Origin of the sequence: Acinetobacter terrestris, from assembly GCF_004331155.1 — a bacterium.
Classification (GTDB): Bacteria; Pseudomonadota; Gammaproteobacteria; order Pseudomonadales; family Moraxellaceae; genus Acinetobacter; species Acinetobacter terrestris.
Genome location: NZ_SJNZ01000007.1, coordinates 57,031 through 113,912, shown reverse-complemented (window position 1 = coordinate 113,912; position 56,882 = coordinate 57,031). Strand labels below are relative to the sequence as shown.

Annotated in this window: 61 protein-coding genes (2 of these 61 only partly in view); 27 read left to right on the top strand and 34 right to left on the bottom strand. The window is 41.5% G+C overall.

Features of this window, described 5'->3' with window-relative positions; all coding sequences use genetic code 11:
- Positions 1-354, bottom strand: partial view of an LrgB family protein gene (locus E0H81_RS05890; RefSeq protein ID WP_131317335.1) — the 5' portion only. The gene continues 339 nt to the left of window position 1, outside the view; the window shows 354 of its 693 coding nt (coding positions 1-354); its start codon is at positions 352-354; its stop codon lies off the left edge, out of view.
- Between the two features lies 1 nt (position 355).
- Positions 356-796, bottom strand: a complete 441-nt coding sequence (locus E0H81_RS05885) for a CidA/LrgA family protein (protein WP_131317333.1) — start codon at positions 794-796, stop codon at positions 356-358.
- A 96-nt stretch (positions 797-892) separates the two neighbouring features.
- On the opposite strand from E0H81_RS05885, the gene E0H81_RS05880 reads away from it, so the two are divergent.
- Complete coding sequence (locus E0H81_RS05880; protein ID WP_131317331.1) at positions 893-1,792, top strand: LysR family transcriptional regulator; 900 nt, start codon at positions 893-895, stop codon at positions 1,790-1,792.
- Positions 1,793-2,495: 703 nt separating this feature from the next.
- Here the strand turns inward: E0H81_RS05880 and E0H81_RS05870 are convergent.
- Genes E0H81_RS05870 through tusD form a run of 4 tightly spaced genes read right to left on the bottom strand, consistent with a single transcriptional unit; the run spans position 2,496 to position 3,888 of the window.
- Positions 2,496-2,807 (bottom strand): TusE/DsrC/DsvC family sulfur relay protein, encoded by a 312-nt coding sequence (locus E0H81_RS05870; RefSeq protein ID WP_131317367.1) that lies wholly within the window; start codon positions 2,805-2,807, stop codon positions 2,496-2,498.
- A 13-nt stretch (positions 2,808-2,820) separates the two neighbouring features.
- Positions 2,821-3,105, bottom strand: a complete 285-nt coding sequence (locus E0H81_RS05865) for a DsrH/TusB family sulfur metabolism protein (protein WP_131317328.1) — start codon at positions 3,103-3,105, stop codon at positions 2,821-2,823.
- Positions 3,106-3,125: 20 nt separating this feature from the next.
- Positions 3,126-3,476, bottom strand: a complete 351-nt coding sequence (locus tag E0H81_RS05860; RefSeq protein ID WP_131317326.1) for a hypothetical protein — start codon at positions 3,474-3,476, stop codon at positions 3,126-3,128.
- A gap of 43 nt (positions 3,477-3,519) precedes the next feature.
- Complete coding sequence (gene tusD, locus E0H81_RS05855; RefSeq protein WP_131317324.1) at positions 3,520-3,888, bottom strand: sulfurtransferase complex subunit TusD; 369 nt, start codon at positions 3,886-3,888, stop codon at positions 3,520-3,522.
- Positions 3,889-3,959: 71 nt separating this feature from the next.
- On the opposite strand from tusD, the gene E0H81_RS05850 reads away from it, so the two are divergent.
- The 4 genes from E0H81_RS05850 (at position 3,960) to E0H81_RS05835 (ending at position 7,958) form a co-directional block, all read left to right on the top strand.
- Entirely contained in the window at positions 3,960-4,967 is a 1,008-nt protein-coding gene (locus tag E0H81_RS05850; RefSeq protein WP_131317322.1) for an NAD-dependent epimerase/dehydratase family protein, read from the top strand.
- A 119-nt stretch (positions 4,968-5,086) separates the two neighbouring features.
- Positions 5,087-6,481: a class II fumarate hydratase gene (gene fumC / locus E0H81_RS05845; RefSeq protein WP_131317320.1), complete on the top strand. Its 1,395-nt coding sequence runs from the start codon at positions 5,087-5,089 to the stop codon at positions 6,479-6,481.
- Between the two features lie 101 nt (positions 6,482-6,582).
- The gene (locus E0H81_RS05840; RefSeq protein WP_131317318.1) at positions 6,583-7,074 is read left to right on the top strand and encodes a hypothetical protein; all 492 of its coding nucleotides are present in this window, start codon (positions 6,583-6,585) and stop codon (positions 7,072-7,074) included.
- A gap of 281 nt (positions 7,075-7,355) precedes the next feature.
- Entirely contained in the window at positions 7,356-7,958 is a 603-nt protein-coding gene (locus tag E0H81_RS05835) for a nitroreductase family protein (RefSeq protein ID WP_131317316.1), read from the top strand.
- A gap of 112 nt (positions 7,959-8,070) precedes the next feature.
- Here the strand turns inward: E0H81_RS05835 and E0H81_RS05830 are convergent, their stop codons facing one another.
- Positions 8,071-9,276: an MFS transporter gene (locus tag E0H81_RS05830; protein WP_131317314.1), complete on the bottom strand. Its 1,206-nt coding sequence runs from the start codon at positions 9,274-9,276 to the stop codon at positions 8,071-8,073.
- Complete coding sequence (locus E0H81_RS05825; protein WP_131317312.1) at positions 9,273-9,713, bottom strand: MarR family winged helix-turn-helix transcriptional regulator; 441 nt, start codon at positions 9,711-9,713, stop codon at positions 9,273-9,275. The genes E0H81_RS05830 and E0H81_RS05825 overlap by 4 nt, the downstream gene beginning before the upstream one ends.
- Before the next feature lie 685 nt (positions 9,714-10,398).
- Between E0H81_RS05825 and E0H81_RS05820 the strand changes: the two genes are divergently transcribed.
- From E0H81_RS05820 to E0H81_RS05800, 6 genes are all read left to right on the top strand, one after another.
- On the top strand, positions 10,399-11,838 hold the full coding sequence (locus E0H81_RS05820) for a cytochrome ubiquinol oxidase subunit I (RefSeq protein WP_131317310.1): 1,440 nt from the start codon (positions 10,399-10,401) through the stop codon (positions 11,836-11,838).
- Positions 11,835-12,839, top strand: a complete 1,005-nt coding sequence (gene cydB, locus E0H81_RS05815) for a cytochrome d ubiquinol oxidase subunit II (RefSeq protein ID WP_131317308.1) — start codon at positions 11,835-11,837, stop codon at positions 12,837-12,839. The genes E0H81_RS05820 and cydB overlap by 4 nt, the downstream gene beginning before the upstream one ends.
- 23 nt (positions 12,840-12,862) lie before the next feature.
- Positions 12,863-12,973 (top strand): DUF2474 domain-containing protein, encoded by a 111-nt coding sequence (locus tag E0H81_RS05810; RefSeq protein ID WP_131266127.1) that lies wholly within the window; start codon positions 12,863-12,865, stop codon positions 12,971-12,973.
- 207 nt (positions 12,974-13,180) lie between these two features.
- Complete coding sequence (locus E0H81_RS05805; protein WP_131317306.1) at positions 13,181-13,921, top strand: hypothetical protein; 741 nt, start codon at positions 13,181-13,183, stop codon at positions 13,919-13,921.
- A complete protein-coding gene (locus E0H81_RS15905) occupies positions 13,914-14,078 on the top strand; it encodes a cbb3-type cytochrome oxidase assembly protein (RefSeq protein WP_165492593.1) in 165 nt (54 codons plus the stop codon). Before E0H81_RS05805 ends, E0H81_RS15905 begins: the two co-directional genes overlap by 8 nt.
- 114 nt (positions 14,079-14,192) lie before the next feature.
- Complete coding sequence (locus E0H81_RS05800) at positions 14,193-15,653, top strand: aminotransferase-like domain-containing protein (RefSeq protein ID WP_131317304.1); 1,461 nt, start codon at positions 14,193-14,195, stop codon at positions 15,651-15,653.
- Between the two features lie 78 nt (positions 15,654-15,731).
- On the opposite strand, the gene E0H81_RS05795 is transcribed toward E0H81_RS05800, so the two are convergent.
- Both E0H81_RS05795 and E0H81_RS05790 read right to left on the bottom strand, forming a co-directional pair.
- A complete protein-coding gene (locus E0H81_RS05795) occupies positions 15,732-16,343 on the bottom strand; it encodes a thermonuclease family protein (protein ID WP_131317303.1) in 612 nt (203 codons plus the stop codon).
- A gap of 156 nt (positions 16,344-16,499) precedes the next feature.
- Positions 16,500-17,429, bottom strand: coding sequence for a LysR family transcriptional regulator (locus E0H81_RS05790; RefSeq protein WP_131317301.1), 930 nt, complete (start codon positions 17,427-17,429; stop codon positions 16,500-16,502).
- Positions 17,430-17,523: 94 nt separating this feature from the next.
- Between E0H81_RS05790 and E0H81_RS05785 the strand changes: the two genes are divergently transcribed.
- The 4 genes from E0H81_RS05785 to E0H81_RS05770 all read left to right on the top strand — a co-directional run bounded on the left by E0H81_RS05785 (position 17,524) and on the right by E0H81_RS05770 (position 21,502).
- Complete coding sequence (locus E0H81_RS05785) at positions 17,524-18,762, top strand: acyl-CoA dehydrogenase family protein (protein ID WP_131317299.1); 1,239 nt, start codon at positions 17,524-17,526, stop codon at positions 18,760-18,762.
- Positions 18,763-18,893: 131 nt separating this feature from the next.
- A complete protein-coding gene (locus E0H81_RS05780) occupies positions 18,894-20,021 on the top strand; it encodes a phosphotransferase family protein (RefSeq protein ID WP_131317297.1) in 1,128 nt (375 codons plus the stop codon).
- Positions 20,018-20,716 (top strand): histidine phosphatase family protein, encoded by a 699-nt coding sequence (locus E0H81_RS05775; RefSeq protein ID WP_131317295.1) that lies wholly within the window; start codon positions 20,018-20,020, stop codon positions 20,714-20,716. The genes E0H81_RS05780 and E0H81_RS05775 overlap by 4 nt, the downstream gene beginning before the upstream one ends.
- Before the next feature lie 42 nt (positions 20,717-20,758).
- Positions 20,759-21,502 carry an SDR family oxidoreductase gene (locus E0H81_RS05770; RefSeq protein ID WP_131317293.1) on the top strand — a complete coding sequence of 248 codons (744 nt, stop codon included), beginning with the start codon at positions 20,759-20,761 and terminating at the stop codon, positions 21,500-21,502.
- A gap of 196 nt (positions 21,503-21,698) precedes the next feature.
- Here E0H81_RS05770 and E0H81_RS05765 read toward each other — a convergent pair whose 3' ends face one another.
- Positions 21,699-22,010 (bottom strand): hypothetical protein, encoded by a 312-nt coding sequence (locus E0H81_RS05765; protein WP_131266136.1) that lies wholly within the window; start codon positions 22,008-22,010, stop codon positions 21,699-21,701.
- Positions 22,011-22,246: 236 nt separating this feature from the next.
- Here E0H81_RS05765 and E0H81_RS05760 point away from each other — a divergent pair, with 236 nt between their 5' ends.
- From E0H81_RS05760 to E0H81_RS05750, 3 genes are all read left to right on the top strand, one after another.
- The gene (locus tag E0H81_RS05760; protein ID WP_131317291.1) at positions 22,247-22,993 is read left to right on the top strand and encodes an IS5 family transposase; all 747 of its coding nucleotides are present in this window, start codon (positions 22,247-22,249) and stop codon (positions 22,991-22,993) included.
- A gap of 487 nt (positions 22,994-23,480) precedes the next feature.
- Positions 23,481-24,935, top strand: a complete 1,455-nt coding sequence (locus E0H81_RS05755) for a sensor domain-containing diguanylate cyclase (RefSeq protein ID WP_131317289.1) — start codon at positions 23,481-23,483, stop codon at positions 24,933-24,935.
- Between the two features lie 139 nt (positions 24,936-25,074).
- Positions 25,075-26,241: a PQQ-dependent sugar dehydrogenase gene (locus E0H81_RS05750; RefSeq protein ID WP_131317287.1), complete on the top strand. Its 1,167-nt coding sequence runs from the start codon at positions 25,075-25,077 to the stop codon at positions 26,239-26,241.
- 79 nt (positions 26,242-26,320) lie between these two features.
- Here E0H81_RS05750 and E0H81_RS05745 read toward each other — a convergent pair whose 3' ends face one another.
- The 6 genes from E0H81_RS05745 to ribF all read right to left on the bottom strand — a co-directional run bounded on the left by E0H81_RS05745 (position 26,321) and on the right by ribF (position 33,418).
- On the bottom strand, positions 26,321-27,361 hold the full coding sequence (locus E0H81_RS05745) for a TauD/TfdA family dioxygenase (protein ID WP_131317285.1): 1,041 nt from the start codon (positions 27,359-27,361) through the stop codon (positions 26,321-26,323).
- A gap of 457 nt (positions 27,362-27,818) precedes the next feature.
- Positions 27,819-28,361: an NADPH-dependent FMN reductase gene (locus E0H81_RS05740; protein ID WP_131317283.1), complete on the bottom strand. Its 543-nt coding sequence runs from the start codon at positions 28,359-28,361 to the stop codon at positions 27,819-27,821.
- A gap of 135 nt (positions 28,362-28,496) precedes the next feature.
- A complete protein-coding gene (locus E0H81_RS05735; protein ID WP_131269558.1) occupies positions 28,497-28,979 on the bottom strand; it encodes an FKBP-type peptidyl-prolyl cis-trans isomerase in 483 nt (160 codons plus the stop codon).
- The gene (gene lspA, locus E0H81_RS05730) at positions 28,972-29,514 is read right to left on the bottom strand and encodes a signal peptidase II (protein ID WP_131269559.1); all 543 of its coding nucleotides are present in this window, start codon (positions 29,512-29,514) and stop codon (positions 28,972-28,974) included. The genes E0H81_RS05735 and lspA overlap by 8 nt, the downstream gene beginning before the upstream one ends.
- Positions 29,507-32,353, bottom strand: a complete 2,847-nt coding sequence (gene ileS / locus E0H81_RS05725) for an isoleucine--tRNA ligase (RefSeq protein ID WP_131317281.1) — start codon at positions 32,351-32,353, stop codon at positions 29,507-29,509. Before ileS ends, lspA begins: the two co-directional genes overlap by 8 nt.
- Positions 32,354-32,416: 63 nt before the next feature.
- The gene (ribF, locus tag E0H81_RS05720; protein ID WP_131317279.1) at positions 32,417-33,418 is read right to left on the bottom strand and encodes a riboflavin biosynthesis protein RibF; all 1,002 of its coding nucleotides are present in this window, start codon (positions 33,416-33,418) and stop codon (positions 32,417-32,419) included.
- Positions 33,419-33,695: 277 nt separating this feature from the next.
- On the opposite strand from ribF, the gene E0H81_RS05715 reads away from it, so the two are divergent.
- Positions 33,696-34,259 carry a 5'-methylthioadenosine/S-adenosylhomocysteine nucleosidase family protein gene (locus E0H81_RS05715; RefSeq protein WP_131317277.1) on the top strand — a complete coding sequence of 188 codons (564 nt, stop codon included), beginning with the start codon at positions 33,696-33,698 and terminating at the stop codon, positions 34,257-34,259.
- A 93-nt stretch (positions 34,260-34,352) separates the two neighbouring features.
- On the opposite strand, the gene E0H81_RS05710 is transcribed toward E0H81_RS05715, so the two are convergent.
- From E0H81_RS05710 to ubiG, 13 genes are all read right to left on the bottom strand, one after another.
- A complete protein-coding gene (locus E0H81_RS05710; RefSeq protein WP_131317275.1) occupies positions 34,353-34,967 on the bottom strand; it encodes a TetR/AcrR family transcriptional regulator in 615 nt (204 codons plus the stop codon).
- A gap of 362 nt (positions 34,968-35,329) precedes the next feature.
- Entirely contained in the window at positions 35,330-36,139 is an 810-nt protein-coding gene (locus E0H81_RS05705; protein WP_131317273.1) for an ABC transporter ATP-binding protein, read from the bottom strand.
- Positions 36,140-36,149: 10 nt separating this feature from the next.
- Positions 36,150-36,965 carry an aliphatic sulfonate ABC transporter permease SsuC gene (gene ssuC, locus E0H81_RS05700; protein WP_131269144.1) on the bottom strand — a complete coding sequence of 272 codons (816 nt, stop codon included), beginning with the start codon at positions 36,963-36,965 and terminating at the stop codon, positions 36,150-36,152.
- Positions 36,965-38,140, bottom strand: coding sequence for an FMNH2-dependent alkanesulfonate monooxygenase (gene ssuD / locus E0H81_RS05695; protein WP_131317271.1), 1,176 nt, complete (start codon positions 38,138-38,140; stop codon positions 36,965-36,967). Before ssuD ends, ssuC begins: the two co-directional genes overlap by 1 nt.
- A gap of 16 nt (positions 38,141-38,156) precedes the next feature.
- On the bottom strand, positions 38,157-39,089 hold the full coding sequence (locus E0H81_RS05690) for a sulfonate ABC transporter substrate-binding protein (protein WP_244926505.1): 933 nt from the start codon (positions 39,087-39,089) through the stop codon (positions 38,157-38,159).
- Between the two features lie 85 nt (positions 39,090-39,174).
- Complete coding sequence (locus E0H81_RS05685) at positions 39,175-40,137, bottom strand: sulfonate ABC transporter substrate-binding protein (RefSeq protein WP_131317267.1); 963 nt, start codon at positions 40,135-40,137, stop codon at positions 39,175-39,177.
- A 328-nt stretch (positions 40,138-40,465) separates the two neighbouring features.
- Positions 40,466-41,818 (bottom strand): amino-acid N-acetyltransferase, encoded by a 1,353-nt coding sequence (gene argA / locus E0H81_RS05680; protein ID WP_131317265.1) that lies wholly within the window; start codon positions 41,816-41,818, stop codon positions 40,466-40,468.
- A 135-nt stretch (positions 41,819-41,953) separates the two neighbouring features.
- The gene (locus tag E0H81_RS05675; protein ID WP_131317263.1) at positions 41,954-42,313 is read right to left on the bottom strand and encodes an RcnB family protein; all 360 of its coding nucleotides are present in this window, start codon (positions 42,311-42,313) and stop codon (positions 41,954-41,956) included.
- Positions 42,314-42,560: 247 nt separating this feature from the next.
- The gene (locus E0H81_RS05670; RefSeq protein ID WP_131317261.1) at positions 42,561-42,962 is read right to left on the bottom strand and encodes an RcnB family protein; all 402 of its coding nucleotides are present in this window, start codon (positions 42,960-42,962) and stop codon (positions 42,561-42,563) included.
- Positions 42,963-43,258: 296 nt separating this feature from the next.
- A complete protein-coding gene (locus tag E0H81_RS15900; RefSeq protein WP_165492592.1) occupies positions 43,259-43,414 on the bottom strand; it encodes a hypothetical protein in 156 nt (51 codons plus the stop codon).
- A gap of 192 nt (positions 43,415-43,606) precedes the next feature.
- The gene (locus E0H81_RS05665) at positions 43,607-44,353 is read right to left on the bottom strand and encodes a YciK family oxidoreductase (protein WP_131317259.1); all 747 of its coding nucleotides are present in this window, start codon (positions 44,351-44,353) and stop codon (positions 43,607-43,609) included.
- 33 nt (positions 44,354-44,386) lie between these two features.
- Positions 44,387-45,085, bottom strand: a complete 699-nt coding sequence (locus tag E0H81_RS05660) for an HAD family hydrolase (protein ID WP_131317257.1) — start codon at positions 45,083-45,085, stop codon at positions 44,387-44,389.
- Positions 45,082-45,798: a bifunctional 2-polyprenyl-6-hydroxyphenol methylase/3-demethylubiquinol 3-O-methyltransferase UbiG gene (ubiG, locus tag E0H81_RS05655; protein WP_131317255.1), complete on the bottom strand. Its 717-nt coding sequence runs from the start codon at positions 45,796-45,798 to the stop codon at positions 45,082-45,084. Before ubiG ends, E0H81_RS05660 begins: the two co-directional genes overlap by 4 nt.
- Positions 45,799-45,979: 181 nt before the next feature.
- Between ubiG and E0H81_RS05650 the strand changes: the two genes are divergently transcribed.
- A complete protein-coding gene (locus E0H81_RS05650) occupies positions 45,980-46,597 on the top strand; it encodes a thiol:disulfide interchange protein DsbA/DsbL (RefSeq protein WP_131317253.1) in 618 nt (205 codons plus the stop codon).
- Positions 46,598-46,967: 370 nt separating this feature from the next.
- Here the strand turns inward: E0H81_RS05650 and E0H81_RS05645 are convergent, their stop codons facing one another.
- Positions 46,968-47,624: a TetR family transcriptional regulator gene (locus tag E0H81_RS05645; RefSeq protein ID WP_131317251.1), complete on the bottom strand. Its 657-nt coding sequence runs from the start codon at positions 47,622-47,624 to the stop codon at positions 46,968-46,970.
- Between the two features lie 175 nt (positions 47,625-47,799).
- On the opposite strand from E0H81_RS05645, the gene E0H81_RS05640 reads away from it, so the two are divergent.
- From E0H81_RS05640 to E0H81_RS16445, 4 genes are all read left to right on the top strand, one after another.
- Positions 47,800-48,822 (top strand): ferredoxin reductase, encoded by a 1,023-nt coding sequence (locus E0H81_RS05640; RefSeq protein WP_131317249.1) that lies wholly within the window; start codon positions 47,800-47,802, stop codon positions 48,820-48,822.
- Positions 48,823-48,902: 80 nt separating this feature from the next.
- Positions 48,903-50,048, top strand: a complete 1,146-nt coding sequence (locus E0H81_RS05635) for a fatty acid desaturase family protein (RefSeq protein WP_131317247.1) — start codon at positions 48,903-48,905, stop codon at positions 50,046-50,048.
- 173 nt (positions 50,049-50,221) lie between these two features.
- On the top strand, positions 50,222-50,938 hold the full coding sequence (rph, locus tag E0H81_RS05630; RefSeq protein ID WP_131317245.1) for a ribonuclease PH: 717 nt from the start codon (positions 50,222-50,224) through the stop codon (positions 50,936-50,938).
- A 169-nt stretch (positions 50,939-51,107) separates the two neighbouring features.
- A complete protein-coding gene (locus tag E0H81_RS16445) occupies positions 51,108-51,290 on the top strand; it encodes an ABZJ_00068 family colistin stress protein (protein WP_449189760.1) in 183 nt (60 codons plus the stop codon).
- On the opposite strand, the gene nadC is transcribed toward E0H81_RS16445, so the two are convergent.
- Positions 51,287-52,132: a carboxylating nicotinate-nucleotide diphosphorylase gene (gene nadC / locus E0H81_RS05625; RefSeq protein WP_131317243.1), complete on the bottom strand. Its 846-nt coding sequence runs from the start codon at positions 52,130-52,132 to the stop codon at positions 51,287-51,289. The genes E0H81_RS16445 and nadC overlap by 4 nt on opposite strands.
- A gap of 174 nt (positions 52,133-52,306) precedes the next feature.
- Here nadC and ampD point away from each other — a divergent pair, with 174 nt between their 5' ends.
- Together ampD and murJ are read left to right on the top strand one after the other, a co-directional pair.
- Positions 52,307-52,882, top strand: a complete 576-nt coding sequence (ampD, locus tag E0H81_RS05620; protein ID WP_131317241.1) for a 1,6-anhydro-N-acetylmuramyl-L-alanine amidase AmpD — start codon at positions 52,307-52,309, stop codon at positions 52,880-52,882.
- Between the two features lie 73 nt (positions 52,883-52,955).
- On the top strand, positions 52,956-54,506 hold the full coding sequence (gene murJ, locus E0H81_RS05615; protein ID WP_171458580.1) for a murein biosynthesis integral membrane protein MurJ: 1,551 nt from the start codon (positions 52,956-52,958) through the stop codon (positions 54,504-54,506).
- A 218-nt stretch (positions 54,507-54,724) separates the two neighbouring features.
- On the opposite strand, the gene E0H81_RS05610 is transcribed toward murJ, so the two are convergent.
- A complete protein-coding gene (locus tag E0H81_RS05610; protein ID WP_067869124.1) occupies positions 54,725-54,883 on the bottom strand; it encodes a DUF1328 domain-containing protein in 159 nt (52 codons plus the stop codon).
- A 192-nt stretch (positions 54,884-55,075) separates the two neighbouring features.
- On the opposite strand from E0H81_RS05610, the gene E0H81_RS05605 reads away from it, so the two are divergent.
- Positions 55,076-55,528, top strand: coding sequence for a YcgN family cysteine cluster protein (locus tag E0H81_RS05605; RefSeq protein ID WP_131317237.1), 453 nt, complete (start codon positions 55,076-55,078; stop codon positions 55,526-55,528).
- Between the two features lie 125 nt (positions 55,529-55,653).
- On the opposite strand, the gene E0H81_RS05600 is transcribed toward E0H81_RS05605, so the two are convergent.
- Positions 55,654-56,882, bottom strand: the 3' portion of a protein-coding gene (locus tag E0H81_RS05600; RefSeq protein WP_131317235.1) for a sensor domain-containing protein. Its footprint extends 919 nt past the window's final position; only the last 1,229 of its 2,148 coding nucleotides appear in the window; the start codon falls outside the window, past its right edge — the gene reads right to left on this strand; its stop codon occupies positions 55,654-55,656.

Genomic DNA, 56,882 nt, shown 5'->3' with positions numbered 1-56,882 from the left:
TTCTTGATCAAAACTGAATAACTTTGCCAAATAAAATGCGCTGATCACGCCAGCAATCATTCCGACAACAATACCCAAACTAATTGATAACACATGTTCTTTAATGACTTTACGATATTCATAAATAGGGATGGCAAATGCAATGGTTGCAGGGCCAAGCATCCATACGATCCATTTATTTTCAATCATATAAGTATCATAAGAGATATTAAAGATGATCATCAGCATCATGATAATAAATGGCACAAAAATTCCAGGTGCTAACAGCATATAAGGATATTTTTTATGCAGCTTTTTACTTAATACATAACCGATGAAAGTACCGATAAAGCAGAAAATAGCAATCAAGTTCATCTCACTCTCCCTGCTTGAGCAGTTGGTCAGAATGAGGCTTATGTTTTTGCTTTAAACGTGCTTCCAGTTTAAAACCGAAATATACGCTATATGCAGTTGCAAGCATTACGCAAATCGTGCCTATAAATACAGCCAGGATCAGTTGCCAACCTTGGGTTAAAAAGAGAGCTTTATATTTAATGATTCCGACGACGCACGGAATAAATAATAAGACCAGTTCCCCCAGAATAAAATCCGAACCTGTTTTGATCCATTGCAATTTAAATAGACCACTGAGCAAAGCAAATAAAACCAGCAGCAGACCAATCACACCGGCAGAGACAGGTAAATTGAATGTGCGCTGTATAACTGAAGCGACCCACCAAATAATGACCAGAAAACTTAATTGCAGAATGATTTGAGCAAGATGAAGCAACTTGGGAGAGCGTAAAGAGGTAGACATAATAACAAGAGATAAAAGCTTGGTCGTATTTTAGATTTGACCCACTGTACATATTATGAATAATAAAAAAAAGATTATGCCTAAATGGAATGTTTTGTGGATATTAAGAGCCTGACGATGTTCGTTAAAATTGTAGAACTGCAAAGTTTCACCCGAACAGCGGAAGAAATGTGTGTCACTCAGCCCACAATTAGTAAAGCCATTCATGCCTTAGAACAAGAAATTGGCGTGCCACTATTTCATAAAGGCGAAGCAGGGCGAAAACGTGATGTTATTTTGACTTATATGGGTGAGCAGATTTACCGGCATGCTTTGCTTATATTGGAAGAGCAACAACGTATTTTTGAAACCGTTGCTAAAGTACGGGATCTGAAACAGGGCAAATTAACCATCGGACTTCCACCGGTAGGGTCGGCATTACTTAGCAGCTTGATTGCCAAATTTCACAAGCAATATCCCAATATTGAATTAAGTTTTCTAGAAGTCGGTGCGACGGGTATTGAAGATGCCATTTTGGCAAAAAAAGTAGATGTAGGAATTTTACTCGGACATTTAAAACCCATTTTAAGTGGCATTCCGATTATTGATTCGCCTTTATGTTTACTTTCGCGTAAAGACACGCAATGGAAAAATAGAGCAAAAGTTTCTTTAATTGAACTCAAAGAAGAATCATTTCTGCTTTATGCCGATACGTTCAGCTTAAATAACCTGATTATACAAGCCGCACACTACGTCGGATTTGAACCCAATGTGGTGTGTAAAAGTAGTCAATGGGACTTTATTGCCAAAATGGTGGAATCGGATGTGGGAATCGCATTGCTACCTAAAACCTATTGTGAACAACTGGATCAAGAAAAATATAATCTCAGTCTATTAGAAAATCCGAATATCAACTGGACCTTGAGTATGGCTTGGAATAACACGGTTGCGATGAATCCTGCGACCCGAGCCTGGCTAAAAATTATTGAAGAAAATCAGGGTGAAATTCATTTTTAATGATTCGATGAACCATAAAATGAGCGCGTTCTAGGTTGAATGACGGGACTTAAACGGAGGGTTTTTTAAAAGGCTAAATTTAAAAATTTTTGTTTTGGCCTTTTGTAAGCTCAGATTATCAACCTTTCACTATCGAAATGATGCGGTAACTTTTCTGGGTTAAACGTATTATTGACGATTTTTCTTTATGGAATGGGACGATATTGGAGAACAGTATTGGAGAACAACCATATTCAATCGCCCGAACCTTATCGGTCATTGTTGGTCGTTGCATATTGCTGATTTTACGGAATACCTTTTTGGGAACGCGCTGTTTCGAATCATTCTAACAAAATTTAGAGATAACCCGTCATGTGCTGCCTGAGCGTCTAAAACGTCTAATTGAAAATGATATTTTAGTCAAAACCTCATACGCGCAACCATAAGAGCGTTATAAATATCGTTAAACTTAAAAAGAGTTTAGCGCTTTATCCGCATTTAATGTCGATGGCGAATTGGGCAGATGAATCAAGGCTTTGGAAGGCTGATACAATATATTCATAGCAATATATTCATAAAAGCTGTGGTCATCAAATTAGCACCTGCTGTGTTTTAAATGTCATCAGTCCATTCATTCCAAGCATGTTAAACCCGAATTGACTCAGGATTATTGCAATGATTTAGAACCCCATAAAATCTAGTCTTAAACCTGAATCCATTATCTTTATAGACAATTCGGCGGTTTCGGAATACCTGCCAAACGGCTTAAATGACGTGCCACTAAACCGGTATTGAATTTGTCTTGCAAGACGGCATTATTGATGTCGGCACTGACCGTTTTCATCAGAAATTTAATCAGTGGGCGCGTTGCAGGCGAATGACCAAACTGTTGGTAGAACTGGCGTACCGCATGCAGGATTTCAAAATGCCATGCTGTGAGTTCTAAACTTAAACTGTTTGCCAATTCCTGAGCAACTTCTTCATTCCAAATGGTGTAATCGACTAAGTGACCATCTTGATCGAGTTCTAAATTCATCATTAATCTCAAATTAGTTCAAACGTATACAGCGGGTATGATTCAGGCAAATGTCTGCAAATTCGGCATAAGAAATAATTTTCATGTTCTCTATCTTCTGTCCCGCTAAAATTTCAGCATCATTTTCCAGTACATAGACACAATTTAATTGTTGTAAGAACGGTTGCTGAAACTGCAATACCGATTCACCCATTAAAATCACGCTATCTTCAAGGCTGTAAAGTTGTTCTAGTTTTGCCAGTACCGAGGGTGTAGCTGAAAAATTACTTTGTACCAAATATAAGCTCTTATTCGACATGATCATTTCACTCTTCATCTTTACCAGTACAGCACAAAATCAAAACTTTGCATAAACTCACTATTTAACTCGACAAATTCAACATCCTGCTGAGCTTGGGCAACAAAGTGAGCATTCTGATTTTTCTTTTCGACCAAAACAGGGGTGAGGTCGTAAAACTCAAAGCTATCGACCATATTAGATGCAATTTTAAAGGCATGTTTAAGCTGTTCAAATTGCAATTCTGAGTTGAGTAAACTTAAGGCTGCATCTTGTAGCAAAACTTTGACTTCACAGCCAAAAGTCGCCAGCACCATAGTGGCAGACAAGCTTTCATGCACCTGTAAATTGGCAAGATTGGCTTGAGTTAAAATAACGAGTACAGATTTCACACAATTTACCTTTTAAAAGCAACAAATTCCAAAAAATAACGCCTTAGAATTGAACCAGACGTTGTGCTGATTGGACGGCATCGGCCAGTTCACCCAGTCCAACCAATTCAAAGCCTTGAGCTAGATTGTGTTGGCTAATTTGATGCCGTTTTGCATTTTCCTGATCGGTAATACCACGAGCCAAGGCAGCACTGACACAAACCGGTAATCGAATGGCTAACTTTTGCCATTCTTCAGTCAAATGACGTTGATCATCAGGAGCCCACTGCAAGGCATTTGCAACAGAAACACCGTCCTGATAGAAAAACACGCGAAATGCCTGGTTCTTTGCCTGTAAGGCCTGTGCCAAACCAAGAGCATGCCAGGCATAAATCGAGGTTGGGGCGGAGGTAATTAGTAATAAGGTACTCATCGAAATTCACTTGAGGAATGCTCAATCCAAAGTTGATACATCCAAACTTCATAAGAAAAAGGTAGTATACAATGATTTTAGTGACTGGTGGTTTAGGCTTTATAGGTTCTCATATTGCTTTAAGCCTCATGGCGCATGGGCAAGAAGTCATTATTGTCGATAATTTATCCAATGCAAATTTACAAACCTTAGAACGACTCGAATTTATTTCCGGCATGTATGTGCCATTTGTCAAAATTGATATTCGAAATACACCGGCTTTAAACAAAGTTTTTGAACAATATTCTGTAGAAGCGGTCATTCATACCGCAGGCTTTAAATCCATTGAAGAATCGGTGCTTAAACCGCTGGAATATTATAACGATAATGTCAGTTGTATCATGAGCTTGATGCGTGCCATGCAGCGCACTGGTGTACGAACCTTAATCCATTTATCCAGTTTGGCGGTATATGGACAGTCAAGTTCAACTCTGTCAGAAGAGATGCCTTTTAACTATTCTTATCCGAATCCTTATATCAAGTCGCAACAAATGGAAGAAGAAATCATCCGAGATACCGCACTGACAGACAGTGAGTGGAAAATTGCGATCTTGCGATTAGGTAATATTGCGGGTGCATTTGAACATGCTGTTTTAGGAGAGTTTGTTGCTCCATTGCCTAAAAATATTATTCCCTTGGCATTGCAAGCTGCTGCCAAGCAACGAGACTATATTGAGTTACGTCAGCAAGCGCAGACCTTAGACCGCACCGTTGAACGCAGTTTCTTACATGTGCTGGATTGTTGTGATGCGATTATCGCGACTTTACAGTGGCTAAGAACCCAGCCCTATACCTGTGATGCTTTTAATATTGCAGGGCAGAATATGTCCATTCGAGCTTTATTGAGTGAAGTCACTAAAGTCACCAAAAGCGAAATTAAAACCATAGATGCACCGTTTTATGACTATGCTGAATTGGACCAGATTGGAGCAACCGCAGGCAAAGCACGTGAAGTTTTAAAATGGCAGCCTAAACGCACAATTACCCAAATCATAGAAGATTCCTGGCGCTTTTATCAGCAAACACTCAAAGGACGTTAAAGAAAATATATGCAAATAATAATCATTTATAATTGTAAATTGTTTGATTAAGATCATTAAATATGTCAAAACAGATGAATTGGCTAACGTTATAAAACTACATGGAAATGAGGTTGAGAATGCAAACACGTATTGAACACGACACTATGGGCGATGTTGAAGTTCCGAGTGAAGCAATGTGGGGTGCGCAAACACAGCGTAGTTTGCAAAACTTTAAAATTGGGCAAGAACGCTTACCACGAGCAATGATTCGTGCGATGGGTTTAGTGAAAAAAGCAGCAGCTATGACCAATGCCGAGTTAGATCAAATTCCTCATGAGTTGTCGCATTATATTGTGAATGCAGCTGAAGAAGTGATTGCTGGAAAATGGGATGAACAGTTTCCCTTGGTGGTGTGGCAAACCGGTTCAGGCACGCAAAGCAATATGAACTGTAATGAAGTCATTGCCAATATCGCCAATCAAAAACTGGGCAATCCTTTGGGTTCGCAAAAGCCGGTACATCCGAATGATCATGTCAATCGTGCACAATCCACCAATGACTCTTTTCCAACCGCCATTCATGTCGCAGCAAGCTTGCAAATCAATGAACTGCTCATTCCAGCAGTACAACGTTTACGCGATACTTTAGATGAAAAATCCAAACAATTTTCAGATATTGTTAAAATTGGACGCACGCATTTACAAGATGCAACGCCCTTAACGCTGGGGCAAGAATTTAGTGGCTATGTGGCGCAGCTCGATCACGCCTTAAAGCGTTTACATTATGCCTTGCTGGGTTTATATGAGTTGCCTTTGGGTGGTACAGCCGTCGGAACTGGATTAAATGCACATCCGGATTATGCAGTAAAAGCAGCGGCACAATTGGCAACCTTAACTGATTTACCTTTTGTCACTGCACCGAACAAGTTTGAAGCTTTGGCAGGGCGTGATGCTGCGGTGTTTGCATCGGGTGCTTTAAAAACACTAGCAGCCAGTCTAAATAAAATTGCCAATGATGTTCGCTGGCTGGCCAGTGGTCCACGTTGTGGTTTCGGTGAAATTCGCATTCCTGAAAATGAACCCGGCTCAAGCATTATGCCGGGCAAGGTTAATCCGACCCAGAGTGAAGCCATGACCATGGTTGTCGCTCAGGTGCTGGGTAATGACACGACCATTAATGTCGCAGGTGCTTCGGGTAATTTTGAGCTAAATGTGTTTATGCCGGTGATTGCCTTTAACTTATTGCAATCGATTCAGTTACTGGGTGATGCATGTAATAGTTTTAATGATCATTGTGCCGTCGGTATTGAGCCAAACCGTGAAAAAATTGATTATTTCCTGCATAACTCGCTGATGTTAGTCACGGCTTTAAATCCGGTGATTGGTTATGAAAATGCAGCAAAAGTGGCAAAAACTGCTTATAAAGAAGGCAAGACCTTAAAACAGGTTGCGGTTGAATTGAACCTGGTGACAGCAGAACAGTTTGATGCTGTGGTAATCCCTGAAAATATGGTTTCACCTAACGTGAAATAAGCATCTAAAGGCTTGAACACTGATCTATTGATCATCAGTGGTTTTTATCTGAGGCATATATGCGTACAATATACTTAGAAATTAACTGCTGATGATTGATTATGCTTGATGTTTATTTAACAGATGTTCAGAAAAAGGTGCAATTTAAGGATTATCCGGGTGAGCATCCTGTTAAATTTATTTTGAATTTTAAAAAGATTTTTCCGAGTGTGATGGAATTGCTGCTTCCAGTACTTCCTAACGACGAAAATCTGGATGAAATGACCTGGGAATCGACCACAGAAGATTTTGAGTTGTTTAAATTATTATTAAGCGGTTGGGGCGTAATTGAATTACGTCTAAATGCGATTACTCAATATAAAGATAAGAATTATGCGGATCAACTGATAAAAGCTGCGCAACAAAAGCGTAGAGAGTTTGCCGAAGCTCATAAGACCCTGAAAACAGTTGAACTGGATTATTTGTTTATGCACGAAGTTCATGCATTAATTGATGCTGAACTGGTTGAAATTGGTGAAAAATTCTATTTGCCAACCTTACGTGATATCTGGAAACATAAGGTATCGCAAAGTATCTTGAATGCTAAATTCTAAAACACCTTAAAATGGAATAACAATCCTCCAAATATTGGGGGGTTTTTTATGGCTGGGTCGTTTATAAAATGTATGTTTAAATTGTATGCACGCGTCTATATAAAAAATTAAAGATTTAATTATCAATAAAATGTACTAGATATTGGAATTATTATTGCATATGGTAGGGCAACAATACATTTGCATCTGCATTGTTATAAAAGTTGATATTTCACATTTTCTTAACAGTGCAGGCAGGTTGTTACACATCTTCCCGAGGAAATATCAAAGGATTTCATTCAATGTCGAATCAGTTTTTAGATTTAATTAATAAACGCCGTACCATTTATGCCGTGGGTAAAAATGTAGAGCAAAGCCCAGAATACTTAACTGAATTGATTCAACATGCAATTAAGCAAAGTCCATCATCTTTTAACTCGCAATCTTCACGTGCCGTGATTTTATTTAATGATGAGCATGAAAAATTTTGGGGCTTTGTAAAAGATAAACTCAAGTCTTATGCAAAAGACGAAGACGCTGCTGCAAAAACCAGTGCCAAAATGGATAGCTTTGCTGCAGGTGTCGGTACAGTTCTATTTTTTGAAGATATGGATGTGATTCAAGGCCTGCAACAGCAGTTCCCATCTTATGCCGATAACTTCCCGGTTTGGGCAGAACATTCAACAGCCATTGCCCAGTTTGCCACTTGGACTGCGTTACATACCGATGGTTTGGGTGCTTCACTTCAGCATTACAACCCGATTGTGGATGAACAGGTGCATGCTGAATGGAATATTCCTGCAAACTGGAAACTTCGTGCCCAGCTGGTGTTTGGTTCAGTCGAAGGTGAAGCCAAAGACAAAACTTATATGGATGATGCAACGCGTTTTAAAGTGTTTAAATAATTGTTGATTTTACAAGAAAGAAAATAAAAAAGAGAGGTAAAGATTACCTCTCTTTTTTAAATCTGCCTTTATCAAGGAGACTTTCCATCACATCATTTTTAAAGGTTTTTTTTTAAGCAGAGACGTGTTGGCGTCTGCTTGCCTTGCGACCATGTAATAGGTAGTAAATGACAATACAGGCCAAAACACACATTGCACTGTAGAAATACAGTTGTGAATAGTCAATATAATCCAGAGCCTGACCAATGAAATAAGGACCAAAGCCTAAACCGGCATCCAGAAAAATAAAGAAAGTTGAGGTCGCGAAACCCATACGTTCGATGCTGGCACTTTTTACAGCAACGGTTTGGCAAACGGACTGAATATTGCCATAACCGAAACCGAGTAAGCCTGCACAAAGCAAAAGCATAAATGAACTTTGCACCTGGCTTAATAAAACCATGGCAATCGCCATAATAATAAAAGCAGGATACATAATGATATTTTCACCTTTTCGATCCAGCAATGGACCGGTAAATGGACGCGATATCAAAATGGCAATGGCATACATCAAGAAGAAAAAGGATGCGGTTTCGACCAGATCAATTTCTTTGGCGTAAAAGTTGATGAAAGACAACACGCCTGAATAGCACACAGAGGTCAATAACATAATAAAAGAAATTGGCAGGGCTTTGTGTTCAACAAATTGTGAAATCCAGCTGGGTTTTTCAACCGGCACAGAAAGATCAAGTGGGTTGTTTTGTTTAGGAATATTCGGCACTCGAATCAGAAGCGCAACCCCAAGACAGCTCACTGCAATAATGCTTGAAACAATGAAAATGGCATGATAACCAATGTGCAGCATCATCCAGATGGCAAGGAAAGGACCGATTGCCGTCCCCAAAGTACTGCTCATGCTGTAATAGCCAATGCCTTCACCACGACGGGTTGGTGGCAATATTTGCGCAATAATGGTGCCTAAAACAGTGGATGCCATACCCATCATGAAGCCATGCATAAATCGCACAAGTAACAGCATGCCGACATCGAACTTCATAAAGTAGAAGCCAGAAAAGATCAGGAAACCGGTTAAACCGACAATAAGTGTGGTTTTACGTCCAAAGCGTTCCAGAAATTTACCGACAAGCAAACGGCCAATCAGCGTACCGACAATAAACAGACCCGAGACTAGACCTGCTTGTGCCGTAGTTGCACCGAGTTCAGCGACAGCATAACCGACAATAACCACGACAAGCAGATAAAAGGTCAGAACCAGCTGAAAGTTAATCGAACTGACAAGAATAAAATTTCTTGACCATAAGGGAGCATTTTCATTCATGGTTGTGTACCTGATTTAAGGTCTTGCAGATGATCCATTAATGTATGAAGGGTGTCCAAGGCGCAATTTTGCGAATTTTGATCCAGTGGCAAAAGCAGTTGTTGTTCAAACACATCCATTTTTTCAGAGCAGATTTTAAAAAGCTCGACACCTTTTGGACTCAGGATCAGTTTCTTTTGCCGTCTATCTTCAGTATCGACTTGTTCCAAAACGTCCAGTTGCATCAGTGTATGAATACGTTTTGCAATCGATGGCTTGGACACATTGAGATATTCCGCAATGTCGATGGAGGTGCAGCCTTGTTTTAACTGAATCACATACAGCACTTGCCACAAGGAATAGTTCAATTGATGTTGCAATAAAATGGTATTGATTTCATCGCTCATTAAACGCGCACAGCGTAATAATGAAGCACGAAATCTAAGTGGGTCTGGCATAATAGTTAGCTAGGGTAACTAAATTAATTGAACTTTACGCCTCTTTAAAGGCTTGTTCAAGTATTAAGCGATCTGAAAGTAGGATTTATAGGCAAAAAAGACCCATGACCTCCATGGATTCAGTCCACTTTAAAACGCTTTTTTATAAACTATAGTGAGTAAAGGAGAGAGTGGATTGAAGGGCTTGGAATTTAAAGCGATATATTCAAACGCATTCTAACAATTGCCAAGCATTTATAAGGTCAATATTGTACGGTTGATGGTGATCAGGTTCTGTCACCTGATTTGACTATTAAAGTTTGTAGTAGATCGAATCCAGTTGTGGCTCTTTGCACATTTTTACAGCGCTTTAAACACGTCTATTTCGAACTGTAACGGCTTTTTTTAAATGCAACAGTGACGAGCTTCCGATTGTCCTATAAAAACTTTGGATTCCAGCTTTAAGCTATGGGATGAACAAACCTTTTTATAGAGATCACCTATCCATATTTATTTTTTCCTCCAGATCTGAGGGAACAGACCGTCTTTGCCAAAATTTGAGCTTATTCAATGTGGATTGAAATAATAAATCAACATACTTTGCTGAAGATTCAAGCGTATGCTGAAACAGGTCAAAACAACAAGATAGCGCGACTGTGTATCTCGTGCTCAGTCACCACACCAACGAATTAAAAAAGGTGATGTTATGAATCTAGGTTTAACTGCACTTGAACTGGCACGAATTCAATTTGCGTTCACCGTATCATTTCATATTATTTTCCCGGCCATTTCCATTGGTCTTGCAAGTTTCCTTGCTGTTTTAGAGTGGCGCTGGCTCAGAACCCAAAATCCAGTCTATCAAGACCTGTTTAAGTTTTGGGTTAAAATATTTGCCATTGCCTTTGGTATGGGCGTAGTTTCTGGCGTGGTCATGAGTTACCAGTTCGGAACCAACTGGAGCGAATTTTCACGTATCTCAGGCAGTGTAACAGGGCCGCTTTTAGCCTATGAGGTGCTGAGCGCCTTTTTCCTGGAAGCCGGGTTTCTGGGCATTATGCTGTTTGGCTGGGGACGTGTTGGTTCTCGGGCACATTTCTTCGCCACTGTCATGGTTGCAGTCGGGACCTGTATTTCCATGTTCTGGATTTTATCGTCTAACAGCTGGATGCATACCCCGCAAGGTTTCAGCATTGAAAATGGCATTATCGTTCCGCAAGACTGGCTGGCCATTGTATTTAATCCTTCGTTCCCATATCGCCTGGCGCATATGGCCATGGCTGCATTCCTGGCGTCTGGCTTGCTGGTTGCCAGCACAGCGGCATGGCATTTAATCAAAGGTCGCCGTGATGCCTTGGTCAAAAAGTCTTTTTCTATGGCCTTATGGATGATTTTGGCGCTTACTCCCTTACAGGTTCTGATTGGAGACCTGCATGGTATCAATACCTTAAAGTATCAGCCCGCAAAAATAGCCGCGATAGAAGGGCACTGGGAAACCAACCACAATGAAGGCATGCCTCTGTATTTGTTTGGGATGCCAGATATGCAGGCAGAAGAAACCAAATATGCAGTAGGTATTCCAAACGTGGGAAGCCTGATATTAACCCATTCCATGGAGGGGAAAGTTCAGGGTCTGAAAGAGTTTGCTCCTGAAGATCGTCCCAATTCAACTATTGTGTTCTGGAGTTTTAGGGTCATGGTGGGGCTAGGTGTGTTGATGCTGTTATTGGCCCTGATCGGTTTATGGCTACGCAGAACTGGACGATTCTATGAAAGTCCATGGTTTCATCGTTTTGCCTTGGTTATGGGGCCTTCCGGTTTTATCGCAATGTTGGCTGGCTGGTTTACCACAGAAATTGGACGTCAGCCCTGGGTGGTGTATGGCGTGTTAAGAACCAAAGATGCTCTGTCGCCAGTGTCGGCAGAACAGGTTGGTTTAACCCTGATTATTTTTGTAGTGGTGTATTGCGTAGTGTTCGGGGTTGGCATCTATTACATGCTTCGAATCATGCATAAAGGTCCGGAATTTGTTCATGCGGTACAGCATAGCGATGAAAGGGTCATTCAAGCTTCGCATCGTCCATTGGGCAGTACCGATGAAGAGCTGGATGGTCAGCCTCTAGACCACAACCGGGAGAATGACAAATGATTGATTTATCTTTTATCTGGATTGTAATTATTGCGGTTGGTGTGCTGATTTATGTGGTGCTGGATGGATTTGACTTAGGGATCGGCATTTTGTTTCCTTTCTTTAAAGCGCAACAAGAACGTGATGTGATGATGAATACGGTCGCACCGATCTGGGATGGCAATGAAACCTGGATGGTGCTGGGTGGAGCGGGGTTATTTGCAGCCTTTCCACTGGTTTATTCTACCGTTCTATCTGCCCTGTATTTACCTATTATCCTGATGGTGATTGCGCTTATTTTCCGCGGTGTAGCTTTTGAATTCCGTTTTAAATCCAGACGTAACCGACACCTTTGGGATATGGCCTTTATTGGCGGCTCCATTCTAACCGGATTTTTTCAGGGCATCATTCTGGGCGCTTATATTCAAGGGATTAAAACAGCTAATGGAGTATACGCCGGAGGCGGCCTGGATTGGCTCACCCCATTTTCAGTCTTTACCGGTATAAGTGTCATTGTGCTTTATGCAACTTTGGGCTGCGGCTGGCTGATCTTTAAAACAGATGCCGACTTGCAAAATCGAATGTATCAGCTCATGCCGAAGATGATTATTGCCTTGTTCATTATTTTTGGCTGCGTCAGCATTTATACGCCTTTGGCGCATCCGGAAATTGCAGAGCGATGGTTCAGCCAACCGCAACTGACCTATTTCAGCCCTGTACCAATTCTGGTTTTAGTGTTTACCTTTCTGGCTTTACGCGCCTGTAAACAGCGTAAAGAACTCAGTCCATTTATGTACACGCTGGCTTTGGTGGTTTTGGCTTATACCGGTTTTCTCATCAGCTTATGGCCTTATATTATTCCACGATCCGTCACCATCTGGGATGCAGCTGCACCGCACAGTAGCCAGTTATTTACCTTAATTGGTGCACTACTTTTAATTCCAATTATTCTGATTTATACCGCTTTGTCCTATTGGGTATTCCGCGATAAAGTACGGATTGGAGATAAAGGCTATCATTAAGGAGTAGCTTACAAGGAGGAACTATGAAACTCTCACAAACCCAGTGGTTTATTGTTTTGTGGCTAGGTGGATTCTTTGCTTTAGCACTGGTGGCTGGGGCATTTCGACTCTTGGTTCAACTGGCCTATATCTAATCAACAGCGAAATTTACTTTAAAATTGGTCTGTTAAAAACAGACCACTTGTTGCCTGTAGAGCAGACCACCTTATCTTGGTTTGAGTTCTATATTATGCTTATTCACTTTATAACGCTTATAGTCCGAGGCGATCATGCTGCGAAGCCTAAGCTTCCAATTTATCTTAGATTTTTTTGAACTTACTCTAATTGATTCTACAAAAATTTTGCAACGACTGGGAATTGCATCCTTTGATGAATTTGATGTCATTCTTCAGCAAAGCCTAGCAATTCGATCTGCACAGCAATCATCCCATGATTACATCATTCAAAGCTCGACTTTAGAAAATAGCCTAAGCTATCTATTTACGCCTTTTATTCATGCAGTCTTGAATCGAGATACGGTTTACATCGCCCCGCGACAAAATATTGTTGAACAGGTCTATGCCCATTATTTCCGTCTTGATGCTTTAGAACTGGAAAATCAGCAATCCATTACGGATATGAACCTATGTCTGGATTTGGTTCCCACGGAATTTAATGTGGCTGAATTTAAAATGTATGCTTTAGCCAAAGCCTTGCTCGATCCTGCTTGTCAGCATCTGACGATGATCGGGGACAGTGGATTGGATCCAGTCAGTAAACAACAGTTAGAAAGTCTATTCCAGGTCCAGATCAGTGAAATTGTACTGAATCAAAAACAGTTTAATTTGTCAGACATTGATTTTAAAAAACTGTTCTGGAAAAGAAAGACTCCTGAACTGGCACAAGTCTGTCAAAGCATTGCACAGGAAAATGCCGCTTTAGTCAGCCGCCAGTTTCATATGAAATTAGACGATGCAGAACATTTGATTGACGACTTAATGTACAGCGAACATCTTTTTGAAAAATTATCGGTCTTTGGTGAATTTACCGAAACCATTTTTAAAAATAGTCTTGAATCGAAATTGAGATATGCTCATGAATGAAGCTAAAAAACCTTTTCCATATTTGATCGTGGGCATTAGCCTGCTGTTAGGCTGCATGTTCCTTGGTTTTTTCTTCCTGGCAGTGACCAATGAGCCTGAATATATGCCTTCACATCAGAAGAAACTAACTGAATCAGCCCATGTACAGCATCAATAAATGATTCGCTCACAGAATGAATAGTTTTAGAAGATGAAGATAATGCCTTGTTCCGATAAGGCATTTTTAGATTGTCGTGAAATAAATATAAGTTGGATGTATACAGGTTGTGAAATGAAACAAAATGAATTTATCCAATTGTTAAGCCAGAATCTTGCACAGAAGAATGAAAGTAAATTAAGAACCAAAATATATCTAGCCATTAAAGCAATCTTGCCACAATTAAACCTGCAGTCCGATTTTAAATGCCCATCCACACGGTTTTTATCCGAACATTTGGGCGTATCACGTGACACTGTAGAAAAGGTCTATGCCCAATTAGAACAAGAAGGAATATTCGAGCGAAGCAAAGGCAAGGGCACTTTTATTAAAGCGCATCTACAAATAGAACAGTTACCCTCTGAAACGGTTGAGTATCAACTTCCAGAAAATACTGAGCAATTAGAAAACCTGTTCTTTGATCAAAACCTGAATTTTTTTGCTGATGGTATGCCTGAAATACGCAATTTCCCGTTTAAAAAATGGTACGAAACTGAAAAAAATGCGTTGAGTCATTATGGTTTAAATATTTTCTTAAAAGATAATAGCGCTGGTGATGATTTATTATGTCAGCAAATTGCCCAACACATTAATTTAACCCGTAATACCCAGATATCTGCAGAGCAAGTGCTTATTGTGAATAGCACACAGCAAGCTTTATATCTTTGTGGTCGGGTATTATTTAATCCGAATGATAAAATCATTATGGAACATCCATATTACTCGAATGCCTATCAACTTTTTAAGCATATGAATCTGGATTTAAAATGTATTGGTCTAGATTGTGAAGGATTAAAAATACAGGATTGTCGCGATATTCAGGATGCCAAAGCAATTTATGTGACTCCGGCTAATCAGTATCCTAGCGGCATTCAAATGAGTGCAACACGCAAAAAGCAAATTATTGAATATGCGGAAAAAAATAATGGTTATATTCTTGAAGATGATTATGACGCGCTATTACTGAATAAAACTCAAAACACGGCCATTTTAGGTCTAGATCTTTACCAACGAACGATTTATCTGGGCTCTTTCAGTAAATACATTTTACCCAGTTTAAGACTGTCTTATCTGATTTTGCCTAAAGCATTAATTGAGCCTTTTAAGCGCTATCGCAATTATATTGATGGCAGTGCGCCGTCGCAATATTTTCAGGTATTACTTGGAAATTTTATGCAACGCGGGCATTACGCTGAATATTTAAGACAGATGCAACACCTCTATTTAAAACGCTATCAAACGTTTATGAGTTGTTTTGAGTATTATTTATCTGAATTCTGTTTTGTGAAACAGCATCATCCAAGTATGCAGGTGGCATGTTATTTTAAAGCAGAGATTCCAAATAGCCTTGAGCAAGCTTTGGTCAAGGGGGCAGAGTTACACAAGATTAAAATTACCTGTCTAAGCCAGTTTTATGAATATGATTGCGAATATGGTTTTGTACTCGGGTTTAGTTCACTTAATGATACCGAAATTAAACTGTGCATGAAACAATTACGCCAGCTCATACACAATGAATTAGCGCGTTTGATCTGAATATTTATTTTAATATTTAAGCGCATTTTAAAATTAACTTTTAAATGCGCCCATCTCAATATTTGGCTTTATAGAATATTATTTCCCCTGTTTACGATAAACACTGGGACGTACCGGACGTGAACTTTTCCATAAACCTTTTTTCTGTTTTTTGGCCTTATTTTGCAAGTCCAACATATAGCGCAAATGGCTTTTATCCTTGATATATTCTTCATATACCCATGCAGCACCGCGTTTAACAATCTCTTCATTAATATTCTTGCGATAGCGATAGACCACACCAACACAACGTCCATAACGGTCGATATCGGTAATTTTCACACGAACCATTTTGTTTTTTACCATGCCTTGAACCAGGCGCTGAGATTCCTTGCCATAGCTTTGGCTAGATTCAGGTGCATCTACATAAGCAAAACGTAACTTGGTTTCAGAACGTCTTATATTGAAACGGTAGCAGGTGAGGGTATCACCGTCGCTTACTGCACTCACACGGCACCAGTATTTTTTACCTTTTTTAAAAGGACGAAATAAATCCTTCAAATATACAGTGATTTTATGCAGTAAATAATAGGAAAAACAGAGGGCGATTAGTCCCAGCACAATTTGCCAGGTCGTAGAGAGATGCAACAAAGTTATGATCCAAATCCTTAAAAATGAGCCGTATAGAAACACAGCTAGGAGATGCATCATTGTAGGTGAAAGCCAGATTCTGCACGGCTTAAAAGCTAAACAGTCAGTGTTTCATTTTGTAGTTTTAGGAATAGCCTAAGCATTTTTATAAGCCTAAAAACTGTATATGCTTGAACAAATAGCCTAAGCTAAATAAATCATCCTGAATAAAATAGCCTAAGCAAAAATTTTAGAAATTTCGCTTCGCAAAAAACTATGACGTGAATTTAATTGCAAATCTTTATGCCAATACATCCCCAAATCAATATTCGGCAGTTCTACAGGAACATCAAAAATATTCAGATCCTGTGCCAGTTGTAAATGAACCAATATATTTTTAGGAATAGTGAGAATGGCTTGAGGCTGCTGAGTTAAAATCTGCAGGGCAGTTGAATAATGCTGACAACGTAGAAAAATCTGGCGGGAAAACTGTTTTCTGTTCAAATATATATCTTCAACCAAAACTCCAGTACGTCGTGATGAAACCCCAATATGCGGCGAGGCCAGATAAATATCTTCGGTCATGCTTTGCTGTTGAGTACACACGACAAACTGGTCTTGCACCAGTTTTTCAAATTGAATTTTTTCCCCAAAATTTTGTTCTAAATCAATCACAAAATCAATTTGCTGAGTGGCAAGATCACTAACGATATTTTTACGGTCTAGCTTAATACTGGAAAATTGAATCGCTAAATTAAGTTGATGAAAATGCTCTACCAGTTTGGGAAAGATAATCGGCTCAATTTCATCATGCACTGCAATTTTTAAGCTCTGGACCATGCTTGGGTCAAAATTTTGTTTTTGGATTGAAATAGCTTGAATTGCAATCAAGGCATTTTTAATTACAGGATAAATCTGTTCAGCGAAAGGTGTAGGAAGCATTTTGCTGCCTGCTCGCACAAACAAATCATCCTGCAAGTGTTGTCTTAAACGTTGTAAGGCATGACTGGCCGCGGATTGGCTAATGCATAAAATTTGTGCAGCTTTTGAAATACTTCTTTGCTCATAAATCGCAATACAAAGTGGATATAAATTAATATCGATACGGTGGAAAATTGCCAGATCGACGCTACTACCTATCGGACTTTTATTATGAATACTGTTCATAGTGTTGTATTGAATTAAATCATTTTGTTCATAGTAGTTTTCAAGCTAAGGTGTTGTAAAGAGCAGTAATGACAATATTGAGAGGGAAGTTGCCATGTTTGAGTTATCAGCACGTGCACAAGATTTTATAGAACGAACCAAAACTTTTATAAAAAATGAAATTGAACCGGTTGAAACACAGTTTTGGAATGATGTTCATGCGCTGAATCAAGGGGGTGACTGGACAACATGGCAATGGCCAGCACAAATTGAAGTGCTTAAAGGTAAAGCCAAAGCAGCAGGGCTTTGGAACATGTTCCTGCCAGATCCTGTATTAGGACAAGGCTTATCTGTACAGGAATATGCACATATTGCCGAACTGACAGGGCGCAGTTTAATTGCACCCACTGTATTTAACTGTAATGCACCTGACAGCGGCAACATGGAAGTATTATGGCGTTATGGTTCTGATGCGCAAAAACAACAGTGGTTAAGTCCTTTACTCGAAGGCAAAATCCGTTCTGTATTTTGTATGACTGAACCAGATGTGGCTTCTAGTGATGCAACCAATATGCAGGCGACAGCAGTCATTGAAGGTGATGAAATTGTCTTGAATGGCCGTAAATGGTGGTCATCCGGTTTAGGCGATCCTAATGCAAAAATCATTATTTTTATGGCCCACACCCCCGATGAAAATAAAGACCGTCACCATCAACATTCCATGGTTTTGGTGCCTATTGATACGGTAGGCGTAAAAATTGAACGGATGTTGCCGGTGTTTGGTGACTACGATGCACCACATGGTCACGGCGAAATCAGCTTCAATAATGTGCGAGTATCTATAGCCAACTTTATTGGTGGTGCAGGGCAAGGTTTTGAAATTGCCCAAGGTCGTTTGGGACCCGGTCGGATTCATCATTGCATGCGTTGTATTGGCGCGGCAGAAAAATCATTAGAGTTGATGATTGACCGTGGCATGAGCCGAACTGCTTTTGGTAAAGAAATTTTAAAATTGGGCGGTAACCTGGAACGTGTTGCCGAAGCGCGGGTCGCCATAGATCAAGCACGACTTTTAACTTTGTATGCTGCCTATAAAATGGATACTTTAGGCAATATGGCGGCTTTGACCGAAATCTCTGCGATTAAAGTGGTTGCGCCGAGTGTGCTGGAAAAAGTTGTCGATATGGCTATCCAGATTCACGGCGGTGCAGGTGTTTCTCGTGATACACCACTGACGGGTTTCTTTGCCCAAGCGCGTAGCCTACGTTTGGCCGATGGTCCAGATGAAGTGCATAAAGGCATGATTGCCAAACTTGAACTGGCAAAACGTGGTTACGGTTCACGTCGTAAATAAGATTTAAAAATACAAGGTGTAGATGAGACTTCTTACAACTTTCTGCAAATTTTCCTATCAATAGAAAATGAAAAATGTGTAAATAAGGAGAGTAAGAAGTCTTTTGAAATTGAAGATTTAGGGAAATAATCATGTCAGTTATTGATATTGGTGGAAAGGTCCGTGAAGGTGAAGAACTGGATGTGGTCGCTGTAGAAAATTGGCTTAAGCAACAAGGTATTGATCTACACGGTCAGGTCGCTGTCACTCAATATTCAGGGGGTGCATCTAACTGGACGTATCGTTTGAAATATGACAATGCCGATTTAATTTTGCGACGTCCACCCAAAGGTACCAAAGCCAAATCTGCGCATGACATGGCACGTGAATATCATGTGCAGCATCATCTTGCACCTTTCTATCCGGTACTGCCGGAAATGGTTGCGCTGTGTCAGGATGAATCAGTGATTGGCTGTGACTTTTATGTGATGAAACGCATCAAAGGCATTATCCCACGGGCGAAATTACCGCCTGAATTGCAGTTTGGTGAAGCCGAAGTCAATAAGCTGTGTGTCAATGTCATTGATAAGTTGATCGAATTGCATCAAGTGCCATATCAGGGAACGGAACTTGAAAAACTCGGCAAGGGCGACGGCTATTGTCGTCGTCAGGTCGAAGGCTGGGATACCCGTTATGAAAAAGCGCATACCATCAATGTGCCTTCATTCAGGTTTGTACGTAAATGGTTATTGGAAAATATTCCTGAGGATAGCAATACCTGCATCATTCATAACGACTGGCGTTTTGATAATGTGATTTTAGATCCGCACAATCCAACTGAAGTGATTGGCGTACTGGACTGGGAAATGGCGACTTTGGGCGATCCATTGATGGATTTGGGTTCAGCTTTGGCATACTGGGTTGAAGAGACAGATCATCAAATTTTTAAAGCGACACGTCGTCAGCCGACCCATTTAAAAGGCATGTTTAGCCGTAAACAAGTGGTCGATTACTATTTAGAAAAAATGGGTCTTCAAACTGAAAATTGGGCTTTTTATGAAGTGTTCGGCATTTTCCGTTTAGCCGTGATTGCCCAGCAAATCTATTACCGTTATCACCATAAACAAACCAATAATCCTGCATTTAAGGATTTCTGGATCGTGATTCATGCCTTGCATCTTCGTGCATTAAAACTGATTGGTAAACAAAAGTTCGAAGCCAATGACATTGCACAAAAATATAAAGCGAAACTTCAGGAAATTTTAGGAAAAGTAAAATGACCACAATTTATCTGATTCGTCACGGACAGGCTTCGTTTGGTGCGGAAAGTTATGACAAACTTTCACCGAATGGCGAATTACAGGCAAAATTATTGGGTCAGTATTTCAATCAAATTCTGAAAGAAGAACCTTATGTCGTTGCCGGTTCGATGCAGCGTCATCAACAAACGGCCAACTTGGCCTTGGCGGAATGTTTTCCTGATACCCCCATCATGACGGACAATGCCTGGAATGAGTTCAACCATCAACAGGTTTTTGCTCAATATGAACCGCGTTTTAATGAACCGCATTTATTAAAACAGGATGTTGAAAATGAAGCCAATCCACGTGCCTATTTAGCCAAAATTTTTGAAGGTGCCATTGAACGCTGGACGGGGGGTGACTATCACCATGAATATGACGAATCTTGGCCAAATTTTAAAAGCCGTGTAGAAAGCGCATTGCAAAATTTAAGTGATGAATTGGCAAAAACCAAACCGCGTTATGCCGTAGTATTTACATCGGGTGGTGTAATTTCAGTTGCTGCAGGAAAATTACTCGAGCTGAATGCGAACCGTACTTTTGCACTGAACTGGGCGATTACCAATACCAGTATGACCACATTACGTTTGGTGGGAAATGAGCCGCAATTACTCAGTTTAAATGAACATCATTTTATTAAAGCTGAAGATCCTCAATTACTGACATGGATTTAATTTATAGATTTAATTTTTAGAAAAATAGGAAAGGAATAAATCATGACAAAAACGATTTTAATTACCGGTGCCAGCTCGGGTATTGGTGCGGGAATGGCACGTGAATTTGCACAAAAGGGCTATAACCTTGCGATTTGCGCACGTCGTCTGGAACGTCTTGAAACTTTAAAGCAAGAACTTGAAAGCAAATACGGTATTAAAGTGATTACAAAAACTTTGGACGTAACCCATTACGATCAAGTCTTTGAAGTATTTAAAGCGTTTAAACAAGACTTTGGCACGATTGATCGCGTGATTGTAAATGCTGGAGTGGGAGAAGGCCGTCGTATTGGTAAAGGCAATTTCGAAGTTAACCGTGCCACGGTAGAAACCAACTTTATTTCTGCTTTGGCGCAATGTGAAGCAGCGGTTGAAATTTTCCGTGCGCAAAATTCAGGTCATTTGGTGATGATTTCATCGATGAGTGCAATGCGCGGTATGCCAAAGCATTTAACCGCATATGGTGCAAGTAAAGCAGCAGTTGCACATCTGGCAGAAGGTATTCGTGCCGAACTGATTGATACGCCTATTAAAGTAAGCACAATTTTCCCCGGTTATATCCGGACTGAAATTAATGAAGGCGCTAAAAAACTGCCTTTTGAAGTGGATGAAAAAACAGGCTCACATTTGCTTGCTCAAGCAATCGAGAAAGAGCCAGTAAAAGCATATGTACCGCAATGGCCATGGCTGCCATTAGGATTGGCGATGAAAGTATTGCCTTTAAAATGGGTCAATAAGTTGGGCTAAGACTTAAATACTCAAGTGCTTAAATGCTTAAATAAAAACAGGCTCAGTAATGAGCCTTTTATTTTTTAAGTTTTAATAAACTCATTTTTAATTAATTATATTGATAAAAATAATAGAGGTACAAAATACGGATTTATATTGAGCGGATCTGCAAAACGTTTAAAAGAGCAGCTTTATAATCCCAATATTAATAAAATTATCTATTATTCTTGGAAATCAGAATGCCTAACATAATGATAAAAGTGCTCACACCACCAATGACAAAACTCATCAGCCCCATTTCAAAAGTAAGTATTTCATTCCAAAGATTATTGTTGCTCCAGGGTACATAAACACCTTGTCTCCACAAAAAGCTGATCGCGCATAAAACGAGAAAGGTGATAAGCGTTGAAATGATGAGCGTAATAACAAGATTTTTCCAGATTTTACAGCCCACAATTAATGTAATAACACTAAGGCCAACGATTGCAATTATTGATATTAATAAAATGCTATTCCAATAGTCCATTTCGATTACTCTTGGCTAAGTCAATAATAAAATTATGCAAGTATGATGGTATTTAAATTCTAGAGATTACTTTAATATGAATCCCGTATATAAAGTAGGCATTTTCTTCCAAGAAATGTAGCTCTTTCACTTTTTTATAAATAAATTTTTATTAACTTAGGGTCTGTTGACATTTACTGTGCAAAAAAATAGCGAGCAAGTAGAGTTTAATCGCCAAACCAAATCTACTCCTCGCTATGCCTCGTACAATGTTGACCGATCAACACTGGTCTAAGTTAGAAACTATTTTCCGTAATTTTCGTATTTATCTCAAACAAAATCTTCGAAATTTTATTGAAGCTATTCTTTATAGAATTCGTACAGGCTGCCCATGGCGGGATTTACCCTCAGCCTTTGGAAAACCAAATTCTATATTCAAGAAATTTTCCCGATGGTCCAAAGATAATAAGTTATTAAAAATATTTAAGTTAATTTCATCTGATGCTGATCTGGAGTGGGTGTTTATTGATGCCAGCCATGTGAGGGCTCATCAGCATGCTACAGGAATCAAGGATCAGGCAATTTCAAAAAGCATTGGTGGAAACAGTTCTAAAATTCATTTGGCAGTTGATTCTCATGGGAACCCTGTTCAGTTTCTGATAGAGGATGGTACGACCCATGATGTAAAAGTGGCACCGAAATTAGTTAACAGCATAGATCTGAACGAGACAGAAATTCTCTGTGCCGATAAGGGTTATGACTCTGAATCCTTGAGAGAACAGATAGAAAAAATGGGTACTCAAGCCAATATTCCCAAGAAATCCAATACGCTTTCAAATAATGATCATATGGATTGGTATTTATATAAAATCAGGCATTTAATTGAGAATGCCTTTGCTAGATTAAAGCAATTTAGAGGAATTGCCACACGCTATGACAAGCTAAAGCGAAGCTATGAAAATTCTGTTGCCTTAGCTTGTATCTTTATTTGGCTACCATTATAAAATGTCAACAGACCCTAAAGTAAATCCTTAAATTCGATTACATGATTTTTCGACTCAAGGATTAAATTTTAAGCCGATTAAATAAGCCTGTGGTTTTAAGGTTAAATGTTATACTCATCCACTTAATTTTTATCCATCTTCTTCTCATGCTCCGCATTTTTCTTCGTGCTATTTTCTCTCTATGGTTGTTATTGCTGAGTAGCTAGGTCGATGCCTCTATTCCATTAAATTTTGACCAAGATCATAATGCACGACTTGATGGCGTATGGAATTATTATCCTAATCAATTATATCTGGCTCTGAAAATCAGGATGGTTCTCCATCCAAAATTAGTAAAAACGTTCAATTACCCGCATCATTTATCAGTATTTAAGGGCATAAAGATGGCGTAGCAACGTTTCAACAGCGTTTTCATTTACCTGAATCTGCGGTAGGGCAACAAATCTACTTATATATTCCCTACCAGTATGGTGCCTATCAGTTATTTGTGGATGATGGCTTACTGACCAAGATTGGGCAAGTTGGTGCAGAGAGGCAGCATCAAACTGAAATGGCGCCTAAATTGGTATCATTTTTCCCGAATAAAACCGACGTAGTCATTACCATTCAGGCCTCAATTTTTCAGCATATTCGCGGTGGTCTGGAAAACAGTATTTATATCGGTTTTAATAAACCGATTTTGCACAAATTTTATGGCCAAGTGATTCCACTCAGTATTGTAAGTGGTGTATTGCTGATGATTGGCTGTTTTATGGTGTTGTTTGCGCTGTATCGTATTGCGCAGAAGCAGCCTAGTCATGTTTGGCTGTTTTTGGGAATTTTTATTTTATGTTTAAGTCTGCGTAGTTTCTTTGCTGTTCCCTTTATTTATACCTTATTCACCAATATTCCTTGGCTTTGGGGAACGCGACTTGAATATCTACTGACTGAATTGGTCTGTCTGTTCTTTCTACTTTATGTCTACTTACTGCCTCATCAGCTCATTCACAGCTTTTTATTACTGATTACTTGTGCAGTGATCATTGTCAATGTTGTGGTGACTTTGACCCAACAGCCTTTGGTCTTTCAACACTTCTTTTTTCAAAGTTTTGCCATTTCATTTCTGATTTTTGCCAATCTTTTATATGGGGTTTACCGGATTTATCGTGATCAAATTCCCTATTCAAAAGCCAACGCTTTTGCCATTGTTTTAGTGTGTCTTACATTTATACATGACTATTTATTGGGGCTTAAGCTGATTGATTCAGTAGAAATCGCCTTTTATAGTTCGTGTGTTTATTTTATGGTGATCACCTTACAGCTCAGCCGTGATTATGCTGTGCAGAGTTATAAAACTGAATTGCTGAATAAGAAATTATTGCAGTGGAACACGATGCTGGATCAGAAAGTACAAGAACGGACCCAGGCCGTAATGCAGCTCAATGAGCAATTGGCACTGCAAGTTCGAATCGATGCTTTAACAGGTGCATATAACCGTTATGCACTAAATATAGAGATACAACAGCGCTTTAAGCAAGCGATCGAAGCGGAATCATCGCTGGTGTTCTATATGATTGATGTCGATTATTTTAAAAAATATAATGATTATTATGGTCATCTTAAAGGTGATGATATTTTAAAGACTTTGGTCAAGACCATAGATTCAATTTTGCCAGCATCGGGTTTTTTAGCACGCTATGGTGGGGAAGAATTTGCAATTTTGTTATCGGATTTGAGTATGGAACAGGCTCAAGAATTTGCAGAAAAATTGCGTCGAGTGATCCGTGGTCTAGAACTCGAGCATGCCAACCGGGACGATGGAAAACCCTATATTACCATTAGTGTCGGGGCTGCCGTGATGGATCCTGCACATAGCTATAGAAGTGTCGATTGCTTGATGAAAACAGCGGATCAGCAACTCTACCAAGCAAAAATCCAACGGGATCAAGCCTGTCTTCAGTAAGTCAGATGAAACTGGGATTGAGTTTTAACAATTCATCAAGTGAAATGTCATATCCTTTTACGATTACTTGCTCTTTTATATGCAGTAATTTGTCTTGAAATGCTAAATTGATTGTAGTGTTGATTGAAGAAGAATAAATATGAGTCAAATTCACATCGCTGCCATTTTAGGTTTAAGTTTAACTTTTTATGGTTTAACTGCATGTCATGCCCAAAATGACACTTCACAAAAGGCAAAGGAACAGCCAAAACAGCAATCTTCCTCAAAAATACCGCAAGGTTATCAACTCAGTACGATTGCACAATTTAATGAACCTTGGGCCATTACATCTTTAAAGGATGGTCGCTTACTGATTACTGAACGAAAAGGCAAATTACAATTATTTGATCCCCAAACCCAGCAAAAAGTCGAAGTCAAAGGCCTGCCTAAAGTGGCTTATGGTGGACAAGGCGGCTTGGGCGATATTGCATTACATCCGCAATTTGCACAGAACCATCAGGTCTATATCAGCTATGCAGCAGCAGGACAGGGTGGTTATGGGGCTGTAGTTGCACGCGGGGAATTGGATTTATCTAATGCTAAAGACCCACAACTTAAAAATTTAAAAACCATTTGGCAACAAGTGCCTAAAGTACAAGGTCAGGGCCATTATGGACATCGGCTGTTATTTGGCTCGGATGGCAAGCTCTGGATCAGTTCAGGTGAACGTCAGAAGTTTGATCCTGCACAGGATATGCAATCGAATTTAGGCAAAATTCTACGTTTAAATGATGATGGTACACCTGCTTCAGGTAATCCATTTATGAACCAGGGCGAGATTGCCAAACAGGTCTGGAGTTTGGGGCATCGCAATCCTCTAGGTATTGCATTTGATCATAAAGCTCAGCTGTGGGTAGCTGAAATGGGACCCAAAGGTGGCGATGAACTGAATATGGTTGTGAAGGGTGATAACTATGGGTATCCCTTTGTTTCCAATGGTGATCATTACGATGGTAAAGACATTCCTGACCATAATACCCGACCTGAATTTAAGGCGCCTGAGATCAGCTGGACTCCTGTCATCTCGCCATCCAGCCTGATATTTTATAAAGGCAATCAATTTCCCGCATGGAAAAATAAGGCCCTGATCGGTGGCTTGTCATCCAAAGCCATTATTGTGGTTGATACCGAAATGAAACCCATGAAGGAAGTGCAGCGCTTGGATATAAAACAGCGTATTCGTGGCTTGCTGGAAGCCAAAGACGGTGCAATTTGGGTACTTGAAGATGGCAAAAATGCCAGACTACTCAAAATGACTGCAAAATAATGTCATCCTTTAATTTAAAAGCCTGCATTGAAATAAATGTTAGGCTTTTAATAATATCTGTATAAGTCATCTGGTGGTATTACGCTGCATAATGATCATCAGCATTAAATACATTGGCCTGAATTTGAATGAGTTTACGGTTACCTTGTTCGCCATTCATGCGCCAATGGGCAATTTTAATATTATCGACAATCGCAACATCGCCTTTCTGCCATTGCAATAACAGGGCATCACGATACATCGCATCAAAAAAGTCCTGTTTCTCTTGATCCGTCCATTCAACTTTATGGCCCTGCTGATTGAAAATTTCCCAGGTCAGCTGCATACCGTCAGCCGTGGAATCAATCTGGATTTCACCACGATTTTCAAAGCAATTTTGCGCAGCCTGATAAGCAAATGGATTGGTATTGTTGGCAAAGGCCCACGGTTGTAGCGCCAGCTTTTGGGTCACAGGATGCTTAATCACCAGAGGAGCACGTTGCAAGGTTAGTTTGGCTTTCTTGTCAGGCAGTATGCTTACGCTAAAAGGACTCTTTTTCAGCAAGATCCGATCCATAAAATTAATTTTGCGCGATGAGACATAAGAAAAATGGTTCCATGTGCCTTGGTATTTTTGCTTTACCGATTCAGGAAAATTTTCCCAAATTTTCTCGAGATTGTTAAAACCAGTTTCAGCCAGATAAGTTGAGGGTTCCTGACAATATAAAGCGATATAGCGCGAGCGTTCAGAACGGACGCCACCTTCCACGTGCGGACCTTGTACAGCGTTTTCTACTGGCCCCAACTGAACGGTATTGCGGTCAATATAACGTCGATAATCGCCTGCGCCTAAGATACTTTCACTATATTTACGCATCCATGATGCAACCCAACCCGGCATATTGGGATTGAAGGAATTCCACGGCTGTAACTTGAATTTTTGTTCAATAAGTTGATGAAATTCTTCCGTTTGCTGAATGTTAAATCCCCGAAAAATTAGGATGCCATGCTGATGGATTTGTTGCATCAGCTGTTCAAGATTGTTCTCAATATATTGGGCTAAATCCTGACATGTATTGTTGTCGGGGTGAGCCATGAATACTTTGGCGTAATCATTCAGAAAATGATGTTCTAATTGCATAGTTTTTCTCTCAAATATTTTTATTGTTTTACTTATGATGCCTAGAATAATCTTTCACTTTATTCTAATTGCTCATAAAAATGTTATGGATGATTGTTGGACTGAATGGGATTATAAAGTTTGGTATTTCAGCATGATGTAAATTTTGGTGGTTTAATTGAGTTTTTCGACAAGTGGCAGGTTCAGTTTAAACCGTGATATTAAATGATTATAAAAATAAAATGATTTTGAAAAAAAAGCCCCGACATCCTGTCGAGGCTTTTTTATATTCATTTTAAAGGTATAACTCCTGTCGTACCTGTCAGCATCCTGCTGTTATCATCACTTAGTATTTTAGTTTTAAGTTCTGCAGACTTCCTGTCTTGCTATAAGTTAAATATAGTGTGAAAAGTAATGTGTGAAAAGTGGAGATATTCGGCAACTGTTGTAAGCTAAAACGTACAAGATAATTCTATTATCAGGCACTGACGTACTGAATCAGTTTATCCAGCACCGATTTTAGAGTTTTGTTGTCAAATTCATTCGGTTCAAATTCTTCAGTTTTATTGCGTGAAAAGATGTCACGAATTTCAATTACCGCATTACTGTCAACTAAACCGAGTTGGGTTCCGACCTGACGGATTTGATCAATCGAGCGTGAACCGTTGGTTGCCCCATAGCCTATATAAGCCGCAGGTTTACCTTGCCATTCTTTGCCTAGGTAATCCAGGGCATTTTTGAGTGCGGGGCTGTAGCCATGGTTATATTCAGGGCTAATGAAAATCATCGCATCACCTGAAGCAATTTTATCTGCCCATTCCTGTTGTTTCGGTTGATCGTAAATACCGGTAATCGGTGGATGTGCCCCTGAAAAAATAGGCAAGTTCCATTCTTTTAAATCGACCAGTTCAGCCTGAACGGTACTGTAATTTGCTCTTTCGATACTGCGTTGTACCCAGCGCGCAACTTTAATCGCAATACGACCTTCACGAACACTACCGACAATAATTTGAATTTTCATATTGAGCCTGTATTTTTTATAAAGTTAGGGTCTAAATTAATATGAATATGGGAGGCTGAGTATTAGGAATTTGTATCTCCAGAAGCTAAAAAAGCTCCCGAAGGAGCTTTTAAAAATCATCTGTTAGATGATCTTTTACATCAGTTTAATACCTTGCTGACCGGCAGGGGTCACTTTAAAGATTTCCACTTCAAAAGTAATGTCTTTGCCCGCAAGCGGGTGATTGAAATCAATTTCGGTAATATCTTCACCGACTGATTTCACGACACCAAACAGGCTTTGTTTAGCTTTATCTTCAAATTCAATCATATGACCGACAATTGGTGTCTGCTCGAATTTAACCGTATCAAATTTTTGTACGTTTTCAGGGTTCCAGGGACCGAAAGCATCTTCAGGAGGAAGGCTGACAGTACGACGGTCACCGGCACGTAGACCAAACAGGGCTTTTTCAAAACCGGGCAATAAGCTGCCATCGCCCATCACCAGGCTGACCGGTTCTTCACGGCTACGGGTGTTATCAATTTCCACACCATTTTCAATGGCAACCGAAAAATGAAGCTCTACTTTCGAACCTTCATTAATACGGGTTTCTTCATTTGGATTAATAATTTCAGTCATTGTGTTGCGCTTCCGCACGTTGAATACGTTGCTTTTCTAGGAAAAAAGTATCGATCAGCAGCAAAATAGTGCCCACAGTAATAGCACTATCTGCAATATTGAAAGCAGGAAAATGGCTGTTGTTGTAGTAAACGTGAATGAAATCGACCACATAACCTAAAGAAACGCGGTCAATTAAATTACCGATCGCACCACCCAAAATCAGGGCAATCGCCATCGGTAAAATCACCATTTTTTTCGGCATACGCATCAGCCAAAATACAAAAATCACAGACACTAAACCTGCCAGTGAAGTAAAGAAATAACGTTGCCATCCACCGGCATCGGACAAGAAACTAAAGGCTGCGCCATAGTTATGTAGCAATGTCCAATTTAAAAAGGGCAGTACCGGCACAGGATCTGCATAATTCAGCTGTGTCGTTGCAATCCATTTGGTCCATTGATCCAGAATAATCGCGACAATGGATAAACCCACCCACAGCAGATTGTGTGGGTAGAATTGGAATAAGCCCTTTTTAGTTTGCGGATTAGGCATATTTTCTCTCTTCGCCTTGACCTGTAGGAAGGTTAATAATACAACGAGAACAAAGGCCTGGGTGTTCGTGATGTGTATTCACATCCGGAAGAACATGCCAGCAACGGGCACATTTTTCGCCCATCGCAGCCGATACTTTCACACGCAAGCCTTCAAGATCTGTCGCTTCACCTTGTGCTTCATCAAATGCATTTACAATGACAGTTGATGTGATCAGAACGAAACGAAGTTCATCACTTAACTGATCAAGCACCGCTTTCAATTCAGCATTGGCCCAAAGTTCAACTTTGGCAGACAAGTTCGAACCAATCAGTTTGGCATTACGTGCTGCTTCAATTTGCTTGTTCACCGCAGATTTAACCGCAATCATGGTTTGCCAATCAGCTTCTGAAACCAGGTTGGCTTTCGATGCAACAGGAATGTCATACCATTCAGTGGTGAACACGTATTTCTCAGTTTGACCCGGAATTAAAGGCCAAGCTTCTTGAGCGGTAAAGGTCAAGATTGGTGCCATCCAGCGTACAAAGGCTTGAACCAAATGATACAGCGCAGTTTGTGCAGAATGACGTGCTTGAGAATCCGCTTTGGTGGTGTACTGACGGTCTTTGATGATGTCGAGGTAGAAACCACCCAGGTCATTAATACAGAAATTGGTCAACGAACTTGCCACAATATGGAAGTTCATATCTTCATAGGCTTGCTGAATGGTTTTTTGTACGTCCGCTGCACGTTGCAGGATGTATTGATCAAGCGCGATCAACTGATCGACAGGCAATGCATCAGTCGCCGGTTGGAAACCATTTAGGTTCGCCAACAAGAAACGCAAGGTGTTACGGATACGACGGTAGCCGTCTGATGCACGGCTAAAGATTTCTTTACCCGCAGTCATTTCATAACGGTAGTCAGATGACGCAATCCAGAAACGTAAACCGTCTGCACCCATATCTTTAATGATGTCTTGCGGTGTGATCACGTTGCCGATTGATTTCGACATCTTACGACCTTTTTCATCGACCACGAAACCGTGGGTCAACAAGCCTTTGTAAGGTGCGCGCTTGTTAATCGCGATAGAGGTCAATAATGAAGACTGGAACCAACCACGGTGCTGATCTGAACCTTCAAGGTACAAATCAGCAGGATCAGTCAATTCTTCACGTTCACGCAGCACCGCAAAATGCGTTGTACCCGAGTCAAACCAGACGTCTAGCGTGTCACGAACTGCATTGTAGTGTTCGGCATCGGCACCGATGAAGTCTTTCGCTTCACGGTTATACCAGCCATCAATGCCTTCCTGTTCGATCAGTTTGGCAACGATTTCGATCAGTTCAGGGGTACGTGGATGTAATTCGTTGGTGTCTTTATGCACGAAGAACGGGATTGGCACGCCCCAAGTACGTTGACGCGAGATACACCAGTCCGGACGACCTTCAATCATCGATTCAATACGGTTTTTACCCCAATCCGGGACAAAACTGATGTCGTTTTCAATCGCGTTTAAAGCACCTTGGCGTAAACCTTTTTCATCCATGCTGATGAACCATTGTGGGGTCGCACGGAAGATAATCGGAGTCTTATGACGCCAGCAATGTGGGTAGCTATGCTTGATTACCACATGCGCCCAAAGCTTGTTGGCTTCACTTAATGCAGCAATAATTTTTGGATTGGCTTTATAAATGTGCTCGCCTGCAAAAACAGGTGCAGTCGGTAAATACACACCGTTACCACCTACAGGATTGTCGACTTTCAAGTTGTACAACAAGCCAACTTTATAATCGTCTACACCATGGCCGGGCGCGGTATGTACCGCACCTGTACCGCTGGTTGCAATCACGTGTTCGCCTAAAATAACTGGAACCTGACGATCGTTAATTAAAGGATGCTGTAGAACCAGATTTTCAAGTTTTGCGCCCGTAAAATCGGCAATCACTTCAACAGTGCTAAAGCCATAGCGTTCAGTCGCAGATTCCACCAAATCTTTAGCCAAGATAAAGTTTTGCGCTGCTTTGTCATCACCACGTGCGATAACTAATTGATATTCAATATCCGCATGCAAGGCAACTGCCTGGTTTGCAGGAATGGTCCAAGGCGTCGTGGTCCAGATGACGATATCAGTTGAGTCTTTAACTTCTACACCCAAACGCGCCGATAAATCTGCTAAATCAACAACAGTGAAACCGACATCAATCGCATCAGATTTTTTATCTTCGTATTCAACTTCAGCTTCAGCGAGTGCAGAACCGCAGTCCAAACACCAGTTGACTGGTTTAAGACCTGGCTGGATATGACCCTGTTTCTGGATTTCACCCAATGAACGCACGATATTGGCTTCTTGGGCAAAATTCATGGTCAGGTAAGGATTGTCCCAATCCCCAAACACACCCATACGCACAAAGTCTTTTTTCTGTAATTCAACTTGAGTGTAGGCATATTCACGGCAATGTTTACGGAAGGTTGCAGCATCTACTTTAACGCCAACTTTACCGACTTTTTCTTCAACTTTCAGTTCAATCGGCAAACCGTGACAGTCCCAACCCGGAACATACGGTGCATCAAAGCCATCCATAATGCGGCTTTTGATAATGATGTCTTTGAGGACTTTATTTACCGCATGACCCAAATGGATTTGACCATTTGCGTATGGAGGGCCATCGTGAAGCACATATTTTTTCTTGCCAATACGCGATGCACGAATCTGCTGATAAATGTTGTCGGCATACCACTCTTCTAACCATTTTGCTTCACGTACTGCGAGATTTGCTTTCATCGCAAATTCAGTACCTGGGAGGTTTAGCGTGGCTTTATAATCCACTGCATTTTCAGGAGTTTGCTTATCGCTCATGCAAGTTGTCTTCCAATTTAATCAGTCTTAGGCTGACGCGTTTTACAATAAAAAATGTGGGATTTAAAAGGGGAAATTGGAGGTGTTTTGTCGAAACTCAAGCAGTTTCTCAACATCGTCATCAATTCCCGCTTTCAATGCTTCAAGCGAAGGGTAGTCCTTTTCACCATGTAGATAGTTTAAGAACGTCACCCGCATTAACAGGCCATACAGATTAGCAGAAACATCAGGAAAATGTACTTCTAATCGCCATTCAGGATGTTGCTGTTTGATGGCTGGTCGTGTACCGACATGTCCTGCACCAAACAGGGCAGTCGGCTCATAGCCTGCAATCCCCGGTTTTTCAGGATTGTCGGCTTTCACTTTATCTTTTAAAGATCCGGTTTCACATACGACTTCAACGCCGTAAATCCCGTTTAAACAGGGTTTATGACGGTTGAGACGGACGTTAATGGTCGGGAAATCAATGGTACGTCCAATCTGGTCGCCATATTGTACCCGACCAGTAATGCTATAGGGACGACCCAGCAATTTAGCCGCCAAGGCTAAATCGCCGGCTTGCAAGGTATGACGAATCCGGGTCGAGCTGACGCGGTGTCCATCCAGGGCAATGGTATTTAAATTGGTGACCTGAAAACCGTAGCCGCGCAAGAATTCACTATTGCCTTGACGGTTTTTGCCGAAATGGAAATCGTCGCCCAGCACCAGATGTTCTGCGTTAAGTTTATTTTTGAGAATATCGGCAAAGCTTTCAGCATTTAAACTACGGAAATGATTATCAAATTTCGCAATCGCGATATAGTCGACACCCAGTTCGGTTAGGTATTCGACTTTTTCCCGCAATGAGCTAATTCTAGGCGGTGCTTCATAACCTTTAAAAAATTCAAGCGGTTGTGGCTCAAATATCATCACCAGGGTTTTTAAGTTTTGTGCTGCAGCGAGTTGTTTTAATTGTGCAATCATGGCCTGATGACCCAAATGTACACCGTCAAAATTACCAATCGTAGCGGCAGTTTTTGGCAGTTGAAAATTTGGCGCTAAAGCATTCAGGCGGAGCAGCTTCATGGGCGAATCAATAAGTGAAAAATTATCAGGGCTATATATTGCCATAATCTTGAGCGTTCGTCTTGTTGTTGTGTTTTCATACAAAAAAATATTGAACTTTCTAGTAAAAAATAGCATTGAAATGGTTAAGGATTAGATCAGGGAACTAAAGCTTAAATGCATCCAGATGCATCAGATTTTTGAACAGCAAGCTGATCACAATTTTAAATTTGCACTCATCCTGTAATTCTTTTCTAATGGGCACAATTTTAAATTTGCAAGTAAACAAGGTTCCACTATGTCGGATTTGGCTTTAATTATGGCACTTCCTAATGAATCGAAAGGCTTGTTTGAACAAGCCGGGATTCGAGTGCATTACAGTGGTATTGGTAAAGTGAATGCTGCATTTAAAGCCTTTGAAGTGATTCAAAAAACCGGCTGTAAAACCTTACTCAACTTGGGTTCGGCGGGAAGTTCACAGTTTGATGCACATGCCTTGGTTGAAGTAAGCACGTTTGTGCAACGTGATATGGATGTATCGCCATTAGGCTTTGCTGTAGGAGTGACTCCTATGGATGATGACCATCCTGCAGAAATTCATTTAGAAGCTTATTTCCCATACTTAGAAAAAGGCATTTGTGGAACGGGTGACAGCTTTGAAACAGGTATACCGAAAGTGCCCTGTGATTTGGTGGATATGGAAGGCTACGCGATTGCCAAGGTGTGCAAGAAGCTGGGCGTACGATTCATTTCAGTGAAATATATTACTGATGGCGCGAATGACACCGCACATTTGGATTGGGAAGAAAATTTATTGTTGGGTGCGCAAAAGTTATTAAAATTATATCAAACGGTCAAATAAGCAGGGTAGGCCTGGAAATTCGGCGACCATAGTGGTCTATGGTCGTATGCCAAAATTATCGTAGACGATAATTTAAGAATTATAATTTAACAATTATGGGCGGGGAATCACGCCGTATAACATCATATGCACAGTATGTTGGATGATGCGCTGCTGCATACTGCGGTTACGCAAGGTCTTGCCGGTGACCATTTCCATCTGGGTGGCAAAATCTGCATAGTTTTGGGTCACCGCCCAAATATTCAGAATTAAAAGTTCCGGATCAATGTCCTTGGAAATTTTACCTTGATCTTGCCACATAGTAATGACTTTGGCTTTACGCTTGACCAATTTCTTTAACGGACCTTTTAAAATTGGCAGGATATGCGGCGCACCTTGAATCACTTCCAAAGCAAACAGTCGCGATGCTTTCGGCTGGGTACGAGAAACCTCAATTTTTTGCAATAAATAATTGGTAATCGCTTTTTCAGGTTCAAGCTCTGTTTCTAGCATTTGCAGTGGAGCAAGCCACTTCTGTAATACCGTGGTGAGTACTTCAACGTACAAGGCTTCCTTATTTTCATAATAATAGAAAATATTGGATTTGTGCATTTCAGCAATTTGAGCAATCTCGTCTAAGCTTGCCCCATTAAAACCATAAAGGGAAAATACATCCAAGGCTGCGTTTAGCAGTTGATGTCGTTTTTGTGTACTCTTTTTTTGTTCCATTGGCCATTAAAAAACAATTAAAAGTGGAACCTTAAATTGTACGACAAATCATCAGATTTGTGCACAGGCAAAAGTTTTAATTTTATGAATATTGACGATTTATTTTTTAGATCAGCTATTAAATTGCCAAGTTTTCGACCAATGTAAAAAGATGCTTTAAAACAGGGCAGAAAATAGCGCATTAAAGATCGTTAAATAATTCAATTAGATTGATTTTTTTTATTTTTTTGAACGTTGCATTTAATGCTCAAGTATTAAATGAATGATTAAATTAATTAAAGAATAAGATGTGCTTTATTCAGCATTATCAAGAGATGAGCCCAAACTAAGGATCAGGATGTGCTCATTTCAGATTTAAAACATCATGTGGCCAATACAGCATTGAGAACCTGTTGCTCCAACTCGCTAAAAGCGTAATCTTTTTTACGCGGTCGCGGTAAATCCACTTTAAATTGTTTAGCAATATGACCTTTATCCAGCAAAATAATTCGATCGGCCAGTTGAACTGCTTCGCTGACATCATGGGTCACTAAAATGGCGGTAAAGCCCTGCTCGCGCCAGAGTTTTTCAATCAGGCTCTGCATGTCTAAACGGGTGAGCGCATCCAGTGCACCGAGTGGTTCATCCAGCAGCAAGATGCGAGGCTTATGCGACAATGCGCGGGCGAGCGCGGTACGCTGACGCTGACCGCCTGAAAGTTGTGAAGGCCACAATCCGGCTTTCTCTTTCAGTCCGACTTTTTCTAATAGGGCAGAGGCATTGCCTTGATGTTCTTTGGCCAAACCCAGCTGTACATTTTGTTCAATGCTACGCCACGGCAAAAGTCGCGGGTCCTGAAACATGACACGAATGTCATCACTGCTAATACCTTCGCGGATATGTCGTGCCGACTTAAACTTGATTTCACCATAGCTGGGCTGTTCCAAATCGGCAATCAGACGAAGCAGGGTACTTTTACCACATCCGCTACGCCCAACAATGGCAAGGAATTCACCCGGTTGAATATGCAGGTCTAAACCTTCCAGAACCGTCACATCAGCATAGAATTTATGCAGTTGCTCAATCAGAATTTCTGCACCGACCACCGCTGTTGGATTGATATCTGTAGTTGCCGGACGTTCTGGTGCAGCCGGATCTTCAGCGACATGTCGCCCTATACTTAAATCAGTCATGATGTATTCCTTATTTTTGATATCCAGCATGCCAGCGCAGTAAGTATCTTTCTAAGCCTACTGCCAATACATCGGCCAGTTTTCCAAGCAGGGCGTAAAGCAAAATACCCACTAACACTACATCGGTTTGTAAGAATTCACGCGCATTCATGGTCATATAGCCAATGCCGGATTGTGCGGAAATGGTTTCTGCCACAATGAGCAATACCCAAACCAGACCCAATGCAAAGCGTAAACCGACAAGAATGGACGGCATTGCACCTGGTAAAATAATTTCTTTGTATAACTGCCAGCGGGTCAAACCATAGCTTTTACCCATCTCGATCAGTTGTGGGTCAACCGAGCGAATCCCATGATAGGTATTGATATAAATCGGGAAGAATACACCGACAGCGACTAAAAACAGCTTGGCTGATTCATCAATCCCGAACCAGAGAATGACTAAAGGAATTAAAGCCAAGGCTGGAATATTACGGATCATTTGCAAGGTGGTGTCGAGCAGGGTCGATGCCAGTTTAGACGAGCCATTCAGCAAGCCCAGCAATAGGCCCAAGCCACCACCCACCAACAAGCCGAGCAGGGCACGTCCGGCACTGACTTTCACGTGTTGCCAAAGCTCACCCGTGATCGACAGATGCCAAAATGCGCTTACCACTGCACTTGGAGCAGGCAGAATACGGCTTTCTAGCAGACCGGCACTGGATGCAATTTGCCAAATCGCGATCAGTGCGACCGGGAACAACCAGGGCAGCAAATGCTGCCCAAATTGTGTTCCACGTGAAACCTTGGTTTTAGCCAAGGTTTTGGCAGAAATGGTTTTACTCATTAAGCCGGCTCCTTAGCTTTTACTTGTTGTTTCGCCTCATCTGGCACATAGTTATTTGCCACGATTTCACCAAAAGGACCGGTCAGATTCGGTTGTGCCAGTTTTTGACGGGTTTCTAATGGAAGCAGTGGGAACACCAGTTCAGCAAAACGAATGGATTCTTCAAGATGCGGATAGCCCGAGAAAATAAAGGTATCAATACCCAAATTTGCATATTCCTGAATACGGTCAGCCACGGTTTGTGGATCACCGACCAGTGCTGTCCCTGCGCCGCCACGAACCAGACCAACCCCTGCCCAAAGGTTTGGAGAAACTTCAAGTTTGCTGCGGTCGCCATTGTGCAGTTCAGCCATGCGACGTTGACCCACCGAATCCATTTGCTTAAATTTCTTTTGCGCTGCTTGAATGGTAGCATCATCCACATACTGAATCAGTTCTTCAGCCGCCGCCCATGCCTGTTCATTGGTTTCACGCACAATCACGTGTAAACGAATACCGTAATTTAAACTGCGACCACGGGCAGCTGCTTTAGCACGCATGGTTTCAACTTTTTCTTTAACTGCAGCCGGTGGTTCGCCCCATGTTAAATAGGTGTCGACCTGTTCTGCAGCAAGTTCGATTGCAGCATCTGAAGAACCGCCAAACCAGAGCGGTGGATACGGTTTTTGTACTGGCGGATAAAGCAGCTTGGCATCATCGACCTGTAAGCGGTCGCCGTGGAAAGTGAACGACTCACCTGTATGCGAGCGGGTTAAAATTTCACGCCAAATGGTGGTGTATTCCGCTGCTGTTTGATAACGGGTGGCATGGTCTTCATATACCCCATCACCTTTCAGCTCTTGCTCATCACCACCAGTAACCAAGTTCAGTAATACGCGGCCATTCGACAAGCGGTCAAAAGTTGCTGCCATACGTGCAGCCAGTGCAGGGGTCGTGACCCCAGGACGTAATGCCACCAGGAATTTTAAATTTTTGGTCGCATCAATCAGGCTGGCTGCAGTAATCCACGGATCTTCACATGAGCGGCCGGTTGGAATCAGTACACCTTCATAACCTAAGTTATCTACTGCTACGGCAATCTGTTTCATATAAGCATGATCGACCTGACGCGCGCCTTTGCTTGTGCCTAAATAACGACTGTCACCATGCGTAGGAATAAACCAGAAAATTTTCATTGCTTTGATCCTTAGATTATTTGCCTGCCCAAACGGCTTGCTGAATGTGGATAGATTTCGGAATGATCTTGAGTTCGCTAAAACGGTTCGCGAGTTCTTGCTGATCTGCGATCACTTGTTTGGTGAGCAGAGCAGCACCAGATGGACTAGGACGACGCTGGATAAAGGTCTGGCTGACCACTGGTTTTAGACCTGTGCTTTGCGCGAAGATAGTGGCAGTCACAGCCTTGTGGCCTTGTACCCATTTATCTGCAACGTTCACCTGCTTGATAATGCCTTTTAAGGCCTGAGGATGATTTTTGACTAAATTGCCTGAAGCTAAATAGAACGTGTAATTGGGACTTAAGCCTTTACCTGAAGCCAGTACTTTGGCTTTATCTTCTACCTGAGCCGAAGCATAGTACGGGTCCCAAATCGCCCAGGCATCAATTGCGCCTTTTTGAAAAGCGGCACGTGCATCGGCAGGGCTTAACCAGATGGGTTGAATATCGGTCCATTGCAAACCAGCTTTGCGTACAGCTTGAACCAGTAAATAATGTGCACTTGAACCGCGGTGGACCCCAACACGTTTACCCTTTAACTGGCTGAGCTGGCTAATTTTGGAATTGCTGGGTACCAAAATGGCAGAAGCCAAAGGTTTTGCGGTTTCATAAGCAAAATAATGGAGTGGCTTGTTGCCGGCTTGTGCATATACAGGCGGTGTATCGCCTGTCGCACCGACATCAATAGAACCGACAGCCAGTGCTTCTAAAATTTGCGGACCGCCTGGAAACTCATTCCAGGAAATTTTTGCATTTGGAAATTCCTGTTCAAACAGTTTTTGTTGTTTGGCAATTACCAGATTTACCGAGGCTTTTTGATAGCCAATCCGCAGTTGTTTGACTGAAGGATCCACAGCCCAGGCAGCGCTCGAACCCAACATCGCACAAGCAATCAGCATCGCGTTCATGCCATGACTGGATGTCTTGAACCAGGTAATTGCTTTGTTATCTTGCTGATGTTGAGTCATTGTCGAGTCCTCTATTGTTGTGTCATTACTTCGCTAAAATTGCGGCTTGAATATTGATTTTGTTCGGAATCAGTTTCTGGTTATAAAAGGCATCGGCAACGTATTGCTGCTGCGTAGCCACTTGATTAGAAATTGGTTGTACCCCTAAATTCATGCGACCAATTGATGTTTTTAAAATGGAAGCATCTAAGCCTGTTGGTTTTTCTAAGATTTTCGCAGCTTCATCCTGGTTTTTCGTCATCCAGTCTGCGGCCACATTCAGTTCATTGATCACTGCCTTGACGACTTCCGGATTCTGTTCTGCAAATTTGCGGTCAGCCATGTAGAACTGATAGTTTTTCACCAGGTTTTCACCGTTTGCGATCACACGTGCACCAATCTGCTGTTCAGCAGCCGCAAAGAACGGATCCCAAATGACCCAGGCATCAACTGCACCTTTTTCAAAGGCAGCACGTGCATCTGCAGGCGGTAAATACACCACTTGAATGTCATCCAGTTTCAGATTGTGGGCTTCTAATAATTTGAGCAACAAGTAATGCACGTTGGAGCCTTTGTTTAGCACGACACGTTTACCCTTCAAATCTTTGATGCTTTGAATAGGGGAGTCTTTTTGCACAATTAATGCTTCAGCGGTCGGCATAGCAGGTTGGTTTGCCACATACACTAAATTCGCGTTGGCTGCTTGGGCAAAAATAGGCGGTGCTTCACCGACTTCACCCAAGGAAACGCTGCCGACATTCAAGCCTTCAAGCAGTTGAGGACCGGCAGTAAACTCGACCCATTTCACTTTGACATGCTGTTTTTCTAATGCAGTTTCTAAAGAACCACGTGCTTTAATTACTGGCAATAAGCCATATTTTTGAAAACCGATATTTAAAGTGACAGTTTCAGCTTCTTTTTTGCCACAGCCAGACATCATCATTGCACCAGCAACTACTGAAGAAAGGACCAGCGATTTCGCCCAGAATTTTGCTTGAATGGCGCTCATGAATGTGTGCTCCGCAACATGAAGTGTTGAATATTGAACACATAAGCTAATGCCTTTTCTTTTTCGAAAATAATAAAAAAATAGGAATTCTTAATCAGGAAAAAAGATAAATAAAAAAAAGAAAAACTTATGCCAAAATGTGATTTATATAAAAAATAAAATATACTGTTTTAATATTTTAAATTATTGATATTTATTTAATTTAATTCCAAATACTGTATATCCATAAGCTTATGCAAAAATGGCATAAGTTAAATCGGCCAGATTCACCAAAATGACAGATAAAGATATAAAAAATAAAGATATAGCAACAATAAAAAAAGCCACTTTAAAGTGGCTTTTTAAATACCAGTGAATTGCGCTGGTAGTTATACAGCGCCTGACGCGCATTCGGCAGATCATCGACACTGGCGGGTTCAAAGCCATGCTCGACAAACCAGTGCGCGGTGCGTGTGGTCAGTACAAACAGTTGTTGAATGCCCAGACTTTTGGCCTTGTCTTCCAGATAATGCAAAATCTGGCTACCACGGTTGGACTTGCGATAGGTTGGATCTACCGCGACACAGGCAATCTCGGCCGATTTTATTTCACTGGCAGAAGTAGGAATCGGGTAAAGCGCAGCGCAGGCTAAAATCATGCCATCACGTTCAATCACAGAAAATTGCTCAATTTCACTTTCTAAGCGTTCGCGTGAGCGATAAACCAGAATGCCTTCAGCCTCGAGTGGGCGAAGTAAATTCATCAGACCGCCGACATCCTGAATATTGGCAGTACGCACTTCTTCATAATGTGAATCGGTCATCATGGTGCCTGCACCGTCGCGGGTGAACAGTTCTTCGAGCAAGGCACCATCATAGGTATAAGAAATCAGATGCACACGATGCACGCCTTGTAGTGAAGCATTTTTGGCACCACGTAACTGCAAGGCAATGTCTGGATTGGAGTCCTGGTACTGCAAAATGTGCTGATCAAGCTGATGCGGTGGAATCTCACGCTGCAATTGCCCGAACTCATTGACCAGACCTTGTTGTTTACCCAGGAAAATCAGCTTGTCGGCTTTGAGCAGAATCGCGGTATTGGTGGCGACTTCTTCCGCGACCAGGTTAAACACTTCACCGGTGTTGGAATAACCGGTTGGGCCAAGCAGCACAATATTATGATTTTTTAGATGGCGCTGAATTGCATCAGTATCTACGGTACGTAATTCACCGGTGAGCTGGAAATCCACACCATCACGAATGCCATAAGGTTTTGCAGTGACAAAATTGCCTGAGATGACATCAATTCGTGCGCCGTACATGGGTGAATTGGCCAGGCCCATCGAGAGCAAAGCTTCAATTTGCAGGCGAATCGAACCCACCGCATTCATCACGCAGCTTAAAGATTCGCGTGTGGTAATCCGGCGATGATTATGGAATGGGGTCTGAATGCCGCTGGCTTTTAAGTTCTGGTTGATCTGCGAACGTGCGCCATGCACCAGAATTAGACGAATGCCCAAAGAATGCAGCAGGGCAATGTCATGAATAATATGCTGGAAATTTTCATGTTGAACCGCTTCACCATCAAACATGATGACAAAAGTTTTATTGCGGTGGGCATTGATATAAGGCGCAGAATGTCGAAACCAGTGCACATATTGTAAAGTTGTGCTTTGTGATGTTTCCGATGAATTCGTGTGCATACCTATCTCAAATGAAGAATAAAATCCTATGCTTGATTCTAATCAAAAAAAAGCGCAGCGGAAGGGAAAAATAAAAAAAACACCTTAACTGAGGTTAAAGTGTTTTTAAGGGAGAAATTTTTAAAATTAAATAGCTTAGTTTCGAATGCTAATAATGCGGTTGGTACGTTCATTGACTAGCACATAGTCACCGTTCACTTTATACCATTGCTGATTACGGCTTGATTTTGGCAATTGACGTGCTTCACGGTCACTGATCTGGAAACGCGAGCTGCTGTATTGACGCGGTAAAGTTTGTCCTTTACGCCAGTCACGACTTGGATTTACACGTTTGTTGTCATAACGGTTGTTGTTGTCCCAACGGCTGTCATGCTTATTCTGTTGTACATGATTGTAGCGTTGATGATCGTCATAACGATGATCCGGTGCTGCCATTGCTGAAGTTGCCATCAATGCAGATAAAGACAGCGCAATTGTTGTTAGAATTTTTTTCATATCTTTCACCTAAATTTCAGAGAGAACGTTTATTTCGTTAGAGCTAAATTAACCAAAAAGTAGAGATAAAAAATGAGAGCTTTATAGTTGAATTGTGAAGTTTATGGAGAAAAAAAGAAGATTTTGAAAATTCTGAAAAGCTTGCAGCTAAAGACTTTCTGCTAAAACCAACGATTTTAAAAAAATATTTTAAAAAATAAAAAAAGCCCAAACCGGAGTTTGGGCATGGAGAGTTTAAAAATTAAGTTTAAAAACCCTGAATACGCAAAATATTATTACTATCAGTATCTACTAAAATATAGTCGTTATTGATTTTGTACCACTGCTGGTTACGAGAAGGTTTTGGCAAGTCATGGTTCTTGTAGTCGACTTTATAGCCATTACCCCGATAATGCTGCGGCATGACATAACCGGTTTGCCATTTATGCTGTTGCAGGCGTTTTACCCCGCGTTCTTCACGGCCACGGCGCTTATCTTGCATACGATCATCGTCATCATGGTCACGAAAATCCCGACCCTTATTCGACTGATGATGAGGTTGATCCCAACCACGATGGTTATCGTGTTTCTCGTGAGGTGCAGCAGTGGTTACACTGTTTGCCATCAATGCACTGAAAGAGATTGCCAAAATTGTCAAAATCTTTTTCATGTTGAACCCTCATAGAAAATTTATTAATTTCAATAATGCTAATGTACGCAAAAATTGCAGAGAAACTGTGAAGATAAATCACTCATTTATTAAAAAATGCAGAGATAATAAGGATATTATGCAGAAATATCTCACGATTTAAAAATCTTTAGAAATTTTATAGTCGATATTAAATACCAGAAAAACAAGCTACTGATGAAAACTTTGTATCAAATTTTTGAGGTGGATTTTATTGATTCAAAATTGTCCTGCCAAAAGGCTTGAACAGCCCGATGGCGACTGTTGAATAAATTGTTTCAGTTCCATTGTTCACTAAGGTTTTGAAGTGAGTTGACAGCCTCGGCAATCGCTTCTGCTTGCCCGGCATCATCAAGGCCTAGAATTAATGTATTTGAAAGCTTTAAGTTTTTAATGCGACGAATCATTTCAATTTTACGTGTTTGATCAGCCATAACCTGTTCCTCATATGCTGTGTTCTTCAATGAGAATGAGCATAGGCTTATTTTATTAATTTGGAAAACCGAATATTATTGTAAAAGTTATTTAAAAATACGATTTATAAGTTTTTATGATCTGAACCTTCTTTCCTTTAAAAGAAAGACGATAAAAAAGGGAGCACGGCCCCCTTTTTGATCTTTTAGGGATTAATCCTGCGCATCAATGCTTTGACCATTCAGATGCAAGCTGTCGTCACCCATCAAATACAGGTAAGCGGGCATGATCATTTCCGGTGTTGCCAAGGTTATTGGGTCTTCATCTGGATAGGCTTTAGCGCGCATGGCGGTACGTGTCGCGCCCGGATTAATGCAGTTAAAACGTACATTCGGATAGACGTTTTCTTTGGCAAAAATCTGGTTCACCGCTTCAATGGCAATTTTAGAAACTGAGTATGCACCCCAACGCTCACGTGCTTCGCGGCCTACGCCAGAACTGGCAAAAACCACAGAGGCATGTTCGGATTTATGCAGCAACGGTAACAGTTCTTGCGTGAGTAAAAATGGCGCACGCAGATTCACTGCCATCACATCATCCCAGACATCGACCGGATAATGGGCAAGTTCTGTGCGTTCACCCAGAATACCGGCATTGTGCAAAATGCCATCCAGGCGACCAAACTGTTTATCTAAAGTATCGACCAGTAACTCATAGTCTCGAGGAGAGGCGCTGGAGAGTTGCAAAGGCAGAATAGCCGGTTGCGGCGCACCTAGGCTTTCAATTTCATCATAAATGACTTCAAGCTTATTGAGGGTGCGCCCATGCAGTACCACTGTTGCCCCATGCAGGGCATAGCTAATTGCAGCTGCACGACCAATACCATCGCCCGCACCTGTAATCAGGATAATGCGATCTTTTAACAGATCGGGGCGAGGGTGATATTCTGAATATTTCATTGCATACCTCCTCGTTTATATATTGTTATGTCGTTATGAAATCAGAGAATTATTATGTTGCGTTGCTGAGACCAGCTGATTAATCACTTGATGCAATTCGGCAACTGTGTTGACTATACAATCAGCGTGCCAGGCTGTTAAGTCATCTTTGTGTTGCAATGGTAAATAACCATAGCCCGCCAAGATGGTGTACATATTTGCGTTACGGCCGGCATCAATGTCACGCGGATGATCACCGACATAGATACAGTCTTCTGGCTGAAGCTGAATTTGCTTGGCTGCCAGATACATCGGTTCAGGATCGGGTTTGGTTTTGCTGACATCTTCAGGACACACCAGAACCGCACAGCGCTCAGTCAGGTTCAGCGCCTTAAGCAAGGACTCGCTTAACCAGCGAGGCTTATTGGTGACTATACCCCAAGGAATATCCTGGCTTTCCAGTTCTTCAAGCAGCGGATACATGCCTTCGAACAGGTCGGTATCGACTGCAATATCTTCACCATACAGGTCCAGAAAACGCTGACGGTGGGCAAGGAAAACCGGGTCTTCCACCTCCAGTTCCGGATAGACCAGTTTCACCATGGCACGTGCGCCTTCAGAGACCTGGGTGCGAATCAAATCTGCAGCAACCGCTTCACATTGTTTATCGCGGCACATGTCCTGAATAATGCGAATAAAGTCGGCAGCGGTGTCTATCAGGGTGCCATCTAGGTCAAACAGTACCGCTTTCATTCAGCACCTTCTTTTACCGTGTAAACCATGTAGTTCACATCGACATTCGGTGCCAGCCAATAACGTTTGGTAATCGGGTTGAAATGCAAACCAGTCATGTCTTTGAGTTTTAAGCCGGCACTACGGATGTCATGTGCAAGTTCAGAAGGCTTGATGAATTTATGATAATCATGCGTGCCTTTGGCCAGCATACGCAGTACATATTCCGCGCCAATAATCGCAAATAAATAAGATTTTGGATTCCGGTTAATGGTCGAGAAGAACACATGACCACCCGGTTTGACCAACTTTTGGCAAGCCTGAATAATCGATGCCGGATCGGGTACATGCTCAAGCATTTCCATGCAAGTGACCACGTCATATTGTCCGGCTTGTTCTTCTGCCAACTGTTCTACTGGAACCTGGCGATATTCAATATTTTCAACGCCTTCTTGTTCTGCATGGATACGCGCCACATTTAAGGGTGCTTCGCCCATGTCGATCCCCAAAACATTTGCACCACGACGTGCCATGCTTTCCGACAAGATCCCGCCACCGCAGCCGACATCAAGGACTTTTTTACCGCTAATGCCACCTGAATGTTCATCAATCCAATTTAAGCGTAAAGGGTTAATCTGATGCAGTGGACGGAACTCAGAATGCTGATCCCACCATATGGCTGCGAACGCTTCAAATTTGGCAATTTCTTGTGGATCAACATTCAATTGCGACATCGGTATCACCTCAATCAAGTGGTTATATTTTAAAAAAAGTTATAGGGGCTTAGTGTAGCGTTTATTCTCAAAAAAGCGATAAAAGCTGTAAAAAAGTTCACAGAATGAAAACGAATTCGGCATAATTGATTTATAGTCATCGTATAAATTAATCATAACGATTTAGAGGACAATAAGTTCAATGAAAAAATTCCTTTTAGGTGGTCTTGCTACTGCTATTTTTGCCTGTTCAGGCACGGCAATGGCTGCCAATTTTGTTGCAGGTAAAGATTACACCGTGGTTGCCAAGCCGGGTAAAGTTGATGTTCCTGGCAAAATTGAAGTACGTGAGTTCTTTTGGTACGGTTGCCCACACTGCTTTACACTAGAGCCACATATGCAGGCTTGGCTGAAAAAAATTCCTAAAGATGTCAACTTTGTGCGCACACCTGCTGCGATGAATCCAGTTTGGGAACAAGGTGCGCGCGGTTATTATGTGTCTGAAGCATTAGGCGTTCGCAAGAGAACTCACTTGCCTTTATTCCATGCCATTCATGCAGGGGGTCAACAGATTTTTGACCAGAAATCACAAGCAAAATTCTTTGTGAAATATGGTGTGCCTGAAGCCAAATTTAACAGCATGTTTAATTCATTCGCGATTACCTCAAAAGTGGCGCAATCGAAGAAACTGGCACAGCAATACCAGCTGAGCGGTGTTCCTGCGGTGGTGGTGAATGGTAAATATGTGGTTCAAGGTGAAGATGCCAAAGTGACGCAAGTGGTGAGTTATTTGGTGGAAAAAGAGCGTAAAGCCAAATAAGTTTTATGCGCTAAAAAAACCCGCAATTGTTGTTAATGCCAGTCAGTTAAGAAATTGACTGGCCTTTTCTTTTTTAAATTCCAGATAATGTTCGATACGCGGACATGTCATCCGCAACCTGCGCGGTATTTAAAAAAGGGCTGTTTTGCACAAAGTTATTTTAAGTGCAGAAAGTGAACAGGTTTTGCGGATGACAAATGTTTTTGGTTCTTTTGGCGAAACAAAAGAATAAACAAGCTCCAAACATTTGCTTGAAAGTGGTAAGACTCCGTCGCGAATGGTCAAAAAGCTAAGGATTTTGTTGAAAAAATCCTTAGCTGATCAGCGTTGCGCAATAGCTGCGGTTTTTTTACGTTTTATTTTTAGTGAATTATTCAGCCATTGTCTTTGACGTATCCCAGTTCGAGATGCCACGGAAAATCACATGCACCTGGGTAATGGTTTGCAGCTTAAATTGTATTTGTTGTTCTGTCCGTTGTTCTGCCTGATAGTGACGATTGATGTCCATCCAGCTCATCGCCCAGGTAAAGGATAAATTAATTAAAATATTGGAAATAATTTGAAGGTCTTGTAGATTGCGGATGTGCTGTACCGTTTCCATTTTGCATAAATCATTGGCCAAGTCTTCAATTAAAAAATTAATTTCCCGGGCAATGGCCTGACGAATCACTTCTGATCCACCCCAGCGCTCGGCAATCATAAAGACCCACGGTTCAGGATTATGCTCAACCGCCTGAAAAAACAGGTCGAGACTGATTTTCGCTTTGGTATTGGGTTGGTAGATATAGGCTTGTCCAAGCTGATGCAAAATGCCTTTTAAATGCAGGGCCACCTGATCGACCAGTTCCAGCCCCAGCTCATTCATGTCTTGAAAATGACGATAGAAGGCAGTCGGTACGAGACCTACATGACGGGCGATTTCGCGCAAGCTGATGCTACTAAAAGAACGTCCAGACGTGCTTAAAGCAAGCGCGGCATCCAAAAGTGCTTGGCGGCTTTGTTGTTTACGCTCATCCCGGATCGACATTCGGTTACCCTAAAAAAATTCTGCATGAAGTCTATCAAAAAAAAACAAATTAAACGACGAATGTCAGTGAACATGTGTTGACTGAACTAAAAAATAATTATAGTGTACAAGTGTTCACTGTAAGAACACCTGTTCACTCAAATAAATAACCAGCAATAAAAAAGAGGAACCTCATATGAGTCATGTGATGCAGTACCAACCGCAATGGATCCGAGAAGATTTCGTCGATTTTATTGCTGAAAAAGTGAATCCAGTTTGGGCATGGAAAAAAGTCAAAGCCAGTATTGTTGACGTACACATGTTGAGCGCAGACTTTTATCAGATTCAGCTACAGCCAAATCATAATTTTCATGCAAAAGCGTTTCGTGCTGGACACAGTATTTTAGTGACTTTAGTGATTGCAGGTGTTCGTCAGCAACGCAGTTATTCCATTGTGAAAATTACCGAGACCGGCAACATCGTGATTGCGGTGAAACGTCAGGGTAAAGTTTCCAATGCCTTAACCCATTTGGCCGTGGGCAGTGTGGTGGAAATTTCTCAAGTTCAGGGCGATTTCAGCTTAAATTCATCTCAAGATTCTATTTTATTACTGGCGTCAGGAAGTGGCATCACCGCGATTTATTCGCTATTGCAACAGGCCCTTACTCAAAAAGTCAGCCAAATTGACCTGATTTATTTTACCCGTGATGACGCTTTTCATACCGAATTACAGCAATTATCTGAACAATATTCACAGTTCAATTATCATCATTTCAATACACTTGTACAGAAACAACATTTAAGTGTAGAACTGCTTGAAAGTACAGTTGCAGATTTCGGGCAACGCCAAAGCTATGCCTGTGGTGCCAAGGGCATGATGCAAAGCCTGAATCAGATTTACCAACAGCTGGGTATTGCTAATCAATTAAAACAGGAATACTTTCAAGTGGTTGTTGATGAAAATGCAACTGTGCAACCGGTGGTATTCTTACGTGCACAACAAGAGTTTGCAGCAAAAACCAATTTGCTTGAAAGTGCTGAACAGGCAGGGTTGAAGCCGGCACATGGCTGTCGTATGGGTATTTGCAATACCTGTACCTGTACTAAAGTCAGCGGTTCTACCAAAAATCTGCTGACCGGTGAAATCGACCACGATAGCAATACTCAAATTAAGTTGTGTATTAGCCAAGCCGTTAGTCCGGTCTTGATCAACCTCTAAATACAATAATTTTAGGCAGTTAAGCGACATCTCGCATTTTGAATAAAAGCAGTGCCTGATTTCCGCTTTGGAGAAAAACAATGAATATGTCAGTTAAGTTTCCAGAAAATAGTAAATCAAAACATTTAAGTGCTGAACAAATTGCTGAATTGGGGCAAAAAATCGATGCCATCCGCCGTGACATTATGGATAGTATTGGCGAGCAAGATGCCCAATACATTTATAAAATTCGCGATTTTGTCCGTTATAGCGAAATTGCGTCACGCGGCATGTTGATGTTTGGTGGCTGGATTCCACCGGTATGGTTATTAGGCACCGGTTTATTGGGTCTGTCTAAAATCGTTGAAAATATGGAACTGGGTCATAACGTGATGCATGGTCAGTTTGACTGGCTCAATGACCCGAACCTGAACGGTGCCAATTATGACTGGGATACCATGGCGACAGGCGATGACTGGAAATACACACACAACTATATTCACCATACTTACACCAATATTGTCGGCAAAGACCATGATGTCGGCTATGGCTTAATTCGTGTCAGCGAATCGCAAAAATGGGAACCGCGTTTTTTATTCAATATTCCTTTAGCGATTCAATTGATGGTGTTTTTTGAATGGTATGTGGGCTTACAAAACCTGCATTTGGAAGATGTGATTGCCTATAAAACCAAAACCTGGAAAGAGGTTTGGATCGACTCAGCGAAATTCCGTAAAAAAGCTGTGCGTCAGGTGGCTAAAGATTATGTGTTTTTCCCGCTCATTGCCGGTCCAAATGCCATCCCGGTATTTGCAGGTAACGCCGTGGCCAACGTGATTCGTAGTTTATGGGCATCGGCGGTGATTTTTAATGGTCATTTCACTGAAGATGCAGAAACCTTTGAACCAGATATTACTGAAACTGAAACCCGTGCTGAATGGTATTTACGCCAAATTCGCGGATCGAGTAATTTTACCGGCACAGAATGGCTGCATATTTTAAGTGGTAATTTGAGCCATCAAATTGAACACCATTTATTCCCGGACATGCCTGCCAATCGTTATGCAGAAGTGGCACCGAAAATTCGTGCCCTGTGTGCAGAGTATGGCATTAACTATAACGAAGCCAGTTTCATGAAACAGTTTGGCAGTGTCTGGGTGCGTTTAGCCAAATGTTCTTTACCGAATTCCTGGACAGCATCGGTTGCGCAATCCAAACAGAAGTTAAAAACCTTATTCAGCTTTTAAAGCTGAAGAAAGTTAAATTTGAGGTCGCATATAATGGGGCCTCATTTAACTGGTGGCTAAATAGAAGCGGCTTGATTTTATGCTTTTTGTCAATCGATAGTCGACCGGCAAAACCTTCAAGCTGGCTTCTGTTATACTAGGCCGCAATGAATTTTAGCCAAAGAGAACCCATTATGCGTATCGACCAACGTACTTTAGATCAATTACGTGACGTAAAAATTACCCGTAACTATACGCGTTATGCGGAAGGTTCAGTATTGATTGAATTTGGTCATACTAAAGTTCTTTGTACTGCAAGTATTGATAATTCAGTACCACGTTTCCTTAAAGGCAAGGGGCAAGGCTGGGTAACCGCTGAATACGGTATGTTGCCACGTTCAACCCATACCCGTAGTGACCGTGAAGCCGCTCGTGGTAAACAGAGTGGCCGTACTCAAGAGATTCAACGTCTGATTGGTCGTAGCTTGCGTGCCATGGTCGATTTGAAAAAACTCGGTGAAAATACCATTACCATCGACTGTGATGTGATTCAGGCAGATGGTGGTACACGTACCGCTTCTATTACCGGTGCAGCCGTAGCGCTCATTGATGCGATGAACGTATTGCTTGAGAAAAAGAAAATTAAGCAAGATCCGCTTAAAGGCTTGGTGGCTGCGATTTCTGTAGGTATGTACCAGGACGAAGCGTTACTCGATCTTTGTTATGAAGAAGATTCAAACTGCCAAACTGACTTGAATGTGGTGATGACCCAAGCGGGTGAGTTCATCGAACTGCAAGGTACTGCCGAAGACAAACCATTTACCCGTGCACAGTGTAACGAGATGCTTGAATTGGCTGAAAAAGGCATTCAAGAATTGATTAAAAAACAACAGAAAGCTTTAGGCTGGTAAGTTGTTTATTTAAAGATACAAAAAACGCATCTCAAGGTGCGTTTTTTTATGGATAAGTCAAAAGCTGGATACAAAAAGGCTGCAATTTCCGCCCCTTTTGAAACGCCAGCTTTAAATCAGGTTCATATTCAATGATTAGAATGGTGCTTCACTTTTACAGGAGCATTGAATGTTAAATATCATCATCCTGCTTATATGTGTCGTAACCATTGTGCTGATGACCAGTGACCCCAGAGCTTCAGAACAAGAATCTGTCCAATCGGCTTGGCAACAGAACACATCCCATACTGAAACTCAGGATTCAACCTCTAAACTAAAATCTAAACCGACAAATAATACTGAGCAGATTTAAGCATTAAAGCGCATCGATAGATCAACCGCCTTAACATCCTTGGTTAAAACACCCATCGAAATATAGTCAACACCCGATGTTGCCACTTCATGTAAGTTTTCGATGGTGATGTTGCCCGATGCTTCCAGCTTGCAACGGCCGGCAACATGTTGAACCGCATCAATCATCTGCTGTTGATTGAAATTATCCAGCATGACGATATCGGCATGCGCTTCCAAGGCCTGATTCAGCTCATCCCAGGTTTCGACTTCAACTTCTACAGGCTTGCCCGGTGCAATGTTGTGTGCTTTGGCAATTGCCTGTGCAATGCCGCCCGCTGCCATAATGTGGTTTTCTTTAATTAAAAAGGCATCAAACAAACCGAGACGATGGTTTTGACCGCCGCCAATCGCGACCGCATATTTTTGCGCAATACGTAAGCCGGGAAGGGTTTTACGGGTATCTAACAGTTTGGTGTTTAAACCTTCTAACTGTTTAACATATTCAGCTGTTTTAGTCGCAACCGCAGAAAGCGTTTGTACAAAATTCAGTGCCGGGCGTTCAACGGTGAGCAGGCTGCGTGCAGAACCGGCTAATTTTAAAAAGGCTTCATTGGCCTGTACACGGTCGCCGTCATTTTTAAGCCAGGTCACTTGCACCGTTGCATCATAGGCTTGAATGAGTGCATTGACCCAAGGTTGGCCAGCAAGCACCATGTCTTCACGGCTAATGATGGTTGCCGTGGCTTGCTCATCTTCAGGGGTCAATAAAGCGGTGATATCACCCTCGCCAATATCTTCTTCTAAGGCCTGTTGAATATTGATCTGGATGGCGTGTTCCAACAAAGATTGAGATATGCTCATTAGAATTCCGTATCTTTTTTAACCCATGAAAATTGCGCGTTATATTAGCATTGTTCATTTAAAAGAAATGTTTTTTCCACGGATTTTTATCTTTGGAATTTGAGATTTTAAGTTTAAAGTTTTAGGATTGCGCTAAAATCATCTACTTACACCAATAAGATTCAGGATAGGAATATGCAACAGGCACCGTCTTTTCAGGTCATCGATGGTCAGTTAATCGGTGCAAGGCAAGTACCCTCTCCGAACTATAATCAACGTCCCGAACACACCGAAATTCAGTTGGTGGTGGTGCATAACATTAGTTTGCCACCCTCGCAATTTGGTGGCGGCTATATCGAACAGTTTTTTCAAAATCAGCTCGATTGGTCAAAGCATCCTTATTTTCAGAGCATTGAAGGCATGCAGGTGTCTACTCATCTGTTAATTTTGCGCACTGGTGAAGTTTTACAATTTGTGAATTTCAATGACCGTGCCTGGCATGCAGGCCGTTCGACCTATTTAGCCAAAAAAGAATGTAATGATTATTCTATTGGCATTGAACTGGAAGGCAGCGATGACCAGCCTTTTGAAGAGATGCAATACAACATATTGGCACAGGTCATTGCGACATTGCAGGCAACTTATCCGAAGATATTGCAACATCTGGCAGGGCACTCGGATATTGCGCCAGGCCGTAAAACCGATCCAGGTCCATTTTTTGATTGGCCAAAAACCAGAGCATTAGTCCACCAATACAAAGCAGATCAATAACCGCTCGATTTTATGATTTAACAACGAAATTCCTGTGAAGTTTCTTTACAATAGCGACTTATTTTAATACTGGGTGGAAACGATGGCGCTGTGGCGGTCGACCTTTATTGTCAGTGCAATGACCATGCTGTCTCGGGTTTTAGGTCTAGTCCGAGATGTGGTTTTGCTGAATGTGTTTGGTGCAGGTAAAGATTTCGATACCTTTGTGGTTGCCTTTCGTATCCCGAATTTTTTTCGGCGGCTGTTTGCCGAAGGAGCATTTTCGCAAGCCTTTATTCCGGTTTTGACCGAATACAAAACCACAAAAACCCATGCTGAAGTGCAAATTCTGATTAGTCGGGTATTTGGCTGTCTGGCGACCTTTATGACCACGCTGACTTTTGTGGCGATGATTGCGGCACCTGCGATTTTGTATATCTATGCACCAGGTTTCCATAGTGATCCAGAAAAATTTGCCTTGGCCACGGACATGTTCCGCCTGACCATTCCATATTTGTTATTTATGTCGCTGACTGCTTTTGCCAGCAGTATCTTGAACAGTTACGGATCATTTTCGACCCCTGCTTTTGCGCCAGTGTTACTGAATGTCACCATGATTGCCGGAGCATGGTGGTTAACGCCGTATATGGCTGAGCCGATTATGGCCTTGGGTTGGGCGGTCGTGGTTGCAGGCATATTGCAACTGGCTATTCAAATTCCCGAGTTATGGCGTAAAAAACTGCTGATTCCACCGAAAGTTGATTTTAAACACGAAGGTGTAGATCGCATCATGAAACTGATGCTGCCTGCACTCTTTGGTGTTTCGGTGACGCAAATCAATTTGCTGCTGAACACCATCTGGGCATCCTTTATGCAAGATGGTTCAGTGTCATGGCTATACAGTGCCGAACGTATGACCGAGTTGCCTTTGGGCTTAATTGGGGTGGCGATTGGTACGGTGATCTTGCCATCGCTTTCTATGCGTCATGCCGAGCAAGACCAATCCAAGTTCCGTGGCATGATCGACTGGGCTGCAAAAGTGATCATGCTGGTCGGTATTCCTGCCAGTATTGCCTTGTTCATGCTATCGACTCCCATTATTCAGGCATTGTTCCAACGCGGGCAATTTACCCTTGAAGATACGCAAATGACGGCATTGGCTTTGCAATGCATGAGTGCCGGGGTGATTTCCTTCATGTTGATTAAAGTCTTTGCACCAGGCTTTTACGCACAGCAAGATACCCGAACACCGGTACGGGTCGGCTTAATGGCTGTTGCGGCCAATGCGATCTTAAACGTGATCTTTATTGGCTTCTTCAAACTGATCCATTGGGAAGCCGAACATATGGCTTTGGCCTTGGCTTCTTCAGGCTCTGCGCTGGTCAATGCCGGGATGCTGTATTTTTACCTGCACCAACGCAATATTTTCCGTTTTGGAGCACACTGGAAGAAACTTTTCCTTCAGTTTGCCATCGCCAATGCCGCCATGATTGCTGCACTGTGGTATGCCTTGACCTGGTATAACGGCGATGTTTCGCAATGGATTCGGGTTTTCGAAGTGATCGGACTTTGTGTGGTAGGTGTTTTGGCTTATGCGATCGGTTTGCTGGTCAGCGGGTTTAGACCACGTCACTTAAAACCTTAAGAAACAGACCCTAAGAAACAGGTCATAAGAAAAAGAATTCATTGTTTATTCTAAAATGAAGACCTGAATTGAATGGATGAAAATGACTTTAATTTCACCCCATTCATTCAGGTTTTGGATTCAGATTTTTACGATACAAAGATGAAATCTGGATATGAAAAAAGAGCCTGCTTGGGCTCTTTTAACATTGTTTAATCGTTTTTAACGAGTGGTAGTCTTTATATCTTTCCACGTGAGAGAAAACCAACAATTGCTAGAATCACTGCAATCACCAGTAAAATAACCGCGAAATCTTTAGATAAGCCGGCTACACCACCAAAACCAAGTAGACTCGCAATCAGCGCAATCACTGCAAAAATAATCGCCCAACGGAACATAAGTTTTCTCCAAGTGTTGTTGTTTTCAAAGTAGATTCAGTATATGCCCTAGAAATTCCTAAAATTGTTATGCTTGTGTTTGCAAAATGTTCACTTTGACAATAAATATATGATTTAAAGTAAAAATAACATTCCTACAATGTGAACTTGAACACGTTATAATAGGTCCAACCTGTTTTCTTTTTTAGTTTTATGACTGAACAATTACGTCCGGAATTTTGGAAAAAATATCCTTTGGCTGAGCTGAACCCCACTGAGTGGGAAGCGCTTTGTGATGGTTGCGGCCTATGTTGTCTGATCAAACTGGAAGATGAAGAACTTGGTGAAGTGGCTTATACCAAGGTGGCGTGCAAACTTCTCGATTGCAACACAGCGCGTTGCAGTAATTATGCCGAGCGTCTTGACTATGTTCCTGATTGTATTCAACTCACGCTGGAAAAGTTGGACACGATTCACTGGTTGCCCCCAAGTTGCGCTTACCGCCGTTTAAATGAAGGCAAGAAATTACCGTCCTGGCATTATTTAAATACCGGAACACGGGAGAGTGTGATTAAAGCGAAAAAGTCGGCAGCTGGGCGTTGTATTTCAGAAGTTGAAGTCAATGAAGAAGAGATTGAAAACTATATTGTTCGTTGGGTGCGTTAATTTGATTGAGCAAATCACTTAAAAAATTCTATGTAGATATCAGCTCTAATCTTGCTGTGTTAATAAGACCATACTGAGCGCATACGCCTTCATTTTCCGGGCAGCTTAGCGCATCAATTCACAACTTAAGATTGAGTTGTTATCAAAGGCTGTAACAGTTGCGTGGCATCACTAGAGGGCATGGGACGATAAAAATAAAAGCCCTGTCCAGTATGACAATCACATGCTTTCAATGCATCCAGCTGTTCCAAGTGTTCGATCCCTTCCACCAAGATCTCTAGGGAAATACTGGTGCCAATCTGGCTAATCGCTTTGACAATGGCCAGTGACGAAACATCATCGTGCATGTTTACGATAAAGTTACGGTCTATTTTTAGGCAATCGACCGGATAGTTTCTTAAACGCGTTAAAGACGAATGTCCGGTACCAAAATCATCGAGTGAAATACGAATCCCGGTTTGCTTTAACAGGTTCAGTGCGCGAACCACATAGTCAGAGCCACGTTCCGAAAGGCTTTGCTCGGTAATTTCGATTTCAATCATGGCATAGGGAATATTAAACTGGGCAAGTCTGCTTAAAAGCGTTTCTGCGTAGTTGTCTCTTAAAAATTCAACCGGTGCGGCATTGATTGAAACGGGTAAAATTTCCAGTCCGGATTCAAGCCAGCGGGTCATGTCATTCAACACTTTTAACTGCATGATTTCGCTAATACGCGTCGCCAGTTCATAATCTTGAAACGCCGAGAAAATGTGTGAAGGCAGCTGGATTTGATCCTGAGCATCATACCAGCGCAGTAAAGCCTCAAAACCGATGACCTTTCCATCTTTTAGACTGACTTTAGGTTGATAGAAAGGAATAATTTTATCGTTGTGAATAATGGCGCGGGCGAGTGCGAGCTGTTTGGTAGTGAGTTCGATGGTTTTGAACATGGCACTCTTAAACATCCGGATGCCACCACGACCGCTGATTTTAAGATCATTCAGTGCGACATCGGCACAGCGCAGTAAATTTGAACTATTTTGTGCATCGCGAGGATAAATGGCACAGCCGATACTCATCCCGCCATTAATATATTGTCCTGCATAGCAAACCGGGATATCCAGCTGCTGACGTGCTGTTTTTGCAATCTGGATTAATTCAGCTTCATCGCTCAGATGCGGCACAATAATGGCAAATTCATCACCGCCTAGGCGTGAAATAATCACTTCTTCTTTAAAACACGCACTGAAACGCTGACCTAAAATCTGCAGCAGATGATCACCCGCAATATGTCCCAAGGTGTCATTGATATGCTTGAAATAATCTAGATCAATCAGCAAAAAGCCAATCGACTGCTTTTGATGACGGGCATTCT

What these genes read in the sequence shown, in the direction of transcription:
- E0H81_RS05675 (WP_131317263.1), bottom strand. Translation starts at nt 42,313, where the DNA reads ATGAAAAAAATTCTAACAACAATTGCGCTGTCTTTATCTGCATTGATG.
- ribF (WP_131317279.1), bottom strand. Translation starts at nt 33,418, where the DNA reads ATGAAGCTGCTCCGCCTGAATGCTTTAGCGCCAAATTTTCAACTGCCA.
- E0H81_RS16445 (WP_449189760.1), top strand. Translation starts at nt 51,108, where the DNA reads ATGTTAAATATCATCATCCTGCTTATATGTGTCGTAACCATTGTGCTG.
- E0H81_RS05665 (WP_131317259.1), bottom strand. Translation starts at nt 44,353, where the DNA reads ATGAAATATTCAGAATATCACCCTCGCCCCGATCTGTTAAAAGATCGC.
- E0H81_RS05635 (WP_131317247.1), top strand. Translation starts at nt 48,903, where the DNA reads ATGAATATGTCAGTTAAGTTTCCAGAAAATAGTAAATCAAAACATTTA.
- E0H81_RS05660 (WP_131317257.1), bottom strand. Translation starts at nt 45,085, where the DNA reads ATGAAAGCGGTACTGTTTGACCTAGATGGCACCCTGATAGACACCGCT.
- lspA (WP_131269559.1), bottom strand. Translation starts at nt 29,514, where the DNA reads ATGCCTAATCCGCAAACTAAAAAGGGCTTATTCCAATTCTACCCACAC.
- E0H81_RS05760 (WP_131317291.1), top strand. Translation starts at nt 22,247, where the DNA reads ATGCCTCGTACAATGTTGACCGATCAACACTGGTCTAAGTTAGAAACT.
- E0H81_RS05795 (WP_131317303.1), bottom strand. Translation starts at nt 16,343, where the DNA reads ATGATGCATCTCCTAGCTGTGTTTCTATACGGCTCATTTTTAAGGATT.
- E0H81_RS05830 (WP_131317314.1), bottom strand. Translation starts at nt 9,276, where the DNA reads ATGAATGAAAATGCTCCCTTATGGTCAAGAAATTTTATTCTTGTCAGT.
- ssuC (WP_131269144.1), bottom strand. Translation starts at nt 36,965, where the DNA reads ATGAGTAAAACCATTTCTGCCAAAACCTTGGCTAAAACCAAGGTTTCA.
- E0H81_RS05605 (WP_131317237.1), top strand. Translation starts at nt 55,076, where the DNA reads ATGACTGAACAATTACGTCCGGAATTTTGGAAAAAATATCCTTTGGCT.
- E0H81_RS05790 (WP_131317301.1), bottom strand. Translation starts at nt 17,429, where the DNA reads ATGAACAGTATTCATAATAAAAGTCCGATAGGTAGTAGCGTCGATCTG.
- ampD (WP_131317241.1), top strand. Translation starts at nt 52,307, where the DNA reads ATGCAACAGGCACCGTCTTTTCAGGTCATCGATGGTCAGTTAATCGGT.
- E0H81_RS05850 (WP_131317322.1), top strand. Translation starts at nt 3,960, where the DNA reads ATGATTTTAGTGACTGGTGGTTTAGGCTTTATAGGTTCTCATATTGCT.
- E0H81_RS05765 (WP_131266136.1), bottom strand. Translation starts at nt 22,010, where the DNA reads ATGGACTATTGGAATAGCATTTTATTAATATCAATAATTGCAATCGTT.
- ileS (WP_131317281.1), bottom strand. Translation starts at nt 32,353, where the DNA reads ATGAGCGATAAGCAAACTCCTGAAAATGCAGTGGATTATAAAGCCACG.
- E0H81_RS05685 (WP_131317267.1), bottom strand. Translation starts at nt 40,137, where the DNA reads ATGAGCGCCATTCAAGCAAAATTCTGGGCGAAATCGCTGGTCCTTTCT.
- E0H81_RS05670 (WP_131317261.1), bottom strand. Translation starts at nt 42,962, where the DNA reads ATGAAAAAGATTTTGACAATTTTGGCAATCTCTTTCAGTGCATTGATG.
- E0H81_RS05735 (WP_131269558.1), bottom strand. Translation starts at nt 28,979, where the DNA reads ATGACTGAAATTATTAATCCAAATGAAGAAACCCGTATTAATGAAGGT.
- E0H81_RS05885 (WP_131317333.1), bottom strand. Translation starts at nt 796, where the DNA reads ATGTCTACCTCTTTACGCTCTCCCAAGTTGCTTCATCTTGCTCAAATC.
- E0H81_RS05715 (WP_131317277.1), top strand. Translation starts at nt 33,696, where the DNA reads ATGTCGGATTTGGCTTTAATTATGGCACTTCCTAATGAATCGAAAGGC.
- E0H81_RS05650 (WP_131317253.1), top strand. Translation starts at nt 45,980, where the DNA reads ATGAAAAAATTCCTTTTAGGTGGTCTTGCTACTGCTATTTTTGCCTGT.
- E0H81_RS05835 (WP_131317316.1), top strand. Translation starts at nt 7,356, where the DNA reads ATGTCGAATCAGTTTTTAGATTTAATTAATAAACGCCGTACCATTTAT.
- E0H81_RS05780 (WP_131317297.1), top strand. Translation starts at nt 18,894, where the DNA reads ATGTCAGTTATTGATATTGGTGGAAAGGTCCGTGAAGGTGAAGAACTG.
- E0H81_RS05640 (WP_131317249.1), top strand. Translation starts at nt 47,800, where the DNA reads ATGAGTCATGTGATGCAGTACCAACCGCAATGGATCCGAGAAGATTTC.
- E0H81_RS05775 (WP_131317295.1), top strand. Translation starts at nt 20,018, where the DNA reads ATGACCACAATTTATCTGATTCGTCACGGACAGGCTTCGTTTGGTGCG.
- E0H81_RS05705 (WP_131317273.1), bottom strand. Translation starts at nt 36,139, where the DNA reads ATGACTGATTTAAGTATAGGGCGACATGTCGCTGAAGATCCGGCTGCA.
- cydB (WP_131317308.1), top strand. Translation starts at nt 11,835, where the DNA reads ATGATTGATTTATCTTTTATCTGGATTGTAATTATTGCGGTTGGTGTG.
- E0H81_RS05610 (WP_067869124.1), bottom strand. Translation starts at nt 54,883, where the DNA reads ATGTTCCGTTGGGCGATTATTTTTGCAGTGATTGCGCTGATTGCGAGT.
- E0H81_RS05810 (WP_131266127.1), top strand. Translation starts at nt 12,863, where the DNA reads ATGAAACTCTCACAAACCCAGTGGTTTATTGTTTTGTGGCTAGGTGGA.
- E0H81_RS05740 (WP_131317283.1), bottom strand. Translation starts at nt 28,361, where the DNA reads ATGAAAATTCAAATTATTGTCGGTAGTGTTCGTGAAGGTCGTATTGCG.
- E0H81_RS05840 (WP_131317318.1), top strand. Translation starts at nt 6,583, where the DNA reads ATGCTTGATGTTTATTTAACAGATGTTCAGAAAAAGGTGCAATTTAAG.
- E0H81_RS05865 (WP_131317328.1), bottom strand. Translation starts at nt 3,105, where the DNA reads ATGTCGAATAAGAGCTTATATTTGGTACAAAGTAATTTTTCAGCTACA.
- E0H81_RS15905 (WP_165492593.1), top strand. Translation starts at nt 13,914, where the DNA reads ATGAATGAAGCTAAAAAACCTTTTCCATATTTGATCGTGGGCATTAGC.
- fumC (WP_131317320.1), top strand. Translation starts at nt 5,087, where the DNA reads ATGCAAACACGTATTGAACACGACACTATGGGCGATGTTGAAGTTCCG.
- argA (WP_131317265.1), bottom strand. Translation starts at nt 41,818, where the DNA reads ATGCACACGAATTCATCGGAAACATCACAAAGCACAACTTTACAATAT.
- E0H81_RS05645 (WP_131317251.1), bottom strand. Translation starts at nt 47,624, where the DNA reads ATGTCGATCCGGGATGAGCGTAAACAACAAAGCCGCCAAGCACTTTTG.
- rph (WP_131317245.1), top strand. Translation starts at nt 50,222, where the DNA reads ATGCGTATCGACCAACGTACTTTAGATCAATTACGTGACGTAAAAATT.
- E0H81_RS05710 (WP_131317275.1), bottom strand. Translation starts at nt 34,967, where the DNA reads ATGGAACAAAAAAAGAGTACACAAAAACGACATCAACTGCTAAACGCA.
- E0H81_RS05690 (WP_244926505.1), bottom strand. Translation starts at nt 39,089, where the DNA reads ATGAACGCGATGCTGATTGCTTGTGCGATGTTGGGTTCGAGCGCTGCC.
- E0H81_RS05825 (WP_131317312.1), bottom strand. Translation starts at nt 9,713, where the DNA reads ATGCCAGACCCACTTAGATTTCGTGCTTCATTATTACGCTGTGCGCGT.
- E0H81_RS05770 (WP_131317293.1), top strand. Translation starts at nt 20,759, where the DNA reads ATGACAAAAACGATTTTAATTACCGGTGCCAGCTCGGGTATTGGTGCG.
- E0H81_RS05750 (WP_131317287.1), top strand. Translation starts at nt 25,075, where the DNA reads ATGAGTCAAATTCACATCGCTGCCATTTTAGGTTTAAGTTTAACTTTT.
- E0H81_RS15900 (WP_165492592.1), bottom strand. Translation starts at nt 43,414, where the DNA reads ATGGCTGATCAAACACGTAAAATTGAAATGATTCGTCGCATTAAAAAC.
- nadC (WP_131317243.1), bottom strand. Translation starts at nt 52,132, where the DNA reads ATGAGCATATCTCAATCTTTGTTGGAACACGCCATCCAGATCAATATT.
- E0H81_RS05870 (WP_131317367.1), bottom strand. Translation starts at nt 2,807, where the DNA reads ATGAATTTAGAACTCGATCAAGATGGTCACTTAGTCGATTACACCATT.
- E0H81_RS05745 (WP_131317285.1), bottom strand. Translation starts at nt 27,361, where the DNA reads ATGCAATTAGAACATCATTTTCTGAATGATTACGCCAAAGTATTCATG.
- E0H81_RS05800 (WP_131317304.1), top strand. Translation starts at nt 14,193, where the DNA reads ATGAAACAAAATGAATTTATCCAATTGTTAAGCCAGAATCTTGCACAG.
- ubiG (WP_131317255.1), bottom strand. Translation starts at nt 45,798, where the DNA reads ATGTCGCAATTGAATGTTGATCCACAAGAAATTGCCAAATTTGAAGCG.
- ssuD (WP_131317271.1), bottom strand. Translation starts at nt 38,140, where the DNA reads ATGAAAATTTTCTGGTTTATTCCTACGCATGGTGACAGTCGTTATTTA.
- E0H81_RS05820 (WP_131317310.1), top strand. Translation starts at nt 10,399, where the DNA reads ATGAATCTAGGTTTAACTGCACTTGAACTGGCACGAATTCAATTTGCG.
- tusD (WP_131317324.1), bottom strand. Translation starts at nt 3,888, where the DNA reads ATGAGTACCTTATTACTAATTACCTCCGCCCCAACCTCGATTTATGCC.
- E0H81_RS05785 (WP_131317299.1), top strand. Translation starts at nt 17,524, where the DNA reads ATGTTTGAGTTATCAGCACGTGCACAAGATTTTATAGAACGAACCAAA.